At 62.0% G+C, this 57,671-nt stretch carries 44 protein-coding genes and 1 pseudogene (1 of these 45 only partly in view); 19 read left to right on the top strand and 26 right to left on the bottom strand.

Annotated elements, in window-relative coordinates:
* Window positions 1-166: 166 nt before the first annotated feature.
* Window positions 167-519, bottom strand: a pseudogene (locus E5X88_RS33625) (oligosaccharide flippase family protein); the annotation flags it as partial.
* Here E5X88_RS33625 and E5X88_RS08815 point away from each other — a divergent pair.
* Window positions 480-800, top strand: a complete 321-nt coding sequence (locus tag E5X88_RS08815; protein ID WP_292160361.1) for a hypothetical protein — start codon at window positions 480-482, stop codon at window positions 798-800. The pseudogene E5X88_RS33625 and the gene E5X88_RS08815 overlap by 40 nt on opposite strands.
* Before the next feature lie 69 nt (window positions 801-869).
* Here E5X88_RS08815 and E5X88_RS08810 read toward each other — a convergent pair whose 3' ends face one another.
* A complete protein-coding gene (locus E5X88_RS08810; RefSeq protein ID WP_292160358.1) occupies window positions 870-2,528 on the bottom strand; it encodes a DUF4214 domain-containing protein in 1,659 nt (552 codons plus the stop codon).
* A 227-nt stretch (window positions 2,529-2,755) separates the two neighbouring features.
* On the opposite strand from E5X88_RS08810, the gene E5X88_RS08805 reads away from it, so the two are divergent.
* The 4 genes from E5X88_RS08805 (at window position 2,756) to E5X88_RS33620 (ending at window position 6,564) form a co-directional block, all read left to right on the top strand.
* Complete coding sequence (locus E5X88_RS08805) at window positions 2,756-3,916, top strand: glycosyltransferase family 1 protein (RefSeq protein WP_292160356.1); 1,161 nt, start codon at window positions 2,756-2,758, stop codon at window positions 3,914-3,916.
* Window positions 3,917-4,585: 669 nt separating this feature from the next.
* On the top strand, window positions 4,586-4,837 hold the full coding sequence (locus tag E5X88_RS08800) for a helix-turn-helix domain-containing protein (RefSeq protein ID WP_292160354.1): 252 nt from the start codon (window positions 4,586-4,588) through the stop codon (window positions 4,835-4,837).
* A complete protein-coding gene (locus tag E5X88_RS08795) occupies window positions 4,837-6,144 on the top strand; it encodes a type II toxin-antitoxin system HipA family toxin (RefSeq protein WP_292160352.1) in 1,308 nt (435 codons plus the stop codon). Before E5X88_RS08800 ends, E5X88_RS08795 begins: the two co-directional genes overlap by 1 nt.
* A 249-nt stretch (window positions 6,145-6,393) precedes the next feature.
* Window positions 6,394-6,564: an HNH endonuclease gene (locus E5X88_RS33620; RefSeq protein ID WP_366664789.1), complete on the top strand. Its 171-nt coding sequence runs from the start codon at window positions 6,394-6,396 to the stop codon at window positions 6,562-6,564.
* Window positions 6,565-6,831: 267 nt separating this feature from the next.
* Here the strand turns inward: E5X88_RS33620 and E5X88_RS08790 are convergent, their stop codons facing one another.
* Both E5X88_RS08790 and E5X88_RS08785 read right to left on the bottom strand, forming a co-directional pair.
* Entirely contained in the window at window positions 6,832-7,866 is a 1,035-nt protein-coding gene (locus tag E5X88_RS08790; RefSeq protein ID WP_292160350.1) for an NAD(P)-dependent alcohol dehydrogenase, read from the bottom strand.
* A gap of 16 nt (window positions 7,867-7,882) precedes the next feature.
* Window positions 7,883-8,644, bottom strand: a complete 762-nt coding sequence (locus E5X88_RS08785; protein ID WP_292160561.1) for an SDR family oxidoreductase — start codon at window positions 8,642-8,644, stop codon at window positions 7,883-7,885.
* A 312-nt stretch (window positions 8,645-8,956) separates the two neighbouring features.
* Here E5X88_RS08785 and E5X88_RS08780 point away from each other — a divergent pair, with 312 nt between their 5' ends.
* From E5X88_RS08780 to E5X88_RS08735, 10 genes are all read left to right on the top strand, one after another.
* Window positions 8,957-10,420, top strand: a complete 1,464-nt coding sequence (locus tag E5X88_RS08780) for an aldehyde dehydrogenase (RefSeq protein ID WP_292160348.1) — start codon at window positions 8,957-8,959, stop codon at window positions 10,418-10,420.
* Between the two features lie 5 nt (window positions 10,421-10,425).
* Window positions 10,426-11,946 carry a xylulokinase gene (gene xylB, locus E5X88_RS08775; RefSeq protein ID WP_292160346.1) on the top strand — a complete coding sequence of 507 codons (1,521 nt, stop codon included), beginning with the start codon at window positions 10,426-10,428 and terminating at the stop codon, window positions 11,944-11,946.
* Window positions 11,947-11,965: 19 nt separating this feature from the next.
* Entirely contained in the window at window positions 11,966-12,646 is a 681-nt protein-coding gene (gph, locus tag E5X88_RS08770; protein WP_292160344.1) for a phosphoglycolate phosphatase, read from the top strand.
* 12 nt (window positions 12,647-12,658) lie between these two features.
* Entirely contained in the window at window positions 12,659-13,492 is an 834-nt protein-coding gene (locus E5X88_RS08765) for a MurR/RpiR family transcriptional regulator (protein ID WP_292160341.1), read from the top strand.
* Window positions 13,493-13,532: 40 nt separating this feature from the next.
* Window positions 13,533-14,243 (top strand): ribose 5-phosphate isomerase A, encoded by a 711-nt coding sequence (gene rpiA, locus E5X88_RS08760; RefSeq protein WP_292160339.1) that lies wholly within the window; start codon window positions 13,533-13,535, stop codon window positions 14,241-14,243.
* Between the two features lie 244 nt (window positions 14,244-14,487).
* A complete protein-coding gene (locus tag E5X88_RS08755) occupies window positions 14,488-15,582 on the top strand; it encodes a sugar ABC transporter substrate-binding protein (RefSeq protein ID WP_292160337.1) in 1,095 nt (364 codons plus the stop codon).
* Between the two features lie 112 nt (window positions 15,583-15,694).
* Window positions 15,695-17,221 carry a sugar ABC transporter ATP-binding protein gene (locus E5X88_RS08750; RefSeq protein ID WP_292160335.1) on the top strand — a complete coding sequence of 509 codons (1,527 nt, stop codon included), beginning with the start codon at window positions 15,695-15,697 and terminating at the stop codon, window positions 17,219-17,221.
* Window positions 17,222-17,246: 25 nt separating this feature from the next.
* Complete coding sequence (locus E5X88_RS08745) at window positions 17,247-18,251, top strand: ABC transporter permease (RefSeq protein WP_292160333.1); 1,005 nt, start codon at window positions 17,247-17,249, stop codon at window positions 18,249-18,251.
* The gene (locus E5X88_RS08740; RefSeq protein ID WP_292160330.1) at window positions 18,251-19,669 is read left to right on the top strand and encodes an FAD-binding oxidoreductase; all 1,419 of its coding nucleotides are present in this window, start codon (window positions 18,251-18,253) and stop codon (window positions 19,667-19,669) included. The genes E5X88_RS08745 and E5X88_RS08740 overlap by 1 nt, the downstream gene beginning before the upstream one ends.
* A 405-nt stretch (window positions 19,670-20,074) precedes the next feature.
* Entirely contained in the window at window positions 20,075-22,594 is a 2,520-nt protein-coding gene (locus tag E5X88_RS08735) for a caspase family protein (RefSeq protein ID WP_292160328.1), read from the top strand.
* 360 nt (window positions 22,595-22,954) lie between these two features.
* Here E5X88_RS08735 and E5X88_RS08730 read toward each other — a convergent pair whose 3' ends face one another.
* Window positions 22,955-23,533, bottom strand: a complete 579-nt coding sequence (locus tag E5X88_RS08730) for a hypothetical protein (protein WP_292160559.1) — start codon at window positions 23,531-23,533, stop codon at window positions 22,955-22,957.
* A gap of 193 nt (window positions 23,534-23,726) precedes the next feature.
* Between E5X88_RS08730 and E5X88_RS08725 the strand changes: the two genes are divergently transcribed.
* The gene (locus tag E5X88_RS08725; protein WP_292160326.1) at window positions 23,727-24,257 is read left to right on the top strand and encodes an OmpA family protein; all 531 of its coding nucleotides are present in this window, start codon (window positions 23,727-23,729) and stop codon (window positions 24,255-24,257) included.
* A gap of 49 nt (window positions 24,258-24,306) precedes the next feature.
* Here the strand turns inward: E5X88_RS08725 and E5X88_RS08720 are convergent, their stop codons facing one another.
* From E5X88_RS08720 to tagH (E5X88_RS08685), 8 genes are all read right to left on the bottom strand, one after another.
* Window positions 24,307-25,959, bottom strand: coding sequence for a caspase family protein (locus E5X88_RS08720; protein ID WP_292160325.1), 1,653 nt, complete (start codon window positions 25,957-25,959; stop codon window positions 24,307-24,309).
* A gap of 218 nt (window positions 25,960-26,177) precedes the next feature.
* Window positions 26,178-28,511, bottom strand: a complete 2,334-nt coding sequence (locus tag E5X88_RS08715) for a M23 family metallopeptidase (RefSeq protein ID WP_292160322.1) — start codon at window positions 28,509-28,511, stop codon at window positions 26,178-26,180.
* The gene (locus E5X88_RS08710) at window positions 28,508-28,942 is read right to left on the bottom strand and encodes a DUF1036 domain-containing protein (RefSeq protein WP_292160320.1); all 435 of its coding nucleotides are present in this window, start codon (window positions 28,940-28,942) and stop codon (window positions 28,508-28,510) included. The genes E5X88_RS08715 and E5X88_RS08710 overlap by 4 nt, the downstream gene beginning before the upstream one ends.
* Before the next feature lie 83 nt (window positions 28,943-29,025).
* Entirely contained in the window at window positions 29,026-31,602 is a 2,577-nt protein-coding gene (locus E5X88_RS08705) for a serine/threonine-protein kinase (protein WP_292160318.1), read from the bottom strand.
* A 5-nt stretch (window positions 31,603-31,607) separates the two neighbouring features.
* Window positions 31,608-32,381 (bottom strand): protein phosphatase 2C domain-containing protein, encoded by a 774-nt coding sequence (locus E5X88_RS08700; RefSeq protein ID WP_292160316.1) that lies wholly within the window; start codon window positions 32,379-32,381, stop codon window positions 31,608-31,610.
* Window positions 32,382-32,541: 160 nt separating this feature from the next.
* Complete coding sequence (gene tssM, locus E5X88_RS08695) at window positions 32,542-36,105, bottom strand: type VI secretion system membrane subunit TssM (protein ID WP_292160314.1); 3,564 nt, start codon at window positions 36,103-36,105, stop codon at window positions 32,542-32,544.
* A 22-nt stretch (window positions 36,106-36,127) separates the two neighbouring features.
* Entirely contained in the window at window positions 36,128-37,642 is a 1,515-nt protein-coding gene (tssL, locus tag E5X88_RS08690; protein WP_292160557.1) for a type VI secretion system protein TssL, long form, read from the bottom strand.
* Window positions 37,643-38,055: 413 nt separating this feature from the next.
* A complete protein-coding gene (gene tagH, locus E5X88_RS08685; protein WP_292160312.1) occupies window positions 38,056-39,114 on the bottom strand; it encodes a type VI secretion system-associated FHA domain protein TagH in 1,059 nt (352 codons plus the stop codon).
* A 202-nt stretch (window positions 39,115-39,316) separates the two neighbouring features.
* Between tagH (E5X88_RS08685) and tssI the strand changes: the two genes are divergently transcribed.
* Genes tssI through E5X88_RS08670 form a run of 3 tightly spaced genes read left to right on the top strand, consistent with a single transcriptional unit; the run spans window position 39,317 to window position 43,170 of the window.
* Window positions 39,317-41,644, top strand: coding sequence for a type VI secretion system Vgr family protein (gene tssI, locus E5X88_RS08680; RefSeq protein WP_292160310.1), 2,328 nt, complete (start codon window positions 39,317-39,319; stop codon window positions 41,642-41,644).
* 9 nt (window positions 41,645-41,653) lie between these two features.
* Entirely contained in the window at window positions 41,654-42,082 is a 429-nt protein-coding gene (locus E5X88_RS08675; protein WP_292160308.1) for a DUF6484 domain-containing protein, read from the top strand.
* A complete protein-coding gene (locus tag E5X88_RS08670; RefSeq protein ID WP_292160305.1) occupies window positions 42,082-43,170 on the top strand; it encodes a HEAT repeat domain-containing protein in 1,089 nt (362 codons plus the stop codon). The genes E5X88_RS08675 and E5X88_RS08670 overlap by 1 nt, the downstream gene beginning before the upstream one ends.
* 41 nt (window positions 43,171-43,211) lie before the next feature.
* Here E5X88_RS08670 and E5X88_RS08665 read toward each other — a convergent pair whose 3' ends face one another.
* The 13 genes from E5X88_RS08665 to tssF form a co-directional block, all read right to left on the bottom strand.
* Window positions 43,212-44,114, bottom strand: coding sequence for a type VI immunity family protein (locus tag E5X88_RS08665; protein ID WP_292160304.1), 903 nt, complete (start codon window positions 44,112-44,114; stop codon window positions 43,212-43,214).
* Window positions 44,111-44,626 (bottom strand): SMI1/KNR4 family protein, encoded by a 516-nt coding sequence (locus E5X88_RS08660; protein ID WP_292160302.1) that lies wholly within the window; start codon window positions 44,624-44,626, stop codon window positions 44,111-44,113. Before E5X88_RS08660 ends, E5X88_RS08665 begins: the two co-directional genes overlap by 4 nt.
* 21 nt (window positions 44,627-44,647) lie before the next feature.
* The gene (locus E5X88_RS08655) at window positions 44,648-45,616 is read right to left on the bottom strand and encodes a DUF4150 domain-containing protein (RefSeq protein ID WP_097574973.1); all 969 of its coding nucleotides are present in this window, start codon (window positions 45,614-45,616) and stop codon (window positions 44,648-44,650) included.
* Window positions 45,616-46,674, bottom strand: a complete 1,059-nt coding sequence (locus tag E5X88_RS08650) for a beta-ketoacyl synthase N-terminal-like domain-containing protein (protein ID WP_292160297.1) — start codon at window positions 46,672-46,674, stop codon at window positions 45,616-45,618. The genes E5X88_RS08655 and E5X88_RS08650 overlap by 1 nt, the downstream gene beginning before the upstream one ends.
* A complete protein-coding gene (locus tag E5X88_RS08645; protein ID WP_292160295.1) occupies window positions 46,671-47,729 on the bottom strand; it encodes a DUF2169 domain-containing protein in 1,059 nt (352 codons plus the stop codon). The genes E5X88_RS08650 and E5X88_RS08645 overlap by 4 nt, the downstream gene beginning before the upstream one ends.
* Before the next feature lie 120 nt (window positions 47,730-47,849).
* Window positions 47,850-48,392, bottom strand: a complete 543-nt coding sequence (gene tagF / locus E5X88_RS08640) for a type VI secretion system-associated protein TagF (protein WP_292160293.1) — start codon at window positions 48,390-48,392, stop codon at window positions 47,850-47,852.
* Window positions 48,374-51,910: a type VI secretion system membrane subunit TssM gene (tssM, locus tag E5X88_RS08635; protein WP_292160291.1), complete on the bottom strand. Its 3,537-nt coding sequence runs from the start codon at window positions 51,908-51,910 to the stop codon at window positions 48,374-48,376. Before tssM (E5X88_RS08635) ends, tagF begins: the two co-directional genes overlap by 19 nt.
* 1 nt (window position 51,911) lies before the next feature.
* Complete coding sequence (gene icmH, locus E5X88_RS08630; RefSeq protein WP_292160289.1) at window positions 51,912-53,234, bottom strand: type IVB secretion system protein IcmH/DotU; 1,323 nt, start codon at window positions 53,232-53,234, stop codon at window positions 51,912-51,914.
* Window positions 53,235-53,238: 4 nt separating this feature from the next.
* Window positions 53,239-54,573 (bottom strand): type VI secretion system baseplate subunit TssK, encoded by a 1,335-nt coding sequence (gene tssK, locus E5X88_RS08625; protein ID WP_292160286.1) that lies wholly within the window; start codon window positions 54,571-54,573, stop codon window positions 53,239-53,241.
* A 39-nt stretch (window positions 54,574-54,612) separates the two neighbouring features.
* Entirely contained in the window at window positions 54,613-55,065 is a 453-nt protein-coding gene (gene tssJ, locus E5X88_RS08620; RefSeq protein WP_292160284.1) for a type VI secretion system lipoprotein TssJ, read from the bottom strand.
* A gap of 3 nt (window positions 55,066-55,068) precedes the next feature.
* Window positions 55,069-56,529, bottom strand: a complete 1,461-nt coding sequence (tagH, locus tag E5X88_RS08615; protein WP_292160282.1) for a type VI secretion system-associated FHA domain protein TagH — start codon at window positions 56,527-56,529, stop codon at window positions 55,069-55,071.
* Window positions 56,526-57,611, bottom strand: a complete 1,086-nt coding sequence (gene tssG, locus E5X88_RS08610) for a type VI secretion system baseplate subunit TssG (protein ID WP_292160279.1) — start codon at window positions 57,609-57,611, stop codon at window positions 56,526-56,528. Before tssG ends, tagH (E5X88_RS08615) begins: the two co-directional genes overlap by 4 nt.
* A protein-coding gene (gene tssF, locus E5X88_RS08605; RefSeq protein ID WP_292160278.1) for a type VI secretion system baseplate subunit TssF crosses the window boundary here: on the bottom strand, window positions 57,575-57,671 show its 3' end. Its footprint extends 1,778 nt past the window's final position; 97 of the gene's 1,875 nt are visible here — the last part of the coding sequence; its start codon lies off the right edge, out of view; its stop codon occupies window positions 57,575-57,577. The genes tssG and tssF overlap by 37 nt, the downstream gene beginning before the upstream one ends.

The following is a 57,671-nucleotide window of genomic DNA, read 5'->3' as shown; positions in this document are numbered from 1 at the left end:
TTTCAGGATCAGGCCCGAGCGCCAGGATCGTGAACGAGCAGAGGCTGTCAACGGTGCGCTGAATGCCCAATATCATGAGTATCTGTATCTGTACAGCCGCCACACCAACCGACCATTGCTGGCCGAAAATGAAGGGAACAGCGACCGGTGCGACCGCGGCAAAACCAAAAAAGGCTGGAAAACCTATGACACCGGCCACGCGCACCGTTGCGTTGAAAAAGCTGTTTATCTTTTCCGGCTGAGCCTGGATGCGAGACACGGTTGGCAAGGTGATGGCCATGAGCGGCGAGAGCAGCGATTCCACCAGGAGATCGAGAGTCGACGCGCGAGCGCGTATATACCCACCACATGAGGGCCGAGGAACGCACCGAGCACAATCTTGGGAAGTTCGTCGTTCCAGAAATTCCAGAGAGTCTGCAGGACAAGAGGGCCAGCAAATCCGAACAGCTCCCGAATGCGGGCGTAGGAGAATCTGAGACTTGGGCGCCAGGAACTTCCAGATCGCCGCCGGTACGACACCAAACGCCTGGATCACAACGATGGCGCTGGTCCACTTTACGAGCGCCTCCATGCTCGGTTGCTCGAACGCGGCCGCTACTGATCGCAGCGCCTGTGGCGGCAAGGAGGCAGAAAGCCGAGTCAAGGTGAATGGGATCGATTTCCGCCCGCAGGACAATGGCGTCGGGCAGACCCCTCGTTACCGAGCCGCCAGAATATTGGGCACCACCATGGCGAGCGCCGCGAGCCCGAATGCCTCGGGCCAAGGTGGCGGGCCAGCACCACAAATACGCCGAACATAGCGATCTGTCGGCCCCACGTCTCGACAGCTGACCAAACAGCTCCGCTGACGACCTGTCGGCCGAAAACGTTCATTGAACCGCCTTCTGAGGCTCGCTGAGAAACAGAACCGCATGTCTGGAGCGAAACTCATATGAGTGGATCAGTTCCGCCACGATCTGTTCGCCGTTCGCCTCGTCGCTGTCCAGTTTCGACACGTAAGCGGAAAGCCCGGTGTTGTCCGGCTCCCGTCCCAGCAGCGTTCGATAAAGAAGGGTCACGTATCGCCTATTTCCAAGCCCAACCGGCTGATTTTCAGTCCTGAATTCAACCGAAAGCAACAGCTTCGTCAGCAATGGAAAAATGGCTGGATCCTTCTTCATCGCTGTGACCTCGCGCCACTGCTCGGTCGGCGACGGCATGCGACGCAAGACCAGACAGTAAGCATATGCAACCTGATTGGCGTGATTGGAGGCAGACTTGTCGAACGCATCGAGCGAACAGGGGTGAAATGTGCCGGCATCGGCAACCGGGGGGACGGACGTCTGGTCCGGAGGCGGCGAGTCCTTTGTCGGGACGGTCGGCGAACTGGGTTCTGCGCTGCCGTCTGCAATGATCTTTTTTACGGCATCATACGCCGGCTTTCGCCCGCTTGGCATCCATAGCCCATGGCCGCGCTTTTTCAGGCGGACGAGGCCCATGAAGGCCTCATAGCTTGTCCCCCAGTAAGGCTCGTCGAGCAGTTCGTAGATATGGGCGGCTTCCAATCCATATAGAGATTGATATCTGCGCAGGAGCGTCATGGTCTGGACCAGACCTTCGGCCTGCTGCTTTTCCCCTCGTTGGCTGCCGCCGCTGTAGTTGAACTCTGTCAGCCAGATGGGTTGGCCGAATGTCGCCAGGAATTTGAATGCTTCCTCCGGGTCACCTTCGTAAAGATGCCAGACCGAAATATCCCATCGGATACCGTCCTGGAGCATGCGGGTGAACGCTGCACGGTGACCCCAGCCAGCCGTCCCCATGGCTTTTCTGATGGTCGGATCCACCGCGATGGTTGCATCCGATAGACCGCGCAGCACCGCGCTCACCTTCGCCCAGCGCGGACTGAAATAGTCGGATGTCATGGTGCCGCCGGCAGGTCCCCACGAGCAGTTGTACTGTATTCCGCTGTCCTGCATCTCGCAGGGCATCAAGATCGCATAGTTCTCCATCTCGTTGCCAAGCTCCCACACGCGGATGTCATCCTTGAAGCGGGATACGAGTGTCGATGCGAGATCATGGGCCTGCGCGTAGAGGTCGTCGACGGTTCCATTGTCGAGGTCCAGTTCGGGGGTGATGACCGGTAGGATCTGGACTCCGCGCTCCTTGGCTGCCTTGATCAGTTCGGCAAGTTTGGTGGCGTTGTCGGCGCTGGAAATGTTGACGCGATACGACTTCATGCCGAGGTCGCGGACGTAGTCGAGCTGCTGTTCGATCGATATTCCAGAGTAAGCGTTGAAGGGATGGCCATTCACCCCCCAAAGCAGGTCTGCTGAGACCGAGCCTGTCATGACCAGCAGACATGCCAGGGTTGTCCACAGACGCCTGGTCGCGGCGACCACCCGTCCAACTGGACTTGGTCGCGATCCATTGGCCTGCCACTGCATTAGCTCGAACTTGCTTGTCTTGCGCCAGATATCATGCGGCTTCACTCCATTCGCTGAACTCTGCCTGACATCCATCCAAGCACGACGATTGAGGATCTGCCGCACTGCCCAATGCAGTCTACCATTGCCGCGCCAGGCGGAACCTCACACATTCGGCGTAAGCGTCCAGGATTTGCCACGCCATTCGGATGAGAGTTGCCGGAAAGCCTTTTGGGCAAACGTTCGGTTATGTCCCAAAGACCAAGATGACCCGGCCGTCCTGGTCATCCAAAGTCGCGGAACTGATGCAGAGCGCTGGCGACCGAAACCCTGGCGCCCGGACGTGGTTCGTGATGACACGATATTGGACGATTAACGGCCGTTTTCTCGCGCAGCCGACCACTGGAGTTCAGCGCTACGCACGCGAGGTCGTTTCGGCGCTGGATGCCCTGATCGTGGGCCAGGCTCCCTTGGCACGGGATCTGGCCGTCGAGCTGCTGGTTCCGCCGGGGGCGCTTGACACGTTGCCCTTGGCCGCAATCCGTGCCCGGACTGTCGGCAGCTTCGGCGGGCATGCGTGGGAACAAGCTGTGCTTCCGGCCTATCTTCGCGGCGGCCTGCTCAGCCTCTGCAATACGGGGCCTCTGACCGTACGCCGGCAGGTTCTGTGCATTCACGATGTCAATACGCGAACGTGCCCGCAGAGCTATTCACTTCCGTTTCGGCTTCTTTACCGCACCTTGGTCCCGGCCCTGGGCTGGACCGCGCTCAGGATTGCGACGGTGTCGCAATACTCCGCAGGTGAGCTGACGCGTTTTGGCGTGTGCCCGGCGGCAAAGGTCGAGGTTGTAGGCAACGGGCACGAACATGCGCTGCGATGGGCTCCTTGTCACTCGGAGCAAACCCTGGCAGTCGCCGGTCCTGGTACGATCGTCGTGCTTGGCAGTTCTATCCCGCACAAAAATGTCGGCTTGATCATCGGCATGCACGACCGACTTGCCGCGGCGGGGCTACAGGTTGTTGTCGTGGGCGCATCAACGCCCCGTGTCTTCGGCAGCATCGGCAACAAGACGTCACCGAACGTCATCTGGCTGGGAAGAAGGTCGGACGCGGAACTCGGCGCACTTCTGCGCGATTCTCTTTGCCTGGCGTTCCCCTCCTTGGTTGAGGGGTTCGGACTGCCGCCGCTCGAAGCCATGGCACTAGGATGCCCGGTGGTCATGTCGAACCGGGCCAGCTTGCCCGAAATCGGCGGGGATGCGGTTTTGTACGCATCGCCTTGTGATGAGAATGCATGGTTCGATTGTTTCATGCGCCTGGTCCACGAAGAAGGCCTCAGAACCAAATTGATCGCACGTGGTCGCGCAAGGGCGGCCCGATTTCAGTGGGCCGCGTCGGCTCAGCGGTATTTGGAACTGATGGCCAGCGCGGATGGACTTCCGGTGCTGCCGCCTCTTGGGGAAAACGAATACAGCCCCAATGAGCAACTTTCGGCCGCAACCATTATTGTTTGAGGAGTCTCAGCCGAACGGTCGGTTCAAAACCGTGCCTGATGATCATGCCGTCGCCAAGCCGAGCTGCGCTGTGGAGCAATATTCGCTCAGAGTATATCGCATTGAACCAAAAAGCATTATCGCTGGGCCAAGAAATCGCTGGGGTATGGGTTTGTGGCCGGTAGTCTGTGATCCAACGCGTTCTTCATCCTCGACAACCTCTAGTCATGCTGGGGATACTGAGAGCAAGTGGGGTCGCGAACAACTCTACACCACTCGGGCAAAAATGCTCTAACGATGGATACTTCTAGCTTTTCAATGCCTGATTCGTTCGTCCGAATGGTTCGTGATCATCGACACACGACCAAGTTCGCTTGGAGCTCCAAGAGGACAACCTTGCCGTGGTCGAGCTGTCGACTCGAGATAGCGCCACGTTTGTGGGTGCGCTTCTCGATCCCAAGCCGGTGAACGCGCGCTTGCAGGACACCATTCGTCGTTACCGCGAGCTCCTGGGGATTGAGAAGCGAGAACTCCTGAGAGCCATCTGCAGGAGATAGGAGGAGGGTGGCTATACGCTGAAGCGTATTTGGACGTTCTATACGCTAGACCGTGTATCGGTATTTATCCTCTGAAGCGTATATTGACATTTATCCCCTGGAGCGTATATAGCGTGCCTAGAGAGGGACGCCCGTGGACCAGATCGCCCGAACGCCTAAGCAAATCGGAGATGCCATCCGCCGGCAGCGCCGCAAGCTCGGCCTGAACCAGACCAGCATCAGGGACAAGACAAAGCTACGACAGGCAACCATCTCGGCCGTCGAGCGTGGGGCGCCCGGGACTCAGCTCGGAACGCTTTGCGATATTCTCGCGGCGCTCGACCTCGAGTTCGTTATCCGCCCCAGGACGAAGGCAAAGCCGGCTGAGATCGAGGACATCTTTTGATGGCCCGCCCGCGGCGGCGTATCCCGCTCAATGTCTTCTTGAACGGTCGTCTCGTCGGGCGCCTGAATAGGCAATCCAGCGGCGCAATCGACTTTCAGTACGATCCGTCCTGGCTTGCCTGGGAGCATGCGCTGCCCGTGTCGCTATCTCTGCCTCTGCGTGAGGATCGCTATATCGGTGCGCCTGTCATCGCCGTCTTCGACAATCTCCTGCCCGACAGCACGCCCATCCGCCGTCGCATGGCGGAGCGAGTCCACGCTCAGGGCATAGACGCTTACGACCTACTTGCCGCTGTTGGACGGGATTGCGTCGGCGCATTGCAATTCCTGCGGGACGGCGTCGAACCCGGCGCCGCCGGTGCTGTCGACGGCAGACCTGTTGACGACAAGGAAATCGCTCGGCTTCTCGGCGACCTAGCATCGGCTCCCCTTGGGCTTGGTGAGGACGAAGACTTTCGGATCTCGATCGCCGGCGCCCAGGAAAAGACCGCGCTCCTGTTCTGGAAAGGGCGTTGGTACAAGCCGCTGGCGACTACGGCCACCACGCACATCCTCAAACCGCAAATTGGCCGACTGCCGAACGGCATCGATCTTTCCTACAGCGTCGAGAACGAGTTCTTCTGCCTCAAGCTGACAGCCGCTCTTGGGCTTCCGAGCGCCCCGACCGCCATTGAGGAGTTTGAGGGTAACCGCGTGCTCGTGGTCGAGCGGTTCGACCGCCGCTGGACCAGCGACAATCGTCTCCTGCGTTTGCCTCAAGAGGATTGCTGCCAGGCTCTGTCTGTGCCGCCGTCCTTGAAATACGAATCCGAAGGCGGGCCTGGTATTCCGGCTATCCTCAATCTGCTGAAGGGAAGCGATCAGCCGGAGGCAGATCAAACGACCTTTTTGAAGACCCTTATTGCCTTCTGGCTTCTCGGCGCTACGGATGGGCACGCCAAGAATTTCAGCGTTTTTCTCTCTCCCGGTGGTCGCTTCCGGATGACCCCGCTCTACGATGTGATCTCGGCGCAGCCCAGCCTCGACGCGGGCCAGATCAAACGTAACAAGATGAAGCTGGCCATGGCGGTCGGTGACAGTCGCCACTACGTCATCGACGGCGTCGTGCCTCGCCATTTTGTTCAGACCGCCGCCAAGGCAGGGATTGGTGCGGGACTCGTGACCGCGATCTTCGATGAGCTGCGCACACAGGCGCAAGCGGCGGTCGAGCAGGTCACCGCATCGCTCCCGAAAGCATTTCCTGCCGAAGTCGCCGACACCATCAGCAATGGGGTCAAGGCTCGTCTGCGCAGGTTAGAGGAAGCGTGATGCCAAAGATCGACATGCGACCAGCTAATCCTGTGGCTACCTGTTCCAGAGAGCGGGTCAGCGAACATCGTGACCGGCAATGGGTTCAGCACTGAGGAAAAGGATGGTCAACATCTAAGGTCGCGGTCACTGACCGATTAAGTTCGGTTTCCGAGATTCGAAATGCAGAGCCGATCATGGCTGAGCGCTATGGCAAGCCGACATTGATCAAGCCACGATTAGGGCAAGGAGCATTCCGCCTGACGATCACTGACAGCTACCAACGTCGTTGCGCCGTCTCTGGCGAAAGAACCTGCCAATCTTAGACGCGGTTCACATTCGAGCATTCAGGCTGGTGGAGAGCATACGCCTTCGAATGGCTTGCTCCTACGCACTGATAGCCATCGGCTCTTTGACACCGTTTCTCCGGAAGTCGGCTGAGGTCAGCAGCCGCCTACGGCGGCGAAGGCGAGACTTGCGAGTGCGAGCTTCATGGCTGGTTCCCCATATTTTTTGTAATGCATTTCAAATTTGCATTCTCGCTGGAGGTACCTCAACGACGGTGCAACGTGTCTGCGTCAGCGACCGTCACGGTTTCGACAACTCCGAGGCGATAGGGTTGAATGGAGAGCCTGATGGTCGACTATGTGGCGCTAACTCACCTATCGCAACGTCGAGCGGCCGTCGGCGTCGCACGCCCGACAATTCTCAGATGCGGATCTGCAGTTTGACGTCCGTCGGGCGGCCTTCCGCCGCGCGATCGAAGGCCGCCACGCTGTCCTCGAACTTGAACGTCTCGGTGATTAGCGGCTTTACGTCGATCTTCCCGCCGGCGATCATGGCGATCGCGCGATCGTAGACATTCGCGTAGCGAAACACCGTCTCGACACGGATTTCCCTAACCTGCAACGCGACGATGTCCAGCTCCACCGACCGGGCCGGCATGCCGACCAGCACGAGCGCGCCGCCCGGCCGCAGGAAATCCGCGATGCCGCCATAAGCCGCGTTCGCTCCGGAGCATTCGAAGACGACATCCACCCCCCAGCCGCCCGTTGCCCTTGCCACCTGTTCTGCCGGCGTGCCGTTCACAGCGCGCAGTGCCTTGATGCCGCTATAGGTCTCGGCGATGCGGAGCTTGGCCTCCTGCGGGTCCACGATCATGACGCCCGCGCAGCCGCCGGCGAGCGCCGCCAGCGCAACCAGAATGCCGATCGGGCCGGCGCCAAGCACCAGCGCCTGGTCGCCCGGTTGAATGCGGGCCTTTGCCGCGGCCTGAACGCCGACCGCGAGCGGCTCGACCATGGCACCTTCGGCCATGCTGACATTGCCTGGCAGCTTGAAGGTGAGTGCCGCGGGATGGACGACCTCTGGCGTCAGGCAGCCGTGGACCGGTGGTGTTGCCCAAAAGGTCAGCTTCGGATCGAGATTGTATAGGCCGAGCTTGCTGGCCCGCGAGGAGAAGTCCGGAATGCCGGGCTCCACACAGACCCGGTCGCCGACCGCCAGTCCCGTCACCCCAGCTCCTTTGGCGACCACTGTTCCGGCCCCCTCATGGCCGAGCACCATCGGTTCGTTCACCACGAATGGTCCGATAAGCCCATGCATGTAGTAGTGGATGTCAGAGCCGCAGATGCCAACGACTTCCATGCGGATGCGGACGTCGTTCTCGCCCATCGTCTGGTCGAGCTCGATGTCGCGAAGGGCGAGCTCCCGCTTTCTTTCGAGGACCAGTGCTAACGGCATGAACCTTCTCCTATGCTCAGATCGAGGTGTAGCCCGCGTCCGCGGTGACAATGCTGCCGGTCATCAGGCTCGATGCGTCAGACGCAAGGAAGAGAACGACCGACGCGATCTCGTCTGGCCTGCCCATCCGCTTCATGGGCGTGAGGTCGATCCAGCGATCGACCATGCCTTTGCTCTGTTCCAGGCCCGCAAGCAACGGCGTCTCGATGTAGGTGGGCGCCACGGCGTTCACACGCACGCCGCGCTGCGCCCATTCGACAGCCAGCGATCGCGTCAGATGGTGCACCCCGGCCTTGGAGGCGTTGTAGTGACATTGCGGCTGCGGCGTGTTGACGATGTCCGCCGACATCGAGCCAATGTTGATGATAGAGCCGCGGCCGGCCTGGAGCATCTTGCGCCCGAAGGTGCGGCAGCACTTGAAAACGCCAGTCAGGTTGACGCCGATGATCCGGTCCCATTCTTCGTCCGTCAGATCCTCGGCCGCTATGTTGGAGACGATACCCGCGTTGGACACCAGGACGTCCAAGGGCGGCAAGGAGTCGGCGAGCGCGCCGAGGGCCTCGCTCTTTGTAACGTTCAGTTCATGCGCGTCGGCCTTCAGGCCGCGGCCCACGAGCTTCCCGGTGACCGCCCTTGCGCGCGCGCCGTCGAGGTCGGTGACGTGGACATGGGCTCCCGCTTCCGCCAGCGCGGTCGCGCAGGCCTCGCCAATCCCTTGGCCCGCGCCTGTTACCAGCGCGATTCGATGCGTCAGATCGAACTTGGACATGTATGACATAGGTTCCTCCATATTTTGCCGTCCACACTCCCCACCTTATAGTAGTAGAACTACCATTTTCGTTAGAGCCGTTGTGGCTCCGGCCGCTTGTCAAATTGGCTGCAGAGCCGAAAAGGCAATGAAATCCTGGTCGATTGTTGGAAGCCTATTCGATTCACATATGCAAAGCAAAGGCTTAGATGAAAAAATGGCGACATCAAGAAATTGGCCGCCGCTCCGATCTGGAAGAGGTTGCGCCAACTAGTAAATCTAGTTTATGAGAGATCGATGGATCGGGCCCCAAGTGCGGGGCGGGTTGGAGGAAAGCCGTCCGTGATAACGGAACTCGCCGAGAAACTGTTCATAGATGGTGCCTGGAAGGCGGGCGAGGGTGCTCGGATTCCGGTCGAAAACCCCGCGACGGGCGAGCTGCTCGCCCATATCGCCGCCGCGGCGCCGGCCGAGGTCGATCTGGCTGTCGCGGCCGCCCGCAAGGCCTTCAAGAGCTGGTCACGCCTCGCTCCGGTCGAGCGCTCGAAGGCGCTCCACCGTCTGGGAGATGCCATCTTCGCCGAAGCGGACGCCATGGCCCGCATCATGACGCTCGAACAGGGCAAGCCGCTCAACGAGGCCAGGGGCGAAATCCTGAAGCTTGCCGAAGCCTGCCATTTCTATGCGGAAGAGGCGGTGCGCATCCACGGCGAAATCGTCCCGAATACCACGACCGACATCGACAGCCTCGTCGTGCGCGAGCCGATCGGCGTGGTCGGCGCCATCACCCCCTGGAACTACCCGGCCGAGCTGGTCGGCTGGAAGCTGTGCGCGGCGCTCGCTGCAGGCTGCACCATCGTCATCAAGCCGGCCGAACTGACGCCGTTTACGGCGCTTGCCATCGCCAGCATGGTCGAGAGGGCGAAGATCCCCGCCGGCGTCGTCAATATAGTTACCGGTTCCGGCTCCAAGGTCGGTCAGGCGCTTGTAGAGCATCCTGGGGTGGACAAGATCGCGTTCACCGGCTCCAGCGCAGTGGGCCTTCATATCCAGCGCTCGTGCCCGACCATCAAGCGGCTGTCGCTGGAACTCGGCTGCAACTGTCCGCTGATTGTCACGGCATCGGCCGATCTCGATGCGGCGGTGAAGGGCGCGGTCCGTCGCTCGTTCCGCAACATGGGCCAGATCTGCATCGCCATCAATCGCATCTACGTCGCGCGGCCGATCGCCGACGCGTTCGTGGGTCGTCTCGGGGAGGCGGCGGACAAGCTGGTCATCGCCAACGGTATCGACAGGCCGGACGCCGATGTCGGCGCGATGGCTTCCGCCGAGCCGCTCAACAAGACGAAGGAACATCTGGCCGACGCGCTCGCGAAGGGCGCGAAGCTCATCGCCGGCGGCGGTGCGCCGGAAGGTGACGCCTTCGCCCGCGGCCACTTCTTCCGCCCGACCGTGGTTGCCGGCTGCACGCACGATATGAAGGTGATGACGCAGGAGACCTTCGGGCCGCTGGTCGGCGTGATGGCCTTCGATGGGCTGGATGAGGCGGTGGAGCTCGCCAACGACACGCCTTTTGGTCTCGCCTCCTACGTCTATGCCAAGGACATGGACGAGATCCGCTATCTGGCGAGCCGGCTCGATTACGGCAACGTCGCCGTCAACAATGTCGACGCCGGCATCATGAACGCGCCCTATGGCGGCCGCAAGCAGAGCGGCGTCGGCTACGAGCACGGCCGCGAGGGTATGCTTGAATACCTCAACTTCAAGCACGTCCGCATCCGCTACGACGAGCCGAAGGGGAGGTGAGCGCGGTGACGCAGGCTCTCCTCGGCATCGACATCGGCACCTCCGGCTGCAAGGCGCTGCTCATCGACACGGACGGCAAGGTGCTGGCAAGCCGCACCGAGACCTATGGGCTTTCGCAGCCGCATCCGGGCTGGACGGAGCAGGATCCGCAGCTCTGGGTCGAGGGCGCCCGGGCAGCCGTCGCCGGCGTCCTCGCGCAGAAGCCGGGTGTCGGGATCGCAGCGATCGGTCTTTCGGGCCAGATGCACGGACTGACCCCTCTCGACGAGGCGCACAAGGTGCTGCGTCCGGCGATCCTGTGGAACGACCAGCGCAACGGGGCCGAGTGCGACGAGATCAACGAGCGGGCAGGCGGCCTCGAAGGGCTGCTCGCGCGCACCAACAACCGCATGCTGGTGGGCTACACCGGCGGCAAGATCCTTTGGATGCGCAACCACGAGCCGGAACTGTTCGGCCGGCTGCGACACATCCTGAACCCCAAGGACTATCTCCGTCTGCTCCTCACGGGAGAACTCGCGACCGAGGTTTCGGACGCCTCGGGCACCGGCCTGTTCGACACCCGCAAGCGGGTCTGGGCGACCGGCCTGCTCGACCTGATCGGCGTCGACCCGGCGCTCCTGCCGCCGTGTCACGAATCGCATGTCGTCAGCGGGCGTGTCAGCAAGTCGGGCGCGGCGCTGTTTGGGCTCCCGGCCGGCACGTCGGTGGTCGGCGGTGGCGGGGACAGCGTCATCCAGACGATCGGCTCGGGGGTCATCGCGCCGGGTGAGCTGCAGACCACCATCGGCACGGCAGGCATCCTCGCGGCAGCACTCGACGAGCCGGTGGCCAATCCGGACGGCCGGTTGCAGGTCTTCTGCAATGTGGCGCCGGACAAGTGGCACTGCATGGGCGTCTCGCTCAACGCCGGCGGCGCGATGGAGTGGTTCCGGGCGTTGCTCGGCGGCTTCGCGGGTAGCGATGCACCCTCCGCCGAGCGGATCGCGACGATTGCGGCCGGCGCGCCGGTCGGGTCGCGTGGCCTCCTCTTCCTGCCTTACCTCAATGGTGAGCGCTGCCCGCACCCCGATCCGTCCGCGCGCGGCGGTTTCGTTGGGTTGACCGCACGCCACGGCGCGGCCGACATGGCCCGCAGCGTCATGGAGGGCGTGACCCATTCGCTGTTCGACATCTACGCGCTGATGGAGAGGGTCGACATCGGCCGGACGATGATCAAGGCCTCCGGCGGCGGCGCGCGCTCGGCGCTGTGGCGGCAGATGCAGGCGGATCTCTTCGGCTGCGACGTGGTGACGACCGAAGGGGCCGCGGAAGGCGGCGCCTTCGGAGCAGCGTTGATTGCGGGCGTCGGGGCGGGGGTCTGGCCGAGCGCGATCGAGGCGGCACGGGTGTGTCGCCCCGTCACCCGCGAGACAGCGGATGCGGCCACGGGCGAGCTGCTCCGCAAGGCCTTCGATATCTATGGCGGCCTCTATGGCGCGCTGGCCCCAAGCTTTGCCGCGATCGGCAAGGCTGGACTCGACCGTTGATGGCAGAGGGAGGCGTTGCATGAGCCCGCGCAAGGACAGCTACAAGGCACTCGTCTTCGACCTTGACGGCACGCTGATCGACAGCGCCCCCGACATCGCTGCCGCCGTGAACAAGGTGCTGGAACGCCGCGACTGGCCCACTCAGAGTGTCGCCTTCGTTGAGACGTTCATTGGCTTTGGACCGCGCAGACTTCTGCTCGACATCTTCGTGGCTCTCGGCCTGCCGAGCGACGATGCGACGGTGGACGAGGCGGTGAAGCAGTACCTCGACAACTACAACCGCGAGCCTGCCGAACGCACGCTGTTCTATCCACATGTCCGCGAGGACCTGGAGGCACTCCATGGCGCGGGCATGCGCCTCGGCATCTGCACCAACAAGCCGCACGAACTTTCGCTGAAGGTGCTGGAAATCCTCGGCGTCGCGCCGCTGTTCGAAGTGGTCGTCGGCGCGGATGCGGCGCCCGCTTGCAAGCCGCACCCAAGCCATCTGCTCGCCGTCGCCGAGCGCATGGGCATTGATGGCGACGCCTGGGCCTATATCGGCGACACCGCCGTCGATCAGGCAACCGCCACCGCCGCCGGCGTGCCGTTCTATGCCGTTTCCTGGGGATGCGGCGAACAGGTCGCCGTAGAATCCGAATGGCGGCTTGACCGCCTGATCGATCTTGCAGCCAATCCCATATCTGTTCAGGGCAGGTAGGGAGGGCGGTCGATGAGCCTGTTGCAACGCATCGTGCAGGAAAGCGGGGAGATGGGCTCGGCCGAGCGCAGGGTCGCCCGCTTCGTCAGCGCCAATCCAAGCGACGTCATCCACATGAGCATGGCACGCCTTTCGGAGGAGTGCGCGGTCAGCGATCCGACCATCATGCGCTTCTGCCGGCGCTTCGGCTTCCAGGGCTACCAGGACTTCAAGCTCAACCTTGCCCAGAGCCTGGTGCCCTCCGCGCCCTTCGCCTACGAGCAGATCGTTCCAGGCGATTCGATCCAGAACGTCGTGCGCAAGACGGCGCGCAATTCGCTGAACGCCATCCAGCGGCTGCTGGAGGATCTCAATCCCGGCGAGGTCGAAGCGGGTGCAAAGCTGCTGTCGGCTGCATCGTGGGTCGGCATCTATGCCAGCGGCATTTCCGAGATCACGGCGCTCGACGCCGAACACAAGTTCCAGCGCCTCGGCACGCGCTGCGCGGCCCTGATCGGGCGCAAGAAGCAGTGGCTGCATGCGGAAACCTCGCGGCCGAACGAGGTCGCGCTGATCTTTTCCCAGTCGGGGCACACCAAGCAGATGATCGACGTTGCAACGGCATCGCGCGCCGGGGGCGCACGCGTGCTGTCGATCACCGCTGCGGGGAGCCCGCTCGCGCACGTGTCGGACGTGCTGATCGCGGTGCTGCCCTACGATCGAACCGAGATCATGACGCCGCTGGCGTCGCGTCTCAACCACCACCTCGTCGTCAACATGCTTGTGACGGCGATCGCCATGACCAGCGGAAGCGAGTTCCCCGACCAGCTGCCGGCACTCGATTCCTGGCAGACAGAGAAGATCTGAACACTGCCCGCCTGCGAGCGGACGAAAGGAAGACGTGATAATGAGCGCACAGGACAAAGCCAAGAAGGCGGCCGGACGCCGTGTGGTCGAGGAGTTCGTCAGGGACGGCATGAAGCTCGGGCTCGGCTCCGGCACGACCTCGCATTTCTTCGTTCGTGAACTCGGCAAGCATGTCGCGAACGGCCTGAAGCTCACCTGCACGACCACCTCCCGTTCGACCAATGACGTGGCCCGCGAGGCCGGCATCGCGCTTACCGATCCCAACGAGATCGGCGAGATCGACCTCACGATCGACGGCCCCGACGAGATCGATCGCGAATTCAACATGATTAAGGGCGGCGGGGCCTGTCTGCTGTGGGAGAAGATCATCGCCCATGCGTCCAAGCGCATGATCACCATCTGCGACGAGTCCAAGATCGTGGAGCGGCTCGGCGCTTTCCCGTTGCCGGTGGAGGTCGTGCAGTTCGCCTGGAAGCAGACCGAGCGGATGGTCGCCGAGGCGCTGGCCGACCACCGCATCAAGAATGCGATCATCGAGCGCCGCATGCGCGACGGCCAGCCGGTCGTGACCGACAGCGGCAACTTCATCCTCGACTGCCATTGCGGCGTCATCCCGTCGCCGGCCAGGCTGGAGACCGAACTGAACCGCATTCCCGGCGTGGTCGAGAACGGCCTGTTCACGCGCGAGTCGCAAGGAATGGTTGTCGGCCGTTTCGACGCTACGACTTACGTCTCGATGCGCCAGACGTAGTGAAGCCTATATTTTGGATCAATGCCAGTGACGCGCCGCAGGCTGCGGCGCGCAATCGAAACGCATGAATCGAATTGTCCAGAGTTTGACTTAAGTCCATAAAAAACTTGAGTTTCTTTCAGAACCTAAACGCCGATAGCGCCAGTTGCCGTGGTTGAAAATCGCACCGGTAAGCCACGCTTGCCTCTTGCCTTAATATCCAATAGCTAGTATTGCTAGATAAATCACACCCTGGGAGGAACAGATGGATAGATTGAACGGACTGACGCGTCGTGGCCTGCTGAAGGCGGGCGGCGCACTTGGCGCGGCGATGGGCGCCAGTGCGCTCCTGGGCAGGTCGGCCTGGGCGCAGGAGGCCGGCTTCATCCCGTTTAGCAACAAGAGCCTCGACTACTACTTCTTCGTCATCCAGGAGGAGGCGGTGAAGCGTGCCGTCGAGGCGAACAAGATGAAGTTCCAGGCGACCAACGCCAGCTTCGACAACACGCGTCAGCTCGAGCAATGGCAAAGCCTGATGCTGAACCAGCCCTCGGCGATCGTGTCGGATCCGATCGACAGCCAGGCGATCGTCTCGGCCATCCGTCGCTACAACCAGAAGCGGATCCCCGTCGCGATCATCGACACCCCCTCCGATGGCGGCGATGTCGCGATTACCGTCAGCTTCGACAACAAGCTCGGCGGCGTCATGGCTGCGCAGGAGATCATCAAGCGCCTGACCGAGAAGCATGGCAGTCCGAAGGGCACGGTGCTCAACTGCTTCGGCGCGCTTCAGAGCGTGGCCTGGCGTCTGCGCAAGGAAGGCATGGACGAGGAATTCGCCAAATATCCCGACATCAAGTATCTGGCGCGTCCGACCGAGGGGCAGCTCGACCAGATGCTGGCCGTGACCCTCTCGACGCTCTCCGAATTCCCCGATCTCGACGCTGTCCATGCGCCGTCGGACTCGCCGTCGCGTGGCATCGTCACCGCGCTCCAGCAGAAGGGTCGCTGGAAGAAGGTCGGTGAAGACGGTCACGTCATCTTCGTCAACATCGACGGCGAGCCGGTGGCGCTGAAATGGATCCAGGACGGCTTTATGGACGCATGCGTCTCGCAGGACCCGATCGCCTATGGCGAAATCGCGGTCGAGATGCTCATCAAGCACTCCATCAAGGGCGAGGCCGTTCCGATCGGCACCTACGAGAACAAGAAGTACTTTTGGGAGAAGGGCGAGATCGTCGCCGGCGCAACCGGCCCGACGCTCATCATCCCGCCCTTCGTCATCGGCGGATCCAATTCCGGCGACAAGCGTCACTGGGGTGCGATCTCGGAGAAGGAATGGGGTATTCCCTACACTTGATCGACCGCGCAACGCGTCGTCCTCCCGTGCCACGCCGGTTTCCGCCGGCGTGGCACTTGCGGCGTGAGCGATCGCGCCGCGTGATAACAGCCCGACCGATCGGAGGTTCGTATTGACAGCCGCTTCCGCCAGACAGTCCGGCGAAGACCCGTTTATCTTCAGGGTCGAGAACCTCAGTAAGCGCTACGGTCCAACCCTGGCGCTGCGCGACGTGTCGCTCGGTATCCGGCGGGGCACGATCCATGGGCTTCTGGGTGAGAACGGCGCCGGCAAGTCCACGCTGGTCGGACTGATCTCCGGCCAGCGCGTCCCATCCGGCGGCACCATCTATCTCGACGGCCGGCCGATCGAGAACGTCGACGTGAAGCAGATGGAGAAGGCTGGCGTGTTCCTGGTCACCCAGGAGCCGATGATCATCGATCACGTCACGGCGGCGGAAAACCTGATGCTCGGCATCTGGCCGAGCAGGAGCGGTTTCGTGAACTGGCGCAAGCTCAGGGCCGACGCCTCACGCATGCTGGAGGGCACGGGCATCGACCCGCAGGCGATGGCCGGCAGGCTGGACGCGGTTGCCCGACGCAAGCTCAACATCCTGCGCGCCATGTTCAGCGGCGGCAAGGTGATCATCCTCGACGAGCCGACCGCCGCTCTCACCGTCGAGGACCGCGCCCATCTCTTCACCTTCATGCGCGAACTGAAGGCGCAGGGCGTCACCTTCATCTTCATCTCGCATTACAATGACGAGATTCTCGAGATCTGCGACGCCTGCTCGGTGCTGCGCGACGGGGCGCTGGCTGGCGGCGCGGAAGACGTCGGCAGCCTGACGTCCGAGCAGCTTTCGGAGCTGGTGCTTGGCCGGGGTCTCGTGCTGTTCCAGCGCGAACGCAGCGCATTTGCGGGCGAGGAGCCCGCGGTTCGACTGCGCGACGTGGCCAGCGACACGATCGGCGTCAAGGCGTTCGACCTGCGTCCCGGCGAAATCGTCGGCTTCACCGGACTGCCGGGGGCAGGGGCCAAGGAACTGGCGCGCACGATCTTCGGGCTCGCGCCCACCCGGTCCGGGACCATTGCCTTCGGGACGCAAGCGCCGCGTCCGCTGCCCGCCACCCCGCGCGACGGCTTCGACATGGGCATCGCCTTTCTCTCCGACGACCGCCATCGCGACGGTCTCGTGGCGCAGATGAGCATCGGGGAGAACATCTCGCTGTCGTCGCTCTCAGTCGTCGCGCGCGCCGGTTTCCTGCGGCCCGAGGCCGAGAAGCTGCTCTCGGACCGCTACTTCCGTGCCATGGGCATCAAGGCCGCAGGCCCCGCGACGGTGGTCGATACGCTGAGCGGCGGCAACCAGCAGAAGGTCTGCCTTGGCCGTGTGCTGGCCACCAAGCCGCGCCTGCTCATCCTCGACGAGCCGACGCGCGGCATCGACATCGGCGTCAAGCAGGACGTGCTGCGCATCATCGACGAACTCAGCCGCACCGGCGTGTCCGTCATTATCGTCTCGACCGACACGGACGAGATCGTGCGCGTCGTCGACCGGGTCTGCGTGTTCGAGGACGGCGCGATCCGCGAGGAATTTTCAGGCGAGGCGATCTCCAGCGAGCGCCTGCGCCAGGGAACCAAAGAGAAGGCGGATGGATGACAGCCGCCGGACAAGGAAGGATACCATGAGCCAAGCGACCACAGCCGCTGCCAAGCCGACCACGGCCTCCGCCCCGCAGCAAGGCGGGAAGTCGGTGCTGGGTTGGGTGCTGCACAACGTGGTGTGGATCTGGCTGATCGCGCTGGTGGTGATCTTCGGCCTGTTCAACGAGTATTTCTTCACCACCTTCAACCTGCAAAACATCATGGTGCAGGCCACGGTGCTCGGCATGATCGGGCTTGCGGTCGCGCTTCCGCTGCTGGTCGCCGAGATCGACCTTTCGCTTCCGGCGAACCTCGGCTTCTCCTCGGCGATCGGCGCGATGGCCTATTCCGATCTCGGCCTGCCGTGGCTGCTGGCGATGCTGGTGGGGATCGCGGTCGCCACCTTGATCGGCTTCTTCAACGGCCTGTGCATCACCAAGCTGAAGATGGTCTCGCTCATCCAGACCCTGTCGATGATGATCATTCTGCAAGGCGGGCTGCTGGCGCTGACCCAGGGCCGCACCATCACCAACTTGCCGGACGGCTATGTGTGGATCGGCCAGGCCGCCATCGGCGGCGGCTGGCCCGTCATGCCGATCGTCTTTGTCATAGCGCTCCTCGCCATGGCCGTGCTGCTGCGCAACACCGTGCTTGGCCGCAGCATCTATGCGGTGGGAGGCAATCCCGTCGCCTCGAATACAGCCGGCATCCGCGTCGACCGGATCAAGATCATCACCTTCACCATCGCCGGCTTCCTCGCCGGAGTCGCGGGCTTCCTGCTTGCCTCCTGGCAGATGGCCATCACCTCCAACCAGGGTTCCAGCTACCTCCTCTACGCTATCGCCGCGCCGATAATCGGCGGCGTGAGCGTGTTCGGCGGACGCGGCAATATTGTCGGTGTGCTGGGCGGCGTGCTGCTGCTCACCGTCATCCAGGTTGGCCTCGCCATCATCTCCGTGCCGTCCTTTTACGTCGGCATGATCGGTGGGTTCATGATCTTCATCGCCGTCGCCATCGACGCGATCCGCGTGCGCTACTTCGGCTGATGCCGCCCGCCGCGCTCGAAGCCTTTAGCGCCGTCCTCGACGCCGCGGGCATCATCGACGGAACGGCGCCGGAAGCCGGGCGCTACCTGCATGACTGGACCGGTGACTATCTGGGCACGGCGCTTGCCGTGCTGCGGCCGCGGTCGGTCGAGGAGGTGCAGGCGCTGGTGCGCATCTGTGCCGAGCACCGCGTCCCGATCGTCCCGCAAGGCGGCAACACCGGCCTTGTCGCCGGCGCCACCGCGGGTGGCCCGCCGAGCGTCGTCGTGGTCTCGCTTGAACGGCTCAATCGCATCCGCGAGATCGACGCCGCGAACTTCACGCTTCGGGCCGATGCCGGGGCCGTCCTCCAGACGCTGAAGGATGCGGCCGAATCCGAAGACATGCTCTTTCCGCTGGCGCTGGGCGCGCAGGGTTCCTGCCAGATCGGCGGCAACGTGGCCACGAATGCCGGCGGCATCAACGTGCTGCGCTACGGCATGATGCGCGATCTCGTGCTGGGGCTCGAAGCCGTCATGCCCGACGGCAGCCTGTGGGAAGGCATGACCGGGCTGCGCAAGGACAATCGCGGCTACGATTTGAAGCAGCTTCTGATCGGGTCGGAAGGATCGCTTAGCATTGTGACGGGCGTCGAGGTGAAGCTCTTCCCAAGGCCAGCCAACCTCGAGACGGCCTATCTCGGCGTCAGTTCCTTCGCCGACGCCATGGCGCTGTCCGGCATGGCGCGCAGCGTGTGCTCCGACCTGCTGACGGCCTTCGAGGTGATCGGCTCCGAATGCATCGCGTTTGCTGCCCTGAGCAATCCCGAAACCCGGGTGCCGTTGGAAGGCGAGTGGCCAGTGCATGTCCTGATGGAGCTTGGCTGCAGTTCCGCCATCGACGGCCGCGCGCTGCTCGAGGCGCTGCTTGGCGAAGCGTTCGAGGCCGGCCTGCTCGGCGACGGCACAATCGCGCAGAGCCGCGCCCATGCACGCGCCTTCTGGGCAATCCGCGAAGACCTCGTGGAAGGGCAGGCGAAGCGGGGCCGGCACGTACGCACCGACCTGTCCGTGCGCCTGAGCGACGTAGCGCGGATGATCGAGGCGGCCCGCAGCTACGTGCTGTCAAGCTGGCCCGGCTGGGAGCCCATCGCCTACGGCCACGCCGGCGACGGCAACATCCACTTCAACGTCATGCCGCCGCTGGCCCTGTCGACCGGGGAGATCCGCGAGCAAGGCCGAGACCTGTTGGATGGCCTCTACGGCATCGTTCGCGGCTTCGGTGGCTCCTTTAGCGCCGAGCATGGCGTCGGCCGGAGCCGCCGTGCCGTCTACTGGCAGTGGCTGACGCCGGAGCAGCAGAAGGCCGTTAGCGCGATCAAGGCCGTCTTCGACCCACTGGGCATCATGAATCCCGGCTGCCTGGTGGTGTCCGACTGATATTGTGGCGTTTCTCGCCCGTCCGCCGTTGGTCGGAGCTCATGCCGTTCAATCGCAGGCTCGGCATCAAAGGAAACAGCTTCGACATTGGGCCCGGGTCTGACCGCCGGCCAACGCCGCGACTGGGTTGCGACTGCCGCTTTTCGTCCGACCCAGTCGATCCGAATAGCCAGGTTGAGAGACCGTTTGACGATCATTGCGGACACCCGGCCTCTGATGTAATTTAGAGCTCGATTACATGAGGATTATGCCCGCTGTCGCGACGGCTTTTCTCTCTTTTCTGTCTCGGCAGATAGCATGCTCTCTAACGGACCTTGCACTGCAAGCTGTGTTCTTGTGGGTCGCTAGGTAACAGCGGTTAAGGGATTTGCCATGCTCCGACGTTGCGGATTCGTTGCAGCCGTCATGCTCGCAAGCTTCACGACCTTCGAAGCTTTTGCCGTCGAACGAAGGGTCGCTTTTGTAATCGGCAACTCCGATTACCAGGAAATCTCGGCCCTCAAGAACCCGGCCAAGGATGTGGTGGATGTATCCAACACGTTTCGAGCGGCTGGTTTTGACGTTTTCGTCGCGAAAGATCTTACAAAGCTGCAGTTTGAAGACCAGTTCCGCAACTATCTTGCCGCAGTGGACGGCGCGGATGTGGCTGTCGTCTACTATTCCGGTCACGGCTTTCAGATTGGCGGAGAAAATTTCCTGATCCCCGTCGATGCCTCGTTGAAACAAGCGGCGGACGTCGAGGTCCAGGCAATCAAGCTGAACGACGTGCTGCAGCAGATGCGTTCGAAATCGAAGATCCAGGTGATCATCCTCGACGCCTGCCGCAACAACCCGTTCCCTCGTAAGGACTATTGGCTCAGGGACCAGCTTTTGGCCGCCACCGGCACCGGCCTTGCGCAAGTAAGAAGCTCGCTGAACACGCTGATCGCCTTTGCCACCGAACCCGGCGCGGTTGCCTATGACGGCGCCGGCGACCTCAGTCCTTTCTCATTGGCATTTTCTCGTCGCGCGCTCGCCCCGAACCAGGAGATCCGCACGGTCATGTCGGCCGTGCGCCGGGATGTGGTTGAGGCTACCAAGGGCTTGCAGGTTCCCTGGGAGAACTCTTCGCTGATCGACGAAGTCGTTCTGATGCGGCGCAGCAGCCGGCCATCGCTGCCGCCGGTGCTGGAGAAGGTCGTGCTGTCGGGGGCCGGCCCTGTCGATCTGGATCTCCCGGAACCCGTCGACGTCGACGGCGGGACAATCACCGTCAGCATCGAGAGACCGCCTACGCTCGGACGACTGATGCTGGACGGCAAGGTTGTCGAGGCAGGAGGACTGATCCAGGGCAAGGATCTGCCGCGTTTGCAGATGGATGTCCCCAAGGGAATCGGCGAGCCGGAAGAGATGGACATGCTGGCCTACGCCGCACGCGACAACTGGGGCGGCGAAGCCAAGGGCATGCTGGTGTTCCGGGTCAAGAGCGCCGAAGGTACCCAGGGCGAACAGGTGATGGCCTCGCTCGAGGCCGAGCAGAAGCAGCAGGTGCTGGAACGGGGCATCCATATAACCGGTGCCGCCGAGGCGATCGAAAACCGGGAGATCGACGTTCCGGTCGGCGTCGGTCCGATCCCGCTGAAGTTGAATTTCCCGACACAGGACCCCGCGGTCAGCCTGAAAGTTGCGAGCTATCCGGCAACGGGAACGCTGTCCCTGCCGGATCGAATCTTGTCGCCCGACTCGAGCCTGATGGCCGATGAAGTCGACCGGTTGCGCTATGAGCCCCAGATCGGAGCCGGCAACACGGTCGAGGCGGCCTTCGAAATCCGGGCGGGTGGTGCAACGTCCAAGCCCGCTACAATGAAATTGTCGCCAACCGTCGATCCGTGCGACTCGGCTGCCGGCGAACCTCTCGATCTTCAAGGCGTCGTCCCCGGTCTGCTGCCAAATGAAATCGGCGCCGACGCGGTGAAGCTCTGCGAAGCTGCGGTGAAGGCGTATCCCGATGTCGCCCGCTTCCGCTACGAACTGGGACGCGCGCTGCTTGCAGCCGGCAAGGTGGACCAGGCCAGGAAAGCCATACAGCAGGCTGCCGATAGGGGACACGTGCGCGCTGTGTTCGAACTCGGCTACCTCCATGCGACGGGAACAGGCGTCGCTGTCGACCGGAAAAAAGCCAATGCCTTCTACGCGGCTGCAGCTGACAAGGGCGATCCCTACGGGATGACCTCATGGGGCCGCGCCTTGTTCCATGGCACCGGCGTCGAGCGCGATACGGGCAAGGGGCTGGACCTGCTGCTCAAGGCGGCGGCGATGGGGCACACATATGCCATGAACGATCTCGGCGCGATCTTCACCGAGGGCCGCAACGGCGTGCCTGCGGATCAGGCCCGTGCCGTTGCCTTCCTGGAGGCTGGCGTCCAGCGGCAGGACATGTATTCGATGAACCTGCTCGGCCGGAACTACCTGTCCGGCGCGGGCGTAGAGAAAAATCCGAAAACGGCAATGGCCCTGTTTCAGAAGGCCACCGAACTCGGCCAGCCCTACGCTCCAAGCAATCTAGCGCGCATGTATCGCGACGGCGTGGGCGTTGAGCGCAACCCGGCGGAAGCGCAAAGACTGTTCGAGATGGCAGCCATGCGGGGCGATGAGTACGGTGCATTCGATCGCGCGGTTCTCGAAATGGAAAAGGGCGAAAAGGCCGACCAGGCCACCGCCGTCCGTTATCTGGCATTCGCGGCTGCACTCGACACCCGCAATCAGCTGCCGGAAGCCCAGAAGAATCTCGCGAATTTCGGCACGAAGGTGAAAACGACGGCGTTGAAGCAGCTGCGCCAGGAACTCAAATCGAAGGTCCCTGCGTCCGGTTCGCTGGACAATCAGCTGGTCAACGCGGCCAGACGGGTCTGGGAAGAGGCTAATCCACGTCGGGACGTGTTTTGATCAAGCGGGAGGTGATCGTGAGCAGGAAATGGAAGCAGGCAATCATCGGAATAACTCTGTCCGTCGCCCTGCCGGGGCTCGTAGGCTGTACGTCCTGGCCACCCGAATTGCGACCGACGCCGCTGGTGGCGACGCCCGCGCCGAAGCCGCCGCCGAAGGTCGTTCGCAGAGCCCCTCCGCCGCGAAAGGTCGTCAAGCCCGCTGCCAAACCGGTGGCCGCCAAGAAAGTGGTTAAGCCGGTTGAGGAAGAGCCTGTTGCCGCACCTCCCGTGATCGTTCCTCCTTTAGGAGGTGGAAACTCAGGAGGCGGAGGCGGTTGGGGAGGTTGATCAGGCAAGCAATCAGGATTCAGATCACTCTCTAGTACGCGTCCGCTGACTGGCGCAGCGCCTCGATCTCGGCCATCTGGATGCCCATTTCGACAAAGGCGGAAAGGACCGAAAAGCGGTCCGCCAGTGCGACACGTGCCAGTCCGGCCAAAACTCCCGCGCTCACAGCGTGGGCGGCGGGTAGTGGCTGCAAGGCCGATAGCGCTGACGCCTCCATAGCCGAACCGTCGCCGCGCAGTCCCGCAGCCAAGGCAATCCAGGCAGCCGGCGTTGCCGGCGGCATCGCGGCGGCCTTGCTCACTGCCGCGCGAAGATGGGGACTGTCCGGTTCGCCGACCCAGTCACGAATGAGCGCGAGCAACTCCTGGTCTCTGCTGTCGAGCAGATCGGTCAGGTGGTACAGGCACTCATGGGCCCACCAGACCGCGGCCCGCTCGGGAAGCAGATAGGCACAGAACGTGATCGCCTCCTCGGGCACCCGCCCAGCAAGGAGGGCGCGGCAAAATTCGATTGAGGGCTGTTCGGTCGGAAGTGCCACCATCTGCCTTGAGACAGCGGGGCAGGCCATGAAAAGATCCCGTGCCGTTCTGAATCGAAGCTCATTGGCCATGGCCGCCACGCTTTCACCTAGGGAACAATCGACACTGAAGCGCTGGACGGGGCGCTGGTCAAGTCTCAGGCCATAGCAAGATGAAACTGCCGTATACTCTTCATATGCTCGACGTTTATTGACAGACAATCGCTTCGGGATTTGGTATAATCCGCAGCCGCCGAAATCGGATGCTCAAAACGGGAGTACCGCTATGAAGTTGGGCAGTTTAGCCTTCGTGTTGACGGTCGCGATTTTTCCAACTCACGCTTTCGCTGACCCAACTCAGAAGTCAGAAGACATCGTGAAGTTTTTTGCCGGGGTGAACGAGTTCGGCGCGTCGCGTGGAATTTGCGTCGGCACCGAAGACGAATGCAAGAGCAAGCAGAATGACGCGCCGGCCGACAAGACCAGCCTCGATATGCTGATCAATTTCGGCCTGGATTCCGCGGAACTCGACGCGACTGCGCGCGCTGAACTCGACGAGTTCGCCAAGGCGCTGAAGGACAGCCGACTGAGCGCTCTCGACTTCGTCGTTGAAGGTTACACCGATGCATCCGGCCCGGCTCACTACAACGAGGGACTGTCGGAACGAAGAGCCAGATCGGTAACAACCTTCCTGACCTCTAACGGCATCGACCCTGCCCGCATCAAAGCGACAGGCCTGGGCGAAACGAAACCGCGCAGCCCCGACCCATACGATCCGGTAAACCGCCGGGTGGAGATGCGAATAAGGACTGAGTAGGGTCGCGGCGACCAGGGCACGGCTCACGTCGGCAGGTTTGAAGCGCTCGTCAATTGCCGTTGTTGAGCACGCCACCCACGGCCACACCGGTGCCGAAGATCAGCGCCTTGGTCAGGAAGTCATTGTTATTCGGCGGCGGGTCATCCCGTCGAACCACCTCGCGGTTGCGCCTTTGTTGAACGACCTGCTGCCTGCGGGGCTTCTGCACCACCACCGGCTTTCGTGCGCGGGCCTTCTGTGACACCGGTTTCTTTGTGCGGGCCTGCTGCACCTGTTTTTTCGACTGTGCTGCACGAGCCTGATCGGCAGCGTATCTGGCGCGCACCGATTCCATCATTGGATCCGTCTGGATCACCAGGAACGCCAGTTGCTCGCGCGTCAGAAAGGTTGTCTGCGGCAGGCCGTTCTTCGCTTGCCAGATGCCAATCGCCTGGCGGGTCTTTGGACCTATGTTTCCATCGATGCGGCCAAGCTCGTTGCCCAAGGCTTCGATGCGCAACTGCAGATCGATACGACCCTGGCGATCGAGACCGATCGCACTTTCCGTCAACTCGGTGCCGGGGGCCTGCTTCACCTCGTCCGAAACGCCAACCGAGGTGCGAACGGCTGAGCCGGAATTTGCGTTCGCCTCGTCCTCATCGACGGCCGCGACCTGCCGATTATCGGCTTTCGGTTCGTTCAACTGGTCGATGTTCAGCCGCGCCACCGTGGCGAAGCGGCCGTTTGGAAACTGTTCGAGATAGGCCTCATAGAACGGAATGGAATTGCGCTTGGAAGCCTCATCCCACAGACGCTGCTCCACCTCCCAGGAAGGAGGCTCGTTGGTCACCGGGGCAGGGGCCGATGTCGTCGCGCCGGATGCGCCGACAACGACAGGTTTTGTGGCAGGCGCCGCTTCCGCTACGGACTGCCCCAGGAACACCTCGCGCCCCAGTGATGCGTTGTGCCAAGGTCTCTGGCGACCTTGTGTCGTTTCGGTCACCTGGCCGCGCACACGCGTCAGCGCGCTCTGGATTTCAACGCCGGGTTCAGTCAGGTGCCTGGCGAGCGCCGCGGAGTAGGGGCTGTTGACGCCATTGCCGTCAAAAGCGATGGCGCCGGGATCGGTTGCATACGCAATCAAGATTCCGCCGGTTCCAACGCCATCCGATTTTGCTTCGATCGGCGCCAGACCAGTGCCGAACGAGGCGGAACGGCTCTTCGGCATCGAGGCGGCCAACGTCCTGGCCAGCGGATTGTCGCGGCAGGCATCGAGGATAATGACGCCGATCGCCGGCTCGGCCGGTAACGCCGCCATGAAGTCGTCGATCTGAACGGTACGGGTCTTGAGATAAGCGGGCGATGTCAGTTCGGCGTCCACCGGAATCAGGAAATTCTTGCCGTCGACCTGCATGCCGTGGCCGGCATAAAAAATGACGGCGAGGTCGGCATCGTAGGATTGCTCGGTAAACCGACTGATGAGGCTATGCATGCCTGCATTGTCTTGATCGATCCCCTCGATCACCTGGAAGCCGGCATTGCGCAGTGTGGATGCGATGAGGCGCGCATCGTTGGCGGGATTGGGCAAGGCGACGGCATGGGCATATTTGCTGTTGCCAATGACCAGCGCCACGCGTTTAGCATCAGGCGCGGCAGCCTCGGCGCCAAGCGAGGCAATGATAAACAGGATAAACCCGCTCAGAAAGACGGCAAACGCTTTCATGGACCAGCCCTCCGCCCACCGGGGCGCACTATTGATGTCTGCGCATGCTAATATTTCATCAGCGACATAGTCGCTTCCGCCAAAATGGCTCTTGGGCGTATGTGATCTCGACCACAATTATGGTTCACAAAGCGCCCGAAAAAAGTTGTCTATAGTAACACTTGGCAGCAGGAACACCAATGGTCTAACGGCAAACTCGCACGCCGCGCGGGGCAGGCTCAAAGCGTATTCTGCATCGAGCCTATGAGCGCCGTGATTGCCTGCTTGTACTTTTCGAACTCCGGCGATGTCTGGCGGACTTGTGTCGTCGTCGTTGTCTGCTGGCCGGCACCGGTCGCCGACGGGCTCAGCTTCCGGCCCATTTTCCGTTCGGCCCAGTCCACGACATAGCTGGCGGTCTTGCCGGTGAGAAACGGGTTGGCTTGAATGACAGCCGACCCGAGCACGGCGCTCAATTGCGCCGAACCCGGCGCCGCCAACACTTGATGCGCGCCTTCCATTCCCAGGAAGTGACAGAGATAGAGTCGGCCGGCTGTGATCTGGTGGCCGCGCGCCCGAAGATAGGCTTCGCCTTCGCGCGCCAGATTGCTGACCATCTCGCGCGATATGGTGGCGTCGTAGCGCAGAGCGAGCAGATCGGCGGTTGACAGTGTCCGCGCAAGTTCGGGGCGGTAGGTGTTCATCATCCTGATCCACGTCTTCGTTATGAACTGACCGGCACCGGTCGCCGAAGAATTTGGGTTCTTGGCGCGGGCGCGGCCGCCACTTTCGACGTGAACGATGCGGTCGGTCAGCGTCTCGACAGCGGAAGCGTCCGTTGCGATCGCCGTAACCGTGCCCAGGGGATCGATCGCCTGCCCATTCCGATAGAGCTCGAAATGCAGGTGCGGCCCCGTCGAGAGGCCGGTGGTGCCGATATAGCCAATGATATCGCCTGCCTTCACCCTCGCGCCGACACCGCCCTCGATCGCGAATTTCTGCATATGCGCATAGCGCGTCTCGCGCCCGTTTCCGTGCGACATCTTCACCAGATTGCCGTACCCGCCCCCATCGCCCTGAAAGACGATTTCACCGTCGAAGGCGGCTGCAATCGGCGTGCCCAGAGGTGCCGCCCAATCCACCCCCTTGTGGATGCGAACGGTCCCGAGGATTGGGTGCTTGCGTGGGCCGAAGGTGGACGTCATGACCCCGTTGACCGGGGTGACCATGCCGTTGGTGACGGTCAGCGAGCGAACCTGATCGTCGCCGCTAACGCATGCGAACTGGCCGTCGGTCTGCTGGAAGACGAAACAGTCGAGGCTTTTTTCGGCACCCTGGACGCCCACATACAGCACTCGTCCGGCCGCCTCCTCCTTGCCACGCGGCCTTTGCGAATAGATCAGGACCAGACGTTGGTCTTCGCTGGCGAACGCATCCAGATCCTGTCCTCGCGAGAGATACATGATCGCTTCTCCGATCACGCCGGTCGGAACTTTGTTGCGGGCCGCTGTCGAGTAGATTGCGTCGAGTAGCCGGTATTGCCTTTTGTGCGTGCCTTGCGCCTGCGCGCCCGAGTAGTTGAACAGATCTTCACGGACCCAGGGGTCGACACCAGACACAAACGCACCAGCGGCATTGCGCGTCAGCGTGCCGACAAATACGTTCTTGGCGTAGATCGAAACCTGCATGAGGGACATGGTTGTCGTCTCGCGCGTCGGCCTGAAACCGCGCATGGCGATGACATAACCTGGCTCGAGGCTTTCCCGACTGAAAAGCGCCTTCAGGGCTTCGCCTGCCAGCTTGGCATCCTCGGCGGAGAAATGCGCATCCAGGGCAACGCTGTCCAAGCTGCGATCGTTGAGAATCTTTACGAACGTGTCTTCGGTGGCCTCGAATCGTTGATGTTCGCTCGTGACAACCGCAACGCTCGTGTTGTTTTCGATCTGGGTCTTGCGGAACGCGGGAAGGGCTGCCTCGCCTGCATCGATTGTTTCGCCCCAACCTGCTTCGGAATCATCGGCGGTCACCTGCGGGTCCGAAGCAACCGGAGCCTCGTTTGCAACGGCTGGTGGCTGAAGATCGTTTTGCAGATCGTTGGATGGGGCCGCCGCCGTCTGTCGCTGCGCCTGGAAGAATGCGAAATCTTCTTGCGTGGACGGTATCGTGGTCATGAATTTTTCGCTGGCGCTAAGCATCACGTCGGAAAGAACCTCGATCTGGGGTGAAACTCCGGCCTGATCGAGTTCTGCCGGGCGCGGGACCACTTGGCCTTTTGTCGCGGCGCCGGCCTCGGGCGAAAGGGTGATCCACATCGGGTCCCCTGCGAGGTCGATGATGGCTGGCACATAAACCGATGCATCGGCCGGTACGTCGTCGGTCCCCTCGACCGCCTGCAACTCCTCGTCTTCATCGCCAAACGACCAATAGTCCGCGGTAAGATAGAAGCCGGCGGCGATCGACGACAGGACAATCACGGCAAGACCGGCAAGAAGTCTGTGCCAGAGCCTGCGTCTGCGCAGAGCGGCGCGCGCCTGCTTTTTCAACCTGAAACTTGTGTCGATACTGTGCGTCACGGGTTGCTTCCGGTCAGGAAAAAGGTCCACCGCACCTGTTCAAGCGTATCGACTTCCAGAAACCGTGCGGCGATATGACCGCGCTGCCAGCATTCGTCGATGCCGCGTATCGAGAAGCGCCGCCGGTCGATGCACATTTCGGTCGAACCGCTCAGGGTCGCATGACCAAAAACGTCCGTCGCATAAATGTAGATGTAGCGGTTCGTGAGTTCCTCGCGGATGACGTTCACGCATTGATTTGCGCCGATGGTCCACCAGCCATCGGTCTGGTCCGCATTGTCGACCTTTTGGCCGACGGCGAGATTGACGACGTCGAGCGTCTGATTGCAGACAGTGAATTCGGCGCGCGCTTCGTGGGACGACAGGAGAGCCAGCAATGTCGCGCCCAACATAACCGCAAGTTTGATACGGCTTCTCAGGGCAGGCAGCATGCGAAGCCCGTCACGCTGATTTTTGGGCGGGACAGCGGTCACGAAGGAGAAACGCGAGCGGCGGAGGTCCATTGGCGTCCATGCTACCCGCCGAGCCGGAAGTACTTTGCAGTCGCGGAGAACTCAGATCCGTTGGTCTCGATCTCTTCAAGAATCTTGGGCAACAGTTGCGCGGCTGGTGTCGGCACGGGGAACGCCGCAGCCTGAATATCCTGTGGACCGGTGATGACCATTATGATCTGCGGCAAGACCTTGCCGGCCGCCTTATCGGCTGCGCCGAGCTCGATCGGAATGCTGAAAGTGGCCTTGTCCGATTGCACCAAGATACGATCGTCGAGGTTGAATGCCATGCCCCTGTGGTCGATCAGCAGCAAGCTGGAAATCAGGCCGCCATGCGTCACCAGCGTGCCGCCGATCGGCGAACCGCTCGGCACCGTCGTTCGATCGAGAACAAGCTGCGGCTTGTCGGCCGCTGTCTGGTCCAGAAAGCGCAGAAACTTGGTGACTTCGCATTGGGCTGGTTCAATAAGGCGGAGGCTGATGTCTGGTTCGACGTGGAATCTTGCCTGGAAATCGTACATCATTCGTTCGAACGGCGGGACCTCCGTTCCAAATCCCTCGATCGTGGCAGCCTTGCCGGTTGCCGACGTCATCGCCGCATAGAAACAGTCGCCGCCGTTGAAGTCGCGCACCCAGGAGAACCGTTGTGCAGCGTCGTCGACCGCAATTCCCGGCGGTATTTCCGGTTTCGGCACGTTCAAGGCAACGGCGGCTTCGTCCGGCTGTTTGCCCGCCGCCGGTTCGTCCTGTTGCCCCTTTGCGTTCGCGTCATCCATCTGGCTTGCAGAGGGTTCGGGCATCTGCACGACCGCCTTGGGTGCTGCCGGCTGGCTGGCCAATTGCTCGGGCTTCTGGCTCTCCATGACGTCGGGCTGGACCGCTGGTGGCGGCGAGGCTTTTCCTGTCGACTGCTGAGGTGCGCGCTCCACTTTCTGCGCCTGCGCCGCGGCGGCCCTGCGTTCGGCGTCGAGCCTTGCCTTTTCTTCCGAAGCGGTCCGCATCGCCGCTTCCGCCTGCTGGCGTTCCTCGTCTTTGGCCTTCGCCGCCTCGGCCCTGGCCCTGGCCTCAGCTTCAGCCCTCGCCTGCGCCTCGGCCCTCGCTTCCGCTTCGGCTTGAGCTCTTGCCTCAGCTTCAGCCTTCGCCTTGGCATCTGCCTGATTTTCAGCTGGCGACAGCGTCTCGACTACCGACGGCGCTGGGATTTTCTCGGTGGGTGAGGGGACCTCGGCGGGCTGTGTCGGTTCCGGCATTTGATCGGCCGCCGCACCTGCCTGATCTTCAGCTGGCGGCGCAGTGGCTTCTGGTTGTGGCTGCTGCGGTGGAACCGCCTTTGCCGGCTCATCGTCCGGCGAATTGACAACACTGTCCGTCGGGGCCGGCTTTGATGCTGAGAGCTTTGTCTCGCCGACGCTCGGCGTGGAAGGCGTCATCAAGCCGCTCAGATAAATGCCTGCACCGGACGTGACAGCTAATGCCGCCAAGGCAGCGATCGCGAAGGATCGGGTCTTGGCTGACTTTCCAGGGACATTTGGCAAAACCGCCCGAGGAGGACCGGCAACTGCCGAAGGCCTCGGTTCGGACAGATGCGCAGGGCGGACATGCGGGACGAAGACCCGCTCACCCGGAGCCGCCGGAGGTTGGCTCTGGAGCTTGGGGCCAGGCGCGATGGTCCCACCCGCTCGTGGCAAACCCGTTCGGTCGCGGGGGGTGATCGACGTTGGCGGCGCTGTCCCCTCGCTATCCGTGTCGTCACGTGTCATCCTGGCGATGTCCGCCATGCTGACCGGCCGGTCTTGTGGATCCGGCTGCAGCATGGCTTCAACAATTCCGCGAAAATCGGCGTCGATGTCGGATAGGTCCGGAACGGTCCGGCGTTTTTCCACGATCTCGAACTGGGAGCCGCCCATGTCGATCGGTTTCCCACGAAGAGCAGCGGCCAGCACCAATCCCAGGCTGTACATGTCGGATTGCTCGCTGACATCGCCGCTGTAGAGCCCGAGTTGTTCGGGAGAAACGTAGTTGTACTTCCCCGCGAACTTGCCGCCGATCAGGGTCTCTCCGCCGACGGTCGCCGACCGCGCGATGCCGAAATCGATGATCTTTGCGCGTTCGACCCGGCCTCCTGGCAGGATGATGTTATCCGGGGAGAGATCGCGGTGAATTGCGCCTGCCTGATGCACGGCGCTCAAGCCGGAAGCAAGGCGATGGCAGAGCTTACGCACGTCTTCCGTCGGCATCGGGCCACGTCGCATGACATCAAACAGCGATTGGCCGTCGACGAATTCCATCGCGAGGTAGGGACGGCCGATCCCGGGATCTATCGTGAAGACGTGGTATCGCACGACCGCGTCGTGCGACAGGTGATTGAGGATTGACGCTTCCTTGCGAAACAAGGACAGGATCGTCTGATCGCGGGCGAACTCGGGTAGGACGATCTTGATCGCGACGTGGTCGCCGGTCTGGATGTTGTGGCCACGGTAGACCTCGCCCATGCCGCCGAAAGCGATCCGCTCGTCGAGTTCGTAAATGCCGCTAAGCTGCGTGCCTACCGCCGTGTTGGCGAAGTTCGGCGATATTCGCGTCTTGTCGTCGGCGCTCATCGACCTCAACCCTCCGCTCTCGACAGATCCGGACGGAGCGATTGCCCGTTGCGCCCGTCCCCGATCTTGACGAGTACAATCGTGACATTGTCTGTTCCCCCGCGCGCCAGCACCGTTTGCAGCAGGTCTTCGCATGCCGCCTGAGGTGTCGCGGACACCGCCGCCGCCTCGATCTCGGCGTCGGTGACATGCGCTGTCAGCCCATCAGTGCTTAAAACGAAAATGTCTCCCGGCAAGATTTCGCCTTGCTGGAAGTCGATGACGATCTCGTCGCTGACACCGACCGCATGCGTAATGACATTGCGGCGTGGCCAGGTAAGCGCTTCGGCCGCGCTGATCATGCCGCGGTCGAGGAGTTCCTGAACTTCGGTGTGATCCTTCGAAATCTGCGAGATCGAGGCGTTGCGGATCAGATAGACGCGGCTGTCGCCCGCCCACAGGCAGGCAAACCGCCCATCCATTGCCAGCAGGGCGGCGACAGTGGAGCCGATGGTTACGCCGCGGGATTCCGATATCCTGCGGATTTCGGCATTGGCCCGGCTGAGCCGGTCCTCGAAGCGCGCGCGAAGATCCGGCGCAGAGCTTGCAATGCCGATCGTTGCCAGATGATCGATGATGCTGGCCGAAGCGATTTCTCCAGCATCATGTCCACCCATCCCGTCGGCCACCACCCACAGGCCGGTTTCTGGCTCGACCAGATAGCTGTCTTCATTGAGCTCACGGACACAGCCTCTGTGGCTGACGCCGAAGCTCTCAAAGGGAAGGGCGACATTGTTCAATTTGCCACCAAGCGCGTCTCAAGCGTCCTCTGCGGCGCACCGTCAGGGCGCTCGCTCGCGCCAGTTTGCCACAGGCTCGAACATTAGAGTATCGAAATCCACGTCGGCGCGTCTGCTGCCGATGGACAGTGTCGCCGTGCTGGAAAGCTCAAAGGTCATCTCAAAACGCCTTTGGACAGCTGAACTCCGAAAGCGCAGGAAGAAAGAGAGGGTTGGGGTCCGAACTGGCCTGGATCGTGTAGGCGACATCGCGCCCGCCGATCACGAAGCGGGCTTCAGTGTTGCCACCGGTGCCGCTGATGGCGGCCTTGTCCAGCAGACGCTTCAGCGCCCATGGACCGTCGAACTTGATCGCGGACTCACGGCCCGGCATTTCCGGCATGAGGCTCAGGCCCGCGGACGCGGAAGCCATGCCGCTCGGCCAGGTCACCGTACTCGGCGCGTTGCCCGCCTGGTTGCTTTGGACAATCTGACCATCGATGTCGAGTATCGCCATATCGGCATCGCCATGCAGTGAAAACGGTGTGAAGGTGACGCTGACCGACGGCACCGAACCACCTGAGGGAAAGAAGGCATTGCGGATTTCCGCGGCCATCTGGAAGTTTTTCAAGGTCGACTTCGACAGGTCGCGCCCGAAGCGGGCATCCTGTTTCCAGCTCCAGTCCTGGCCAGTCATGTCGATCAGCGATGCGAGATTTTGTGCAAAGAACCGATCCATCAATCCGCCTGGAGCGAACAGTTTCGCGAAATCCGCCATCGCAATATCCTCGGCGCCATCGCTGGCGAAGGGATAACGGCCGTCAACCACCTCCTGGCAGGCGCGCGTGACGGTCTGGTCGAGCATCTGGTTCAAATTCGCCAGCGAGGTTTCTGCGACGTTGCCCTCAAACTCGTCGGCGGTCGCGGTGACCATTCGGGCGAGTTGCTTGGGCAGACGTGAGACATTGGCGCGAAGGGTGGATATCTGCAGCTGCAGATTCATGTTGACGCGTTCCGTCTGCGAAGGCACGTCGGCCGCCAGTCGCAGGCTCTGGTAGATGTCGCGGAAATTCTGGGTCAATGCATCCATTGGGCGGCGTCCAGCGGGGCCGTTCACCAGGGCCTGGAACGATCTGAATTGCGCTTCGATGTTCGCCCCAGGATTCGGGTTTTGCGCGCCGGCGGACCCAATGCCGGCCCGGCTTTGCGATTTGCCGGTGGCGATTTGAATGCCGATGCGGACCAACCCCCTGGCGACATCTGCGGCGTTCTGTGGCTGGTCTTGAAGCGTGCCGGAATCGGCCTCGGAGCCATAGCCTTTGCCGGAACCAGCTTCTCGCGTCAGGGCTGTTTCGTCGGCAATCGCTGTAAAAAGCTGGTCGATTGGCGAGGTCGGTGACGCGGCGGCGGACAGAGCGATGTAGTGCGGCTTGTCCGTCAGCATCGCCTTGAACTTCAACTTGTCGAGAACGCCGTTCCACGCCGAGGCGAATTCTCTTCCATAGCGCTCGACAAGTTCGGGACCGAGCTTGAGCAACTCCTGATCGATGCCACCTTGCTCGCCGCCGCCGCCGAGAACCCACTGATCATCGACAAGCATCTGCGCGATGCGCGAGAGTTGTCCGAGATAGAAGTCGTTGAACCCGCTATAGGTGTAGATACCGGGAACGCGAAGGCCTGACAGTTCGCCACCATCGACACGTTCGAACAACAGCTGCGCTTCCGGGCCGCCCTTCACGGACACGGAAAAATCGTCCAATGCTGCCGCGTATACCGCCGACTTGACCAAGGCGGAGGCACGATCGGCAAGGCTCATGCGTCCGAGCGAGCGTTGAGCGGATTCGACAAGCGGCTGGTTGAGTTCGAAGACCGGGTCGTAGGCGTCGTCCAGTGCAAGCATGGCCCGCAAATGCTTTTCCAGTTGCGCCCGTCCCGCGCGGTTGTTTTCGCCCGGATACCCGTTCTGCTCCCAATCCTGCCTCATCCAGGAAACGATCAACTCGTCATCGACCTTCGGCGCCTTGCCGCCAAGCATCAGGTAGATTTTCAGCGGTTCGTAGAGCGCGGCAGGATCAGCCATCTTAGCCTGGATCGTCCGTTCGGCCTGAAGCAGCAGGCGCGAGCGGAATGTTCGCTCCAGAGCTTGCCGGTAAGCCGTTTTGGATGCCGAAAGAAGCCTTTCCCGCTGACTGAGACCGAACGTTTCCTCGATCGGTGTCGGTAAGTCACTGGTCTCGAACCCGGCCGGCAGGTTGCGCAACTGGTCGAGCGGGCCAATAACGTTTTCGAGGTCGACATCGGCGACCGTCGTGCTTTTGAGCAGCGGGTCCGCCGTCTCGCGATACTGGCTTACAGCTTGCGTTGTAGAAGCGATCAGCGACGTGTTGGCCGCAAAGCTCAGGGCCAAGGTGCCCAGAGCTGCGGCAGTGATCAATGCGATTGCGCTAAGGACGCCATATCTGGCGATCGCTGCACGCCTTTCAGCGGATCTGTCGTATGACACCCATCCGGATTCCGCGAAAATGACGCGGGTCAGAAGATCGTGCAAAAAGAAGCTTTTGCCCGCGCCGGAAAGATGGCCGCGCGAAGCGCTGCCGAAACTGCGACCGATTGCGCCCAGCACCTGGTCGATCGGCGTACCCTCCTGCGTGCCTGACGAAAAATAGAGTCCGCGCAGGCTGACGTTCACCTGGCTGCGGGCCGGCTCGAATATGCTGGCGATGAAGCTGGCAATACGGCTCTTCAACGCGCCAAACTGGGCTGGAAAGCCAAAGATGGATATGCGCACGACCGGATCGGCCTCTTCCTGCAGGCGGTCGGCCATCTCCTCCGCCAGGCGTTTTGCCAATGCGTCGAATTCGGCCGGTGCCTCACCGACCATGTTCTTGCCGCGATCGGCGGTCTGGAACGTCGCGCCCCACACTTTGCGGCGGCGTTGCTCGTCGAAACCGCCAAAATAATCCATGAAACCGGAGACAAGGTCGGCCTTGGTGAAGAGCAGGTATACCGGGAACTGGATTTTCAGCGTTTCGTGAATTTCGCGCAGACGGCTGCGTATTTCAACGACATGGGCGTCAAGCTGCTGATCGTCGAGGCTCATGAGGTCGGCAAGGCTGATGGCCAGAATAACGCCGTTTATCGGTTGCCTGGTGCGGTATTTCTTGAGCAGCGACAAGAAGGCAAGCCAGCTCTTGCTGTCGCTCTTCGCATGGGAATCCTGCGTCGTGTAACGCCCGGCAGTGTCGATCAACACGGCTTCGTCGGTGAACCACCAGTCGCAGGAGCGTGTGCCGCCAACGCCGGCCACCGGCTGCGCGCTGCCCGAACCAGCAAGCGGAAATTTCAGGCCCGAATTGACCAGCGCCGTCGTCTTGCCGGCACCAGGCGGGCCGATGACGATGTACCAGGGAATCTCATAAAGGAAGTTGCGTCTGCCGCTCGATCGCTTGAGCGCAGCGATGGCTTCGCTCATACGCGCCTCGAGCACCTGCGAGTCGCCACCGTTCTCGTCACCGTGGGCGACCGCCGTCTCGATCGCCTTTTGCGCTTTTCGCGTTTGCCAGAAACGCAGTCCGTAAAACAGCGCCAAGATCGCCACGATCACACCGATGATCGTGGCGCGCAGCCAGACCGGCCCCAGTGGGCGGCTATCGGCAAAGCTGACCAATGGTCCGGCAAACCAGACCGCTGCCGCGAACCCGGCCAACGCGATCGCGCTGAATATCCGCAGCAGCCAACGCGTCATAGGCGCTTCCAAATGGCCGTGCTCACAACGTCTCCTCCTTGGGGATCATCACGTCGACACGGCGATTCTGCGCGCGGCCCTCCGGAGTCGCATTGTCGGCGATTGGTTCGTCCTCGCCCTTGCCATCGACAGTGATTCGCGAGGGGTCGCTGAACCGCGGTGCCATCATTGCTTCGACCGCTTTCGCCCGGGCAATGGAAAGGTCGAAGTTGGATTTGAACGCGCTCGATTTTCGCGGCTTCACATTATCCGTATGGCCGACGATCGAGATCGGTCCGGGCTCGGGTTCCAGCGCGGCGGCGATGTCTGCGGCAATCGGCTGAAACTCCGGGTTTACCTCGGCCCTGCCGGACTGGAACAACAGGACGTTGTTGATCTCCACCACGATGAACCTGCCCTGCGTGCCGACGGCCAGTCCACCGCGTGCGATATCCTTGGCCAGTGCCGAGCGGATGCGATCGATCTGGGTAGTGGTGGCGGGCGGGGTAACTTTCATCGGCTCAGCTAGCGGCACCACGCTGGCGCGTTCGATAGCAATCGGCGTCGATGGATCGAGCGCCAGCAACCCGCCGGCAAGGGCTTCGCCCTCGTTGGTGATGACGACCCGCAAAGCGAAGAATGCAGCCGTCAGCAGTGCCGACGCTGCGGCCGCAATCACCCAGAGCGGCAGCCGGGACGGCGACTGTACGCTTGACACCGCCAGGCTTTGCCAGTGGGGCGAGATGTCCTCGTCGGCACGCGCTCTGAAGTAGCGAAGCGTCTCGTAGACGTCACGCCGAACGCGTTCAAGATTGTTGTCTTCGCGCGCCAGGCCTCGATATTGGCCTTCGAACCCCAGAGACAGGCAGGCATGCATCAGTTCGAGCAAATCGTAGTGTGTTTCCGGGCTGGCCAGTATCTTGTTCAACGCTTCGTAGAAGCCCGTGCCGGTGGGCGCGCCGTGAAAGAACTGCGACAGCATGCTGTGCTGCGCCCAGGCGTCTCTGTTGGGCCACGGCAGGTTGCCGATGAGATCGTCGGCGGTTTCGCAAAGGGCGAATTTTGCGATCCGCGCATCTTCTTCCTGGACGCCGGCTTTCTCCATTGTCCGGTCTAGTTTTTCGATCGCCTCGGCGACATGCTCCGCCAGTTGTGCCGCTTGTCTTTCGACAGGCATGAGCCTGAGCTGGCCAAACAGCATCAGCAAAGGTGCGGCTGCGGCGAGGATCGGGTTTGCCGCGGAATATCTAACGCTGTCCGCGGCATTCAGCAGGATCTCTTGCTGAATGCCTGGCTTCGGCGTCGCCGCGAAGGAGCCGGTTCCCGTCGTCGCACCGGGATCGGCACCCTGATAAACCACGGTTCCGGATGTCCAGCCCGGCGGCGTATGCTGACCGACACCCGGGTCGAAAACCGTTGAATCCTTGACCCGCGAGGGACCGGGCTCTCCGCTGTCAGGAACAGGTCCCCGAGGAGATGGCGCTGATTTTTCCGCGCGGCGCGGTGCGCGAATGACGGTCTTGCCCGCTGGGCCGGAAGGATCGTCCTTCGAGCTCATCGCCAAACGTCCGTCCACGCCCGGTTCCTGCGTTTGCGCAACAGGGGAGCAAAACGGTCACTGGCCAAGCGCAGCAAACGCAGGCGCTGCTGACGAGGGCAGTGTCTGGAGGAAGGTCGGCTACAAAAAACTATCCCGCCGTAACATGACATGTGCCGCAGACCCCCAGGTCAATCAGCCTTACCCGCTGGCGAACTGTCGTATGTGATCGTAAGCTCAGAAACGGTCGATTGGAACCAGATGCAGGGCTGCGAAAGGATTTTTCTTCGCCAATTACAGCGCCGTGTCCTTCGGGCTCGCAAAAGGACGCTCTAATACTTTCCACTTTGGTAAATGATCCGTTCCGCAGCCGAAGGTCAGCCCAGCAAACCGGTCCGATTTCCGGGGCATGTGCCAGGTTCCGTCTTCCCTGCCTATTTTTGCTTGTCGGCTTTGGCATAGGCTTCGCTGAAATAGGCCAGGAATATGTCCAGCATTCCGTTTTCGTGCGCTTCCTCCATGGTTCGCCATTTGGCGACGAAAGCATCCCAAGCCAGGCTCTTCTTCGACGTGAATGACGTGGGTGGGAGTTTCTTGCCGATCGCCTCGGGAGACAGGTCGTCAAGCAGCCGGGAGAGCGCGGCTTGCATGGCTGCGTAGGTGGCGAATTCGTGCGTCTTGAGATCGCGGAAGGCATCTTCGATACTGTGCCTGGCATCAAGATAGCCGGCCCTGCGCCGTGCGAACATGATTTCAAGGATGTCGTCGGTTCCCGGGACGAACTTCAGGGGATTGTTATCCGCGGCACTGATCATCGTCCGGTGCGTGCTCTTGGCCAGTATTTTCGCAGCCGCACGTGCCTTCAGCAGCAAGGCCAGTTCCTCGACCACCGTCCGCAGCACCGCGCCGATTTCTGCAGCGACTTCATGCGGATCACGCGATTGAAGCATTTCCGGCGGGATACCGGCTCCGATCGCGATTTCCCGCAGCACCTCGTCTCTCGTTGAAGGAAGAGGGGCAGGCGGCGAAGACGTCGATCCCGGTGGTCGCTGCCCGGGCCGTTGCTCTGCCGGATTGAAGAAGGGCTCGCCTCCGAAGTCCAGCGGCCGACCATTTGTGACCGGCATTTCTCGTTGCGTCGACCCGTGGCTGCTTTGAGGATGACCGGTCGGAGTGCGCTCGTCGTCGATCGATACGAGGATGACGTAGCGGCCGATCAGCAACCGGTCGCCATGGCCGAGCCGATGCGGGCCAGCCATGCGCTGGGTCGATCCGTTGATGAATGTTCCATTGCGCGAGATATCGTGCAGCCAGAACGCGCCTGCCTCATATCGGACTTCGCAGTGCCGGCCTGAGATGAACTTGTCCGGGTCGGGCAAGGTCCAGTCACAGGCCTCGCGGCCGATTTCGAAGCTGCGACCACGAGCTGAGTAGCCGGTCGAAATACCGGCGGGCAGGGAGTCGGCATTGTTGATCTGCAGCCTGATGAACATTCAAATCGCCGTCGATCGCCTGTCGGGAAACTCACCCAAGACAGCCCATTATACCAGTAATTTGTGAGCACGGCGGCACAGAGGCATTCAAGCCGACGATTCTAAAGTTAACCACGCTGCAGCCCACCAAGCGGTCCCCTTTGGTCGTTGCAAGACATGTGCTAGGCTCAGGCAGAAACGAGCGGCGGGAGGGGCACGACCCATGCCGAACGAACGTGCCACGGTTGTGCAGACGCCGGTTGGCGCTGACCTGTTGACCTTCACGCATCTTGTCGGGCGCGATGAGATCAGCCGTTGTCTGGCCTATACAGTCGGCTTCGTGGGCACCGACCCCGATATCGATCCGTTGAAGATGCTGGGCGGTGCTGTTTCGATCGAAGGTGAATCCGATCCGAAACGTTGGTTCAGCGGCCTGGTGTCCGAGTTTCGGCTGACTCGGATCGAGGACCGTCTGGCGTATTATGAAGCAGTTATCAGGCCGTGGCTGTGGTTTCTCGGAAATACGACCGATTGCCGTATTTTCCAGAACATGAGCGTCATCGAAATCGTCGAGGAGGTCTTCTCGAAATACAGCACGGCAAAATTCGAGAAACGCTTGCAAGGCTCTTATCCGCCGCGCGAGTACTGCGTGCAGTATGACGAGACCGACCTCGATTTTGTGCAGCGGCTGCTCGAGCACGAGGGCATCCTGTATTTCTTCGAGCATGACGAGGGCAAGCACACGCTTGTGCTCGCCGATGCCATGAGCAAGCTCAAGCCGGCGCCGGGCTATGAGAAGGTGCCTTATCACTTTGAAGGGCAGGGCTCCCGGCGCGATGTCGAATATATCACGGAATGGATTCCGGGCAGCTCGGTGCGGCCAGGTACCTATGTCCATACCGACTATGATTTCGAGAAGCCGGGCGCCGACCTGATGGCCAAATCCGCCCAGCCGTTCAGTCACAAACTGGCCGCGGGTGAGAATTACCGCCAGCCCGGCGCGCATCTCGAAGTGGGACGCGGCGACAGCCTGGCGGCGATCCGGCGCGAGGAAATCCAGGCGGTGCACCAGCGCATCGCCGCCGTCGGAACCGTGCGCGGCCTGTATTCGGGCTGCACGTTCAAGCTGGAAGGCTTTCCGCGCGAGGACCAGAACCAGGAGTATCTGGTGGTCAGCGCCGAATACCGGCTGTTCGATCCCGGCTACAGAGCTCTTGCCGACGTCGAAAGCGAGAACTTCAAGGTGATCCTCGGCGTGGCGCCGACCGCCTTGCCCTATCGTCCGCCGCGGATCACCCCGCGGCCGATCATGCGCGGCCCCCAGACGGCGACGGTGGTCGGCCCGTCCGGCGAGGAGATATTCACCGACAAATATGCCCGGGTGAAGGTCCAGTTCCACTGGGACCGTTTGGGCAAGAAGGACCAGAACAGCTCATGCTTCGTGCGGGTCTCGCAGACCTGGGCCGGCAGCGGTTGGGGTTTCATCCAGATACCGCGCATCGGCCAGGAGGTGATTGTCGATTTCATCGAAGGCGATCCGGATCTGCCGATCATCACCGGCCGCGTCTACAACGCCTCCCAGATGCCGCCCTACGGGCTGCCGGGCAGCGCCACGCAATCCGGCTGGAAGTCCGACTCCTCGAAAGGCGGCGGCGGCTACAACGAGCTGATGTTCGAGGACAAGGCCGGCTCCGAACTGGTCAACTTCCAGGCGCAGAAAGATCATAACCTCCTGATCAAGAACGACCGCACCAAGCTGGTGCAGCACGACCAGTCGGACCGCATCGACAATGACGCCAAGCACTCCGTCGGCCACAACCTCGACGAGGACGTCGGCAACAACAAGACGGTCAAGGTCGGCGTCGATCAGACCACGGATATAGGCTCGAACGATACCGAGACAGTTGGCAAGAACCGATCACTGACGGTGGGCATCGACGAGACGATCAATATCGGGTCTAACTCGACGGAGACGATCGGCGCCAACCACACGCAGACCGTTGCGCTGATCCAGACTATCACGGTTGGCGCCGCGCGCATTGATAGCGTCGGCGCCGCCGAAACCAGGACCGTGGGGGCGGTGCAGACCAACACTATCGGCGCCTCGCGCTCGGTGACGGTGGGCGCGGCACAGTCCCACAACATCGCCGCCGCTGACAGCTGGGCGATCGGTGCGGGGCAAACGGTCAACGTCGCGGCCGACCAGAGCGTCACCGTTGGCAGCGCCCAGACTTTCAGCGTCGGCGCGGCGCGCAGCGCCAGCGTCGCGGCCGACGATTCCACGAGTGTCGGCGGTGCTCATTCGCTGAGCGTCGCAAAAGATAGTGGCATCAGCATTAGCCAGGATAGCTCGATCAAGGTAGGCAAGAAGCTGGTGATCGACGCAGGCGACGAGATCCTGATCCAATGCGGCTCGGCCAAGATCATGATGAAGAAAGACGGCACGATCGGCATCGAGGGCAAGGATATTTCGGTCAAAGCGTCCGGCAAGATCAGCATCAAGGCGTCGAGCGACATCACCATGAAGGGTTCGAAGATCAGCGAGAATTGAGGTGCAGCGATGGGCGACGTTCGCGAACGCATTGACGGTGTGGTGATCGGCATTTTTCTCGGTTTCGACGACGACGCATCGCCACTGGTGGTATTTCCCGGCAACCCGGAAGAGACAGCCTTGCCGGCTCGCAGCCTGACCGAACTGACATCCGATATGATCGGCTCCGAAGTGGCTTTGCTGTTTCAAGAGGGCGACGCCATGAGGCCTCTGATCGTCGGCCGTATCGTCGAGCCGGCGCGCAAGACCGCCGCCCCGCACCTCGTGCGCGACGGCGAGTGCGTTCGCATCATCGGCGAAGAGCGCATCGAACTGCGCTGCGGCAAGGCAACGATCCTCATGGAAAAAGACGGCCGCATCACCATTCGTGGCACCTTTGTCACCAGCCAGGCGAGCGCCGCCAATCGTATCCGTGGCGGCTCGATCGATCTCAACTGATGTCGGCCGCAACCCGAAATCAAAAATCGAAAGGCGCACCGGAACGGCCAATAGTCCCGGATGTCGTCAGGCAGCATGTCGAGCAGGCGGCGTTCTTCTGGGCACAGCGCGACACGTTGATGATGGACGATCCCCCTGACCTTCATGTGGTCGCTGGGGTCGACAGGCGGCTGGAAGCCAACCTCGATGGTTTGCGTATCGCCGGACCGGCCGCCTGGCCGTTCGTCGTCGCAGCACATGAGGACTTCCCCGAAAAGGGCGAACTGTTCCTCTATGCATGGATGGCGATCGAGCAGAATGACGGCCTCCATGTATCCAAGGTTGTCGAACTCGGTCGCCAAAGCGAGGACAACGCACGTGGATTGGTCGGCGCGCTGGCATGGCACAAGCCCGGAACGATCGCCGCGGAAGTGCGGGACTGGATCGGCGCGCAGGACGCGTTCAAGCGATTTCTAGGCGTATCGGCTTGCCTCGAGCATGGCGTCGATCCGAAGCAGATGCTGGCGCGACTTGTCCGCGATCGGGATGCGCGCGTTCGCGCCGTCAGCCTGCGCCTCGCTGGAAAGCTGAGGCGAGCTGATCTTGCTAAGGAATTGCGGGCGGCGCTGGAGGATGGCGAAGACCAACCAAGGTTCTGGGCCGCCTGGGCGTTGGCTGAACTCGGTTCTGGCGATCTGGCCATTCCCGAGCTGCGGAAGGTGGCGGTCGCCGGCGGTCCCGACGCAATGACGGCTCTGCGCGCGGCGGTCAGGGCTGCGCCCGATAAGGACGTGCGCGCCTGGATGGGGGGTTTACTCAAATCGCCTGAAACCGCGCCCTTGGCGGTGCGCGGCGCCGGAATGCTGGGCGACCGTACCCTCCTGCACTGGCTGATCCATCAGATGCGCAATCCGGCACTTGCGGCTGCGGCCGGCAGCGCGCTGCTGGAACTGTTTCCGGAGGCGCGCGAGGCCGACCTGTTCACAACCGAGCCGAGCCAGGTTGGCCAGGATTTTGAGGATCACTTCGGGGATGAGGTCGCGAAAGTGCCGTTCGCCGACAAGGTGAAGGCATGGGGCAACGCCGGCGGCTGGCTGGCGACGTCCTGATAAGAACTGCCCGCCAAATCGATGCTGCCAAGGGCAGGAGGCTAGTCAGGCGTAAATCTGTGTAGCCATTGCACCGAATTCTCATCGGTCCACCGGTTCCCGCCAAAGGAGCCGTGTTTCACGATCTGTGCCGGCAGTAGCGCTCTGGCGAGCCTTGCCTCAGGCCGAAAATCCTCACGTCGGTTGAGATCGATGAGTGCCGCACGAGGCCGGGTTTGATACATCGCGCCTGTCGGAAGTTCCCGATAGGCATGCGCGGCCCGGCTCGCTGCCGGGTGCAGGTCGGGAAATTCCTGCAGGATCGAGGTGCCCAGGAGCGTAAGCCAGGATATGCATTTGAAGCGGTTGGCGAGCCAGTTGACCGTTACGTCCTGGTTCCAGGCCTCCACGCCCCAATACCTCTGGCATACGGAATACATATGGTCGAACGCTTCGACATCGTCAGGCCAAGGCTGAAGCACATACCCGCACGTTCCGCTTGTGAAGGGAGCCATGGCCGCGACCTCCAGCACAAAGGCCTGGATTTCGTCCTGATCGCAGTCGTGCGGGAATTCGAAGCGACAGAAGCTCGACTTGTTGGGCTCGCTTACCGGTTTGTAGCTGTGGAAGACAAACAGAAATGCGCCGAGCGATTTGTCGTCATCGAAGGCGTAGCCCCACTCCAGCGTCCTGTACAAATCCGGGATATATTCCTCCAGAAATCTGCGATGCGCGTCCTCATTGAATTCTTCGATGAACGAGTCCGACCATGTCGCCAAGTATCTGCGCATTCTTTTGCCGAAGCGCGACATGTATAGATCGTAGATGCGCCTGACGTAGACGATTTCAATCGCGCGACTGAAATAGAGAATGAAAACCAGCTTGAGTTCCCAGCGTGGAATTTTCTCGCCGAAACGCGTTTCGACCTTGAAGAAAGTGTTCGACGATCGCAGGCTTGGGCTCATCGCGTCAGACCTTTTCGGTCTGCCTTGTGGCGCGCAATGTCCTTCTCGAGTTCGGCCTTTCGCGACTCGAGATAGGCCACGAAGTCCTGGTGCTCCTGGCGGATGCCGCCGGAATCGATGTCGACAACATCGATTTTACCTTTCCTGCTGGCCCTGAAGGCGACGGAATGAGCATCGTTGTCGGCCTGGCAGAAAATAAAAATCTCACCCTCACTGAACATCTCCGCGTCGACAAAAAGCTCGTCCATTTCGGGGTTGTCGAGAATGTGTTTGGTAGACAGCAAGAAAACATTCGGTGCATCGAAATTGTCGATACCGTCATGCGTCCGCAACAGGTTCAGGTAATCATCCGGGAGAGGGTGACGCCAAAGCTTTTTCAGCTTGTTGATATCCTGTTCGTCCGCCCCCGGCCTGAACACAGGCTCTCGCTTGATCCTGAAAAAAGATCGATGTTCAATGGCTCGCTCGGCTATCTGTTTTACGAGCGAAAGTACGGTCTCATCATTGGACATGGAGTTTCTCCTCACTAGAGATCATGCATCCGGGGGGCCGTCCGGACACTTGCAACTCGGATGCGCGCGTATCGGCAAGCCATCATGGTCGCCGGAGTTATCGCGGTTGTACCTGCCCATGGCGGCTCCAATCGTCGTGTTCACCCGCGTATTCAGCATCTTGAAGTTGCGCATGCTGGCGAGCGGGCCGCCCAGGGCCGCATCATGCAGATGATCGGCATTGAATGGAGCGCTTGACCCGCCTTCTGTCGGGTTTGCGGGCCTGGGGTCCATCGCGTTCCATTCCTCGGCCGCGCATGGGTGCGCGAATTGACTTTCCATTTTGTTTTTCTTGTCGGCGGCACGCGCGGTAAAGCGCTCAGTATACGTCGCCTTGTACGAATCATAATCGGATTGGCTATAGTCTACCCTGCGCAGGGATTTTCCCTTGGGGGTGCTTACACCGCGGTTTAGCCGTGCACGGTCAAGAGACGCCACCTTTGCGCAAAGTTGTTTGCACATGCACGGCGTCCATTTTTTCTTGCCGCGCTTCTTCATTTTCTTGTCGCAGCGGATGTTCAGCATGAAGCAATCGGTTGCTTTAAGCGGGTCGACATCTCCGGCTAGGTTCACCGTGTTCTTGTCGTTGTGGAACTTCTTGTCGGTGTGACGGCATGTGTTCTTGCCATCCATTTTGACATCGAAGGAATAGGTGATCCAGTCGGTCGCCTTCTTGAAGACATTCGACTTGACGCCGCCGACCGTACCCGGCTCGTCGCCTGAACTCATTCCATACTGCGAGCCCTTGATAGCGATCATCTTGCCGCCCTTGGCAAAGACCGTCGTGGTGCCATCCTTGAGCGTGCTCTGGTTGGCGATATTGGGGTAGGGCAAGGGGATCGGGCCGCCCGGACTCGGGGTCTTGCAGACGTCGGGAATAGTAGCGATCGAAAGGCCGATCGTGCCCTTGTAGGTCAGGCCCAGATTGTTGACGACGATATGAGTGGTCATCAGCCGGCCTTTCTCGGGCCGCCGAGCAATACGCCCGCCCGTGCGCCGTTTTCGGAGCTTGCCCAGATCAGCGATAGCGGGCCAGGCTGGTAACCGCGCGCTTCCGCTTCTGTGATCAGGCTGACGAAGAGAAGACCCGACGCCGCGCCGACATCGCCCCAGCAATCGGCAGGGGTCTCGAAATCGGCAGCATCCTTGAAGCGGCTGGGATTGCGGATGACCGCGAACCCATACTCGTTGCCGCGATAGCGCTCGCCGTTCATGTCGCAGATGATGCGATCGACCTTGTCGATAGGCGCGTCCTGGAAAAGAAAGCGGAAGGCCGCGCCCAGGCCTTCGCCCAGCACGACAGTCTCCGTCTTGATTCTGTTTTCCTCGCTCGCAATCGAAGTGCCGACGATTTCCAACAGTGGACGAAGCCCGTGGGCGCGCGCCACGCCAAGCGTTGTTAGCAAGGCAAACCCCGCCGCTTCACCCGGGCAGAAACCATATGTCGTGGTGTCCGAATGAAGCTGCTCGTTTTCGTCGAGCCATTCCAGCGTTTCCGGCTCGAGATAGGTGTCGACGCCGCCGGCAAGACAGAATTTGGCCCTGCCGTCACGCAGCGATTTGCAAGCGTGATAGATCGCAAGGAGGCCCCCGGCATGGCCGCCCGCGGTCGAGCCGCCGCCTTCCAGGACGATATGCTCCCCCAGGTGTTTGCGCAGCCGCGAATCGACCTGGGCGGCGAAACCATCCGGCTGGCCGGGTCGAGGCTCGCCGGTGGACAGGATGAGCGTTACCGCAGCGGTGGCGCCCGACTCCAAAAAGGGCCGTAGCGCGTCGAGCGCCGGCGATGCTGCAATGTCGACGGCCCGGTCGACCCCGCGCAGATCGACATCGATGCCGATATCGCGGGTCACCTTCATCCGCTCGCCGAACCGATCGATCATGTAGGGATGGTCCTGAATGGCGGAGATTCCGGCGCGAACCGCCGCGGCACTCGAGGCCGCGTCGAAACCCAGCGGCGTACGCGCGCCCACACCGACGACAACAATCGTGTCTGCCTTGGCCATCATTCGTCTTCGTCCGCCAGCCAGACGCCGGTCGCCGCGATTGTTGGTGAAATGCCGGTACGCTCGCGGACGCTAAGGTTCGTCATCTTCAGGCGCTCCTCGTCGTAAGGCACTGCCAGGGTCGACATCCACGTGATCGAGAACTGCCTGAGATCGGGCTTGATACGCAGCGTATGGATGGTGGCTTCGCCGTTCTTGCGATCCGGGCGGTTGTAAAATTCGGTGGTCATGTCGAAGGTGATGCGAGGCAGGAGAAACTGCAGGAAGCCATCCGCGGTGAAATTGCCAAGCCGAACATCTTCATAGCCGATCAGCGGTGTCTTGGTCTGTTGATCCTCTGGAGCGCACTGGTAATACATGCGGCTGAAATCTCGGGGCAAAAGCGGGTCGCGCGTCTTCTCCCATTCCTCGCCATAGGTTCCGGCATATTTCATCCGCGGCTGCCAGTGCCGTGCCACCGGACCGAATCCGGCCGGCTTGCCGCTTCTGTGGTCGCGATAGGGCGCATCTGGATACTCGAGGTTAGGCGCGATTTTGCCAATCAGCCGCTGCGGATCGACTGTAAAGCCCGTACCGACCGGATTGCGCTGGTCCCAGTTCGGCGTCGATGCTTCCATATCCGTGCCACCGTAGGTCCGGCGCCAGCTGATCGGCATCTTCTTGAATGGTTCCGCCCGGCTCATCCTGACCGACACCGGGCCCGGCATGAACACGCGGTCGCCCATTACCTTGATGGTCTTGTCGACGTCGCCGACTTTTATGCGCGCAGCGCTCTCGATGTTGGGACTGCCGCCAGGCGCATAGACGTGTCCTTCGACCAGAATGTCGGTGTGCTTTTTCTCCAGGTTGAGGTCCGTCTCGTCGAGAAGCTCATTCGGGTCCGATCCGTATACGGGCGCCAGGTTCACCGGCGTCTGGTCCTTCAGGAGCCGCTGTTTGCCGTCGGGATCAATCTCGAACGACGCTTTGATCGCGATCAGCCAGACCTCATGTCCGTGCTCATCACGCGTCCAGCTTTCTTGGGCGGCAAATGGCGTCTCGTTGGACAGTATCCACATCTGGAACCACGCATCCTTACGTGATGGTGAAACGGCGAGCCTTCAACTGTCTTGGAAATAACCTGCCGACGCGGCATCCGTGTCCGTACCAGCTATTAGATGTCGTCAAATTCGCATGCATCAGCTGGTCTCCCAACTGGCTGCAAAGATCTGTTCAACCGTTTTTTGCGGCGCCTGCGGATCGATGTCGAAAATGTCGGAGCGGGCAGTCCACATCACCATGTCGTCGATAATGTCTCCGTCCTGCTCGACCGGCGGCACCGGCAGTGCGGCCAAAGCGGTATCCAGTTCGTCAGGCGTCAGCTCGCCGTGTTGGGCTGCGATGGCAGCCTCTTCGATCCTGGAAAACCACGCATCGGCGCGAGCTAGCTGAACGGAAGCGTCAGGAAGCTGCGCGACGACACTCAGCGGAAACTGCCTGCCGACCCTGTCGGCGCTCTGCAGAACAATACCTGCCGATGCGCCGAAAGCCGCCGGACCCGCCAGGAAGCGTAGCGCCATATCGCGCGGCCAGGCCTCCGAGCCGATCAGCGGCACGAGATGCTGCGCCAGCCAGCGGTCCCAGACGCGGACAAAATCCCCCGGCAGTCGCCGCGTGACGAAATCGCCGGTGGCGGGCATTTTGCCGTAAAAGCCGGGCAGGATCATATCTGCGGTGGACATGAGAATTTCTTGAACATCTCCAGGTTGTAGGGGTTCTCGACGCTTGCCGCCTTAAGTTGGAAATCGGCGTACATGCCTTTCGTGCCCAGTCGCAGGCTGTAGACATCCGTCAGCGAGGTGCCGGTGAAGCGGCCACTGCGCAGCATCCTCAGCCACGCCCAGCTGCCGGTTTCGTTGAGCATGATTTCGGGCGAGCCGTCGATCGGCTGGAAGGCGAGCGAGATGACGCCGGTGCCGTCCTTGCCGGGCCAGGTCATCGGCTGCGGCCGCGTTGCGTTGTTGTAGTAGACGAGGTTCTGGCCGTCGAGATTGAGCGTCACGCGCGTGACGTTGGGCGACAGGTCCTTGGGTTCGAGCGTGAAGCTCATCACCGGGCCTGTGCCGCCTGGAAAGAGATCGTCTCGGATGCGCCTCGCCTGTTCGAATGCCGCCAGAGCCGCCGGGTCCAGGCCAAAGTCAGCGCGCCATTTCCATGGCTGGCTGGCTGTGTCGACATAGCTGATCAGGTGGTCGTTGATGAAGGCGTCGATCATCCCGGCCGGCCCGAACAGCCGGGCGAAATCGCGGACATTGACGTCGACCGCGCTTTCGGGGCTGAACGGATAGCGATCGTTCAGCGCCGCCTGGCAGAACGGCAGGATGTCGGCGCGCCAGATGGCGTTAAGCTCGGAGGTGACCGCCTTCTGTGTCAGGCCGCTGGTGTCGCCGGCGATGCCGCCGAGCCAGTCGTCGATTGGATCGGGCAGGATCTGCGCTTGCCTGGCGACCGCTCCCGTCAACTCGGCGAGACCGCCCTGCTTCTTGATGGCGTCCTGAGGGTCGGGATTGGCCGTGACCGTCTGCAGCACGTTCGAAAGCGCCGTCAGAGCCACCACCGCGGCATCGAGTGCCGGCGGCTGGCCGTCAACCTCGGCGATTGCGCCCTTGAGCGGCTTGAAGTGTTCGGCCACCAGGCTGCCGGTAAGGTCCACCTCGTCGGCGGAGCCTGCGCGTGGCAGCAGTTTTGCCCCTGTCTTCACGATCTTTCCCAGCTTCCCCAGCTTGCCGAGCAGTTTCGAGCCGCCCTTGGCCGCTGCCTTGTTATCGGCTGGTGCTTCATCGGATCGGGTAAGCTCGGTCTCCTGAACGACCGCCGTAAGCAGGCGTTTCAGCGCGGAGTCGGCGCTCGAAAGATCCTTGAGGTTCTCGCTGGCGATGTTGAGGTCGGACAATGGCGCGAGCCTCATATCGCGCAGAAAACTGTCCCATTGCGCGATATAGTCTTCGTAGTAGAGTTTCAGAATATCCTCCGACAGCGCCGAGACAGAGGTTTCGGAGTTTTCCGAACAGCCCCCGGCGAAGACCGCTCGATCCAGCGCCGCCTGCGCGGCGACGTCCTCGACCCGGTCAAGAATGGCATCGTGGAACCCGGAATAGGTGAACGCGCCCGAAATGCCGACGCGCAGCGTCTTGTCGGAACGCCGCGCAAAAACCTTGGCGCCGTTGGGACCGGCGAAATTCGCGGGGATCCATTCCTTGAGTTCGGCCACCGCCGGGTCGGCCAGCAACTGCCTGTAGGCACGTGCCGGCAACGAGATCGTGCAGACGGTTTTCAGCGCCTCGGCAACCAGCGCCTGATCCGGGGCGGTGTAGCTGTCGTCGACCGCCATACGGCGGATCGCGGCAAGCTGATGCTCTTCCGCGTCAGTGGTCGGAAAGGGCGCCGCCGGCGCGAATTCGGGCAAGTCGTTGACCCACCAGTTCTGGACGAAATCGGCATCCATCTGCGACAGGCCCGTCATCATGCGATAGGTCTTCAGTGCCCCGAGCATGAAATCAGGATCGCGGATCTGCCGCCACATCGTCGCCTCGAGCAGAGCCACCATGTGCGGCTCGAGAATGTTGCGCAGAGCGTGGTCGTAAGTGTCGGCCTGCGCCCGCAGCAGTTCCGACGAGGCCGATGGCCCCAGCAGATCCTGGGCACTGCTCGGCGGTGCCGTTCGGGCATTTACGACCTCAGCCATCGCATTGAGCGCGCCATCGATGGCAGGCTGCTCCACCGATGCCGGGCTTGCGGCTGCCGCGGTTAGCGGCGCCTGCAGCGCCTCGAACTGACTTGCCTGCGCCGTGATCGCATTGCGGTTGTCAAAGTAGGACCAGGTGAACACCCCGCCGGCCAACAGGGCCACGGCGGTACATGCGGCGGCGGCGCCGCGCCAGATCCAGGCGCGGCGGCGCTGCGCCAGCGGGTCGAATGTCCCCAGGCCTGCTTCCCTGAAGATGACCTCGGTCAGCAGATTCTTCAGGAAGAAGCTGCGTTTTTCAACGCGCGGCGCCGGCATGGCCCGGCGCGGCGGAAGACCGAAGGATGAAGACAGCGCCGCCGTCAGCCGGTCGATGGGCGCGCCTTCCTGGGTTGCTGACGTCAGATAGAGGCCGCGCAGCCACGCAGCTTCTTCGTACCTGCTTTCGCCGAACATTGCCTCGATCAGCACCTGGATCGGCTCGGACAGGCTTGTGAGCTGGGCAGGGAATCTGAATATCTCGGCGCGGGTGGCGAGTTTGTCCTCGTCCTCCAGGCGCGGCACCAGCCGCCGCTCGAGCTCCGTCGCAAGGGTGGCGATTTCCCGCTCTATGGTCTTCGCGTCCACACGCGCATCCAGCGCGAAGGTCGTCCCCCACACCTGTTCGCGCGAGGCCGTCGACAGGCCACCGAAGAAAGCCTCGAAACCCTTGATCAGATCGGCCTTGGTCAGCATCAGATAGACCGGAAGTCGGATTTCGAGCCGGTCGTTGAGCTCTGCCAGCCGACGACGAATCTTGCGGCCATGAGCCTTGATGGCCTCGTCGCCCTCGGAAAGTACGTCGATCGACAACGCGACGATCACGCCGTTCAGTGCCCGGCGGCCGCGGTGCTTTTTCAGCAGGTCGAGGAAGCCCAGCCATTCCGCCGCATCGACGTCGGGCTGGCTCTCCTGCTGCACATAGCGGCCCGCCGTGTCGATCAGAACCGCGTTCTCAGAAAAAAACCAGTCGCAGTTGCGCGTGCCGCCAACCCCCTGCAGGTCGTCGGTGAGATCGATCGGAAAGTTCAGGCCGGACTGGCGCAAAGCCGTGGTCTTACCGGTGGCCGGCGGCCCAACGATCACGTACCAGGGCATCTCGCGCAGGAACTTGCGTCCGCCTAGTTTGCGGCGCTTCAATTCGGCCATCACCTCGGCGAACTTGGCACCGACGGCGGCGACGTTCTCTTCGCCGGGGCTCAGCGGTTTCTCAACTGCTGGCGCTGCGATTTCGGCGACGAACATGCGATTGGCCCGGATCGCCCGGCGCTGCGCGACGATCAGCCAGATCAGCCAGAAGATGACCAGCAGCGCAATGATGACGATGCGCACATTTTCCGAGGCGAAGGGTTCGTAAGCACCGACCCTGACGATCGGGCCGAACACCCAGATAACCAGAGAGAGCAGCGCGATGCCGATCAGCGTCCAGAGCCAGCGCGATGTCAGAACCGCCCAGAGGAAGCGCAGGATGAACATCTCACAGCCTCTTTTCGACCAGCACCTCGACGCGGCGGTTCAAGGCCCGGCCCTCGCGCGTGCTGTCGTCGGCCACTGGATCGGTAGCTGCACGTCCTTCGGAACGAATGCGGTCCTGCGGCACGCCGTTCTGAACCAGTATGTCGGCAATGGTCGCCGCGCGCGCTTCGGACAGCCGCTGGTTGGTGGAAAGCGGATTGGACCTTTGCAAAGGAACACTGTCCGTATGGCCGACCACCGTGATGTTTCCGATCAGTTCCTGATTGGCCAGGATCACTTTGGCGATTGAACCGATCAGCGGTTCGAAGCCTTCCGTCAGTTTCGGCCGCGACGACTGGAACAGTTCGGGGTTGGAAGCCTGGATGATCAGCCTGGCCAGCGAAACGCTCTCGGTGCCACGGAGCGCGGCTTTGAGATTTGCTGGCGCTCCGGCCTGAAATTCGGGCAGCAGCGCGAAATCGACCGGCTCTGGCGGCGGCGCGTCGACTTGTGGCGACGTGCGGCTGATATCGCCGCGCGTGGGCGGCGGCAGCGCGCGAACGAGCGCGGAAAGCTCGACCGCCTGACTGCTCAGTCCCATCGACAGCCCGAGATGGATTGCAGTGGCGATAACCGCCGCACCGAGCGCCATCACCCAGATCGGAACGATGAAGCGCTGCGGCTCGTCGGATGCGATCACGCCTTTCCAGTTCGGCGACAGCGGCGCGCCGTCGGCGTCGGCATCGCGCAGGAAGCGCGCAGCAGCAACGCGAACGGCATTGAGCGAGCGGTCGCCCGACCGGCCGGGCACACGGTATTTGCCGCGGAAGCCGAGCGCCAGGCAATGATATTGCAGTTCCAGCAGTTCGCGATCCCGGTTCGGATGGCGCTCCAGTTCGTCGAGACGCGTGAAGAACTGCGTGCCGGCATCGACATCGCCTCGAAGCATGACCACAAGCGGCTGGCGCGGCCATGCGCTGGCACCGCCCCATGGTGTGTTCAAGGCCAGGTCGTCGAGCAACGCCGCCACCACCCAGGCTGCTTGGTCGGCGCGCTCAAGCGAGGATCCCGCCGACATTGCCGCGTCGCGTGCCCGAACCAGCTCATCGAGCAACCGGGTGCGCAGAGCTTCCGGGTTTTCCGGTGGCAGCGCGCTTTCAAGCTCGGGCGCGAACTCGAGCAAGGGTGCGAATGCGTTGACAAGTGTGTTGGGATGCGAACGCGACCGTTTCACCGGCGCGCCCGACAAGAGTGGCGTCATCGGTCGCGGCATCGGCGAGCCGGTCAGCCGTATGCGAGTGCGTTCACGATCCTCCGACAGTCCGAAAGGATCATCCCGGCTCATGGTCTCACCTGTTTACCGAGTAGCAGTCCACCTGCGGCTCGCTCGGCAGTACGCCCGACACGCCAATGACGAAGCCGGGGGCATCGAGCAGCGAGGCCCAGTGCTCGCTTTTCTGATCCAGCTCAAGGCATAGCCGATCGCCGTCGTAGGGGATTTCGCGGGGCTGGGAATGAAGCGGTTTCAGCGGAATGCCGGGGAGACGGGATTTCCACAGGCCCTCGAACTGATCGGCCGAACCGACAGTCGCCTGGTTGACGAAAATCTTGCGCAAGGCGTCTTCCGACAACTCGGACCCGACGCGGATGACGATCCGGCTGGCCACCAGCAGCTTCGGGTTGTCGATGCGGATTTTCCAGACATTGGTCGAATGCCGCATGACGGGCAGTGCGCGTGATTTGGGCTCGATGTAACGCAGGCTCAGGATGAGTGAGCGCAAGGCGTCGGCCAGCGCCGAATATGCGGGGCCGGGCGCCATGTGATCGTAGGCGGGCAACTCGCTCAGCCGTCGCGCGCTCGAGCCATAGGTCGCCATTGAACCGGCAAGACCGGCAAGCTCCAGATAAAGCTCGGCCGGATGGAAAACATCCTGCGCCAGCATGTGGGCCAGTCGCGGACGCGCCGCATTGGCGAGGTTGAGCATCAACAGGTCTTCGACGCTGCGCCCTGGCCCGCCCATGACCATTTTGCCGTGCGCCTCAGCGATTTGGTCGAGGCCGGTGACAACTTCCAAAAGCAACTGCCGGTACCAGGCCACCGCTCCGGTAACCAGTGTCGGCGGCAGGAACGTCTCATCCAGGGAGACGCCGCCATCGGCTCGGACCCCTTTGATGTCGGCTATTGGCAGGGCGGTATAGCCGCCAACCGATTTTCCGGGTGCAAGCAGCAGCGCCTGCGGGCGGGCGATTTCGATTTCTTCGGGATCTGAACCGCCCTGGACGGCGTCGCGAACCGAAACGATCCGGCCATGATAGCGTGCGCCGGTGGATGCGGCATGCGCCGGGTCGAAGCCGACACCGCCAGGAGGCTCGAGCGGCAGTGCGACCAGCACCGGTCCGGCACCCGTATCGGCGGTGACGGGCAGCGGTCGTGGCGCGTCCATCATGTCTGGAATGGAGAAGGGGGTTCCATCCGGAAAAATGCCCCGTGCGGACAGTATGGAGACCTGGCCGGCATCAAGCATTGCCTGGTCCAGCGTCAGTTGCTGAAAGCCGAACGTATGCAGTTGCCCGGCCTGCAACGCGCCGCGCACGGTCGCCTCGAAAAAACGATCCTGCTGCTGAAAATGCTGGGTCCGGAGAAACAGGCCTTCGGACCACAGCACCCTGTTTGCTTCGCTCATGCCGCTACTCTCTGCATTGAGCACCTCTTACCCTGGCCGCTAGGCGGAAATGCCGCCACTGCCAAGCGTGACGTTGACGGTAAACTTCGATCCCGGCGACACCGACTTGGTTGTACGCCAGTTCCGGCCGCCAGGCTCGCGAACGAGGGCAACGAAGCCCAGCGCAGCCGCGTCCGGCTCGACCGTGATGGTTTTGGATGCGGTCTTTCCCGGTCCGACGGAGATCTGGTCGGATCCAATGAGATCGCCTGCGAGTGCGGAGCCGGCATCCCCCTGCAGCGCGAAATAGTCGGCCGAATTGAACTTGCCGGTGCTGCGCAGCCGCATCACAAGGACCGTCACGGGCCGGTCGCCGCCACCTGGTCCCGGGTTCATGCCGGCTGCGCCGGTCATGTTGATCGTGATCGCCGATGGTTTTGGCGGACCGCTTTGACAAGCCGCAAGCAGCCCCGTTGCGCCCAGAGCAACGATGAATTCGCGCCGATCGATCATTTTTCACTCCTCCTCATATGCATCCCGAAAATCAGCGCCGATTTCGCCAAGGAAGCTTGATTCCGCACTCTGGGCGATTTCACGATGGCGTTTCTGGTATAGCTCCCACAGCTTGGCGCTGCGCCCGCCCGAAAGCAGGGTGCCGATCGCGGAGCTCGATTTCAGCTCTTCCTCGATCGCTGCCGGGTCAAAACGGTCAATCATCCGCCGCAAGGCGGACTGCAGGCCTCGCCAGGCGCGCACGTGATGTTGCGCGAGATCGCGGATCGCGTCCGCGATTGCCGCTTCGCCGGCCAGAAATCCGGGGCTGCGCTCCGCGATAATGGTCACGATGGCGTCGTCGACCGTCGGCAGAAACTTGAGCGGATTGACTTCAGAGGCCCCAACCACCGTCTGGGCGACGCGAGCGTTTCCCTTTTCCTCGGCCCGCTTGCGCAGCAGCTGCATCAGGCCTTCCATCATGAGCCGATATTCGCGACCAAACTTCTCCATCTCCGCGACACTGTCGCGTCCGGGAAAATCGGCCTCCTCAATGCCCATGCCACGCAAGAACGCGGTACGAAGCGCGGTGTTCATCTGTTGCGCCGCTGCCAGGGAGGCGGCGGGTTTGGGAGCAGTGCCCGCACGCGGCGGGGAGGGGATATCTGCCGCGTGGCCAGGCAAATCCCAGGGATTGGCCGGCTGCGGTCTTCCGGCGATGTGTTTTCGCTGATCGGTCGAGCCGGCGCCGTTTCTCAAATCAGGCGGTGCGGCCGGCCCGAAACCGAAGTCATCGAATTCGGATGACTTTCCCGAAGCGGCCTCGGTTTCACCGTTGCGGGAAGGCACCGGATCGAGGCTGAATGGGTCTGCGGGGCCTGGCTCACCACGTGGTTCGGAGTAGGCAGCGCCTTTCGGCGCAGGCGTTGATACCGGGTCGAGGCTGAACGGGTCGTCGAAGGCAGGCGAACTGCGCTGGTTGGCCCGCTCGAACGCTCCTGGAATTGGCTGCTCGAACGGATTCGGCAGATCGGCGGGACGCGGTCCTCGTGGCTCTTCTTCGACCGTGGCTGAAAAGAAGTCATCGCGACCGATGCTTACCGGCGCTCGTGATGCCGGCGGCGACCGTTCCGGGACCGATTGGCTGGCTGCCGGTGCTTGAGCGACCGGCGTCTGCAGGTCGACGCATACGATGTAGTCGCCCAGCCTCAGCCGCATGCCGTTTTGAAGACGGATCGACGCGCCAGCGCCGAGCGGGCTGTCGGAGTCGTTTATAAACAACCCGCTGCTTGATGTGTCGGTGACGAAATAGCCATCCCGCCCGCCGGTGATCCTGCAATGGGCGCGTGAAACGAACATGTCGGGATCGTCGATCTGCCAGCCCGCTTCCGCGCTGCGGCCGATCACCAGCTCACCCTCGTCCAGCCGGGTCTGCCGGACCGCCTGGGTGCGTGGCCCTTGCTCCAGCGTCAGCAGCAGACTCATGCCGCGACCCCCGCCATTTCCGGCCGCCATCCGACAATTGTCCGCAGCCGCATATCGTCAGCATCGCCCCTTTCAGCGGGCCGCGCAAGCCAGGTCGTTCGGCCGAGCTGTACCGCCCCGATACGGGGCTGCGGCACGGCTTCTCGCGCGAGCACGATCCGCAGATCGACGTCGAGCGATTCCCCCACCATGTCGCGAACGGCCTGTTTGAACATTTTCAGACGTTGACCGCCCGGCAGGAACGCCTTGAACTCCTCATACCCCAGCGGGCCGACACGGAGTTCGATCCTGCTGTGGCGGCTGAAGACGCGCGGGCCGATCGTCGCCCCGCGCCCCAGCACTGCGAACGCTCTGGCAAGACGGGTCTGGAGCGTCGCCGGTATGGTCATCCAGGTGGCAACGAACTCCTTGATCTGGACCGGCACCTTGAACGCTTCCGCCAGGAACAGTGTCAGCCGCTCCGGACCGTCGACCTGGCTGGCGAGCGATGCTGCCTGGCGAAGCTTCACGGCGTCGAGATCGGGATTGTGGGTGCCAGGAAGTCCGATTCCCGCCATGGCTTCAAGCATGGCTCTTACGCGGCCGCCGACCGCACGTTCGACCTGTACTGCCGGATGCGCATCCGCCCAGGCCCGATAGTACAGCGCGATCATGCGGTGCTGAAGGATATTGACGAAGTCCACGAACGTCGTGTCGCTGGTCTGCTGGCCGTCAGCGCCGGTGAACCAGCGCTGCGACAGACGATCGAGCACCCAGCGTGTCAAATGAAGCGGCATCGGGCCTTCCGGCCCCATCAGCCCGAGATTTGCAACCGTGACCCGGGCCGGCGCCCCTTCTTTCCCCGGCGTCTTAACCGTGGCTTCGCGGAACTCAACCACGTCCTTGGCGGAAAAGCTAAGACGCACATGCTGCCCAAGCCTTGCCGGCTCGCGATCCGCGTGGCCTGAATAGCCGAACAGCCCGCCCCTCCGTTCGAGCCGGCGCAACAGTTCGAAGAAGTCGAATGTGTCAGATAGCCCTTCGACCCGGTCCAGGTCGAATTTGTCTAGATCAGGTAGCGATTGCCGGGCGTCATCGGCCATAGCACATCCTCCTGCTTCTGCAGCAGCCGCGTGCGGGTCCGCACAAAGCCGTTTATTCCG

Origin of the sequence: Mesorhizobium sp. (genome assembly GCF_004962245.1) — a bacterium.
Classification (GTDB): Bacteria; Pseudomonadota; Alphaproteobacteria; order Rhizobiales; family Rhizobiaceae; genus Mesorhizobium.
Note: the sequence above shows the minus strand (reverse complement) of the source record. Positions and strands in the feature narration are given on the sequence as shown.

Coding starts and splice junctions, on each gene's coding strand:
- E5X88_RS08765 (WP_292160341.1), top strand. CDS start 12,659: ATGAGCCTGTTGCAACGCATCGTGCAGGAAAGCGGGGAGATGGGCTCG.
- tssM (WP_292160291.1), bottom strand. CDS start 51,910: ATGTTCATCCTGCGCTTCCTCTGGGCGGTTCTGACATCGCGCTGGCTC.
- E5X88_RS08795 (WP_292160352.1), top strand. CDS start 4,837: ATGGCCCGCCCGCGGCGGCGTATCCCGCTCAATGTCTTCTTGAACGGT.
- tagH (WP_292160282.1), bottom strand. CDS start 56,529: ATGAGTCTGCTGCTGACGCTGGAGCAAGGGCCACGCACCCAGGCGGTC.
- E5X88_RS08705 (WP_292160318.1), bottom strand. CDS start 31,602: ATGAGCGCCGACGACAAGACGCGAATATCGCCGAACTTCGCCAACACG.
- E5X88_RS08660 (WP_292160302.1), bottom strand. CDS start 44,626: ATGTCCAATGATGAGACCGTACTTTCGCTCGTAAAACAGATAGCCGAG.
- icmH (WP_292160289.1), bottom strand. CDS start 53,234: ATGAGCCGGGATGATCCTTTCGGACTGTCGGAGGATCGTGAACGCACT.
- tssJ (WP_292160284.1), bottom strand. CDS start 55,065: ATGATCGATCGGCGCGAATTCATCGTTGCTCTGGGCGCAACGGGGCTG.
- tssM (WP_292160314.1), bottom strand. CDS start 36,105: ATGACGCGTTGGCTGCTGCGGATATTCAGCGCGATCGCGTTGGCCGGG.
- E5X88_RS08740 (WP_292160330.1), top strand. CDS start 18,251: ATGCCGCCCGCCGCGCTCGAAGCCTTTAGCGCCGTCCTCGACGCCGCG.
- E5X88_RS08710 (WP_292160320.1), bottom strand. CDS start 28,942: ATGCTGCCTGCCCTGAGAAGCCGTATCAAACTTGCGGTTATGTTGGGC.
- E5X88_RS08755 (WP_292160337.1), top strand. CDS start 14,488: ATGGATAGATTGAACGGACTGACGCGTCGTGGCCTGCTGAAGGCGGGC.
- E5X88_RS08650 (WP_292160297.1), bottom strand. CDS start 46,674: ATGATGGCCAAGGCAGACACGATTGTTGTCGTCGGTGTGGGCGCGCGT.
- E5X88_RS08790 (WP_292160350.1), bottom strand. CDS start 7,866: ATGCCGTTAGCACTGGTCCTCGAAAGAAAGCGGGAGCTCGCCCTTCGC.
- E5X88_RS08675 (WP_292160308.1), top strand. CDS start 41,654: ATGGGCGACGTTCGCGAACGCATTGACGGTGTGGTGATCGGCATTTTT.
- E5X88_RS08725 (WP_292160326.1), top strand. CDS start 23,727: ATGAAGTTGGGCAGTTTAGCCTTCGTGTTGACGGTCGCGATTTTTCCA.
- E5X88_RS08645 (WP_292160295.1), bottom strand. CDS start 47,729: ATGTGGATACTGTCCAACGAGACGCCATTTGCCGCCCAAGAAAGCTGG.
- E5X88_RS08720 (WP_292160325.1), bottom strand. CDS start 25,959: ATGAAAGCGTTTGCCGTCTTTCTGAGCGGGTTTATCCTGTTTATCATT.
- E5X88_RS08655 (WP_097574973.1), bottom strand. CDS start 45,616: ATGACCACTCATATCGTCGTCAACAATCTGGGCCTGACCTACAAGGGC.
- E5X88_RS08735 (WP_292160328.1), top strand. CDS start 20,075: ATGCTCGCAAGCTTCACGACCTTCGAAGCTTTTGCCGTCGAACGAAGG.
- tssG (WP_292160279.1), bottom strand. CDS start 57,611: ATGGCCGATGACGCCCGGCAATCGCTACCTGATCTAGACAAATTCGAC.
- tagH (WP_292160312.1), bottom strand. CDS start 39,114: ATGTTCATCAGGCTGCAGATCAACAATGCCGACTCCCTGCCCGCCGGT.
- gph (WP_292160344.1), top strand. CDS start 11,966: ATGAGCCCGCGCAAGGACAGCTACAAGGCACTCGTCTTCGACCTTGAC.
- E5X88_RS08785 (WP_292160561.1), bottom strand. CDS start 8,644: ATGTCATACATGTCCAAGTTCGATCTGACGCATCGAATCGCGCTGGTA.
- tssK (WP_292160286.1), bottom strand. CDS start 54,573: ATGAGCGAAGCAAACAGGGTGCTGTGGTCCGAAGGCCTGTTTCTCCGG.
- E5X88_RS08670 (WP_292160305.1), top strand. CDS start 42,082: ATGTCGGCCGCAACCCGAAATCAAAAATCGAAAGGCGCACCGGAACGG.
- E5X88_RS08665 (WP_292160304.1), bottom strand. CDS start 44,114: ATGAGCCCAAGCCTGCGATCGTCGAACACTTTCTTCAAGGTCGAAACG.
- tssI (WP_292160310.1), top strand. CDS start 39,317: ATGCCGAACGAACGTGCCACGGTTGTGCAGACGCCGGTTGGCGCTGAC.
- tssL (WP_292160557.1), bottom strand. CDS start 37,642: ATGAGCTCGAAGGACGATCCTTCCGGCCCAGCGGGCAAGACCGTCATT.
- tagF (WP_292160293.1), bottom strand. CDS start 48,392: ATGTCCACCGCAGATATGATCCTGCCCGGCTTTTACGGCAAAATGCCC.
- rpiA (WP_292160339.1), top strand. CDS start 13,533: ATGAGCGCACAGGACAAAGCCAAGAAGGCGGCCGGACGCCGTGTGGTC.
- E5X88_RS08745 (WP_292160333.1), top strand. CDS start 17,247: ATGAGCCAAGCGACCACAGCCGCTGCCAAGCCGACCACGGCCTCCGCC.
- E5X88_RS08805 (WP_292160356.1), top strand. CDS start 2,756: ATGACACGATATTGGACGATTAACGGCCGTTTTCTCGCGCAGCCGACC.
- E5X88_RS08730 (WP_292160559.1), bottom strand. CDS start 23,533: ATGGCCAATGAGCTTCGATTCAGAACGGCACGGGATCTTTTCATGGCC.